General features: G+C 41.4%; 55 protein-coding genes (1 of these 55 running past the window's edge). 24 read left to right on the forward strand and 31 right to left on the reverse strand.

Features of this window, described 5'->3' with window-relative positions:
• Nucleotides 1–240: 240 nt before the first annotated feature.
• The 18 genes from QL229_RS17420 to mnmE all read right to left on the reverse strand — a co-directional run bounded on the left by QL229_RS17420 (nucleotide 241) and on the right by mnmE (nucleotide 18,867).
• Entirely contained in the window at nucleotides 241–2,025 is a 1,785-nt protein-coding gene (locus QL229_RS17420; RefSeq protein WP_281547234.1) for a choice-of-anchor I family protein, read from the reverse strand.
• Nucleotides 2,026–2,166: 141 nt separating this feature from the next.
• Nucleotides 2,167–3,525 carry a bifunctional UDP-N-acetylglucosamine diphosphorylase/glucosamine-1-phosphate N-acetyltransferase GlmU gene (glmU, locus tag QL229_RS17425; RefSeq protein WP_138557633.1) on the reverse strand — a complete coding sequence of 453 codons (1,359 nt, stop codon included), beginning with the start codon at nucleotides 3,523–3,525 and terminating at the stop codon, nucleotides 2,167–2,169.
• A gap of 273 nt (nucleotides 3,526–3,798) precedes the next feature.
• On the reverse strand, nucleotides 3,799–4,221 hold the full coding sequence (locus QL229_RS17430; RefSeq protein WP_135923073.1) for a F0F1 ATP synthase subunit epsilon: 423 nt from the start codon (nucleotides 4,219–4,221) through the stop codon (nucleotides 3,799–3,801).
• 13 nt (nucleotides 4,222–4,234) lie between these two features.
• Nucleotides 4,235–5,620 (reverse strand): F0F1 ATP synthase subunit beta, encoded by a 1,386-nt coding sequence (gene atpD / locus QL229_RS17435; protein WP_138557632.1) that lies wholly within the window; start codon nucleotides 5,618–5,620, stop codon nucleotides 4,235–4,237.
• Between the two features lie 32 nt (nucleotides 5,621–5,652).
• A complete protein-coding gene (gene atpG / locus QL229_RS17440) occupies nucleotides 5,653–6,513 on the reverse strand; it encodes a F0F1 ATP synthase subunit gamma (protein WP_235384038.1) in 861 nt (286 codons plus the stop codon).
• 59 nt (nucleotides 6,514–6,572) lie between these two features.
• Nucleotides 6,573–8,114, reverse strand: coding sequence for a F0F1 ATP synthase subunit alpha (gene atpA, locus QL229_RS17445; protein WP_054554809.1), 1,542 nt, complete (start codon nucleotides 8,112–8,114; stop codon nucleotides 6,573–6,575).
• Between the two features lie 14 nt (nucleotides 8,115–8,128).
• Nucleotides 8,129–8,662 carry a F0F1 ATP synthase subunit delta gene (atpH, locus tag QL229_RS17450; RefSeq protein ID WP_135923074.1) on the reverse strand — a complete coding sequence of 178 codons (534 nt, stop codon included), beginning with the start codon at nucleotides 8,660–8,662 and terminating at the stop codon, nucleotides 8,129–8,131.
• 16 nt (nucleotides 8,663–8,678) lie between these two features.
• Nucleotides 8,679–9,149 (reverse strand): F0F1 ATP synthase subunit B, encoded by a 471-nt coding sequence (gene atpF, locus QL229_RS17455; protein ID WP_054554807.1) that lies wholly within the window; start codon nucleotides 9,147–9,149, stop codon nucleotides 8,679–8,681.
• A gap of 42 nt (nucleotides 9,150–9,191) precedes the next feature.
• Nucleotides 9,192–9,425, reverse strand: coding sequence for a F0F1 ATP synthase subunit C (atpE, locus tag QL229_RS17460; RefSeq protein ID WP_010561330.1), 234 nt, complete (start codon nucleotides 9,423–9,425; stop codon nucleotides 9,192–9,194).
• 56 nt (nucleotides 9,426–9,481) lie between these two features.
• On the reverse strand, nucleotides 9,482–10,339 hold the full coding sequence (gene atpB, locus QL229_RS17465; RefSeq protein ID WP_054554806.1) for a F0F1 ATP synthase subunit A: 858 nt from the start codon (nucleotides 10,337–10,339) through the stop codon (nucleotides 9,482–9,484).
• A 15-nt stretch (nucleotides 10,340–10,354) separates the two neighbouring features.
• Nucleotides 10,355–10,735: an ATP synthase subunit I gene (locus tag QL229_RS17470; protein ID WP_135923075.1), complete on the reverse strand. Its 381-nt coding sequence runs from the start codon at nucleotides 10,733–10,735 to the stop codon at nucleotides 10,355–10,357.
• A gap of 160 nt (nucleotides 10,736–10,895) precedes the next feature.
• Nucleotides 10,896–11,807, reverse strand: a complete 912-nt coding sequence (locus QL229_RS17475) for a ParB/RepB/Spo0J family partition protein (RefSeq protein WP_135923076.1) — start codon at nucleotides 11,805–11,807, stop codon at nucleotides 10,896–10,898.
• 20 nt (nucleotides 11,808–11,827) lie between these two features.
• A complete protein-coding gene (locus QL229_RS17480) occupies nucleotides 11,828–12,613 on the reverse strand; it encodes a ParA family protein (RefSeq protein ID WP_063701404.1) in 786 nt (261 codons plus the stop codon).
• A 13-nt stretch (nucleotides 12,614–12,626) separates the two neighbouring features.
• Nucleotides 12,627–13,247, reverse strand: a complete 621-nt coding sequence (rsmG, locus tag QL229_RS17485; protein WP_135923077.1) for a 16S rRNA (guanine(527)-N(7))-methyltransferase RsmG — start codon at nucleotides 13,245–13,247, stop codon at nucleotides 12,627–12,629.
• A gap of 15 nt (nucleotides 13,248–13,262) precedes the next feature.
• On the reverse strand, nucleotides 13,263–15,152 hold the full coding sequence (gene mnmG / locus QL229_RS17490) for a tRNA uridine-5-carboxymethylaminomethyl(34) synthesis enzyme MnmG (RefSeq protein WP_138557631.1): 1,890 nt from the start codon (nucleotides 15,150–15,152) through the stop codon (nucleotides 13,263–13,265).
• A 428-nt stretch (nucleotides 15,153–15,580) separates the two neighbouring features.
• Nucleotides 15,581–16,030 (reverse strand): FMN-binding protein MioC, encoded by a 450-nt coding sequence (gene mioC, locus QL229_RS17495; protein ID WP_281547235.1) that lies wholly within the window; start codon nucleotides 16,028–16,030, stop codon nucleotides 15,581–15,583.
• Between the two features lie 586 nt (nucleotides 16,031–16,616).
• Complete coding sequence (locus QL229_RS17500) at nucleotides 16,617–17,357, reverse strand: isocitrate lyase/phosphoenolpyruvate mutase family protein (RefSeq protein WP_281547236.1); 741 nt, start codon at nucleotides 17,355–17,357, stop codon at nucleotides 16,617–16,619.
• A 145-nt stretch (nucleotides 17,358–17,502) separates the two neighbouring features.
• Nucleotides 17,503–18,867, reverse strand: a complete 1,365-nt coding sequence (mnmE, locus tag QL229_RS17505; RefSeq protein WP_138557628.1) for a tRNA uridine-5-carboxymethylaminomethyl(34) synthesis GTPase MnmE — start codon at nucleotides 18,865–18,867, stop codon at nucleotides 17,503–17,505.
• 209 nt (nucleotides 18,868–19,076) lie between these two features.
• On the opposite strand from mnmE, the gene QL229_RS17510 reads away from it, so the two are divergent.
• Nucleotides 19,077–21,221, forward strand: a complete 2,145-nt coding sequence (locus QL229_RS17510; protein WP_281547237.1) for a TonB-dependent siderophore receptor — start codon at nucleotides 19,077–19,079, stop codon at nucleotides 21,219–21,221.
• A 9-nt stretch (nucleotides 21,222–21,230) separates the two neighbouring features.
• Nucleotides 21,231–22,436, forward strand: coding sequence for a PepSY-associated TM helix domain-containing protein (locus tag QL229_RS17515; RefSeq protein ID WP_281547238.1), 1,206 nt, complete (start codon nucleotides 21,231–21,233; stop codon nucleotides 22,434–22,436).
• Nucleotides 22,437–22,493: 57 nt separating this feature from the next.
• Here QL229_RS17515 and yidC read toward each other — a convergent pair whose 3' ends face one another.
• The 4 genes from yidC to rpmH all read right to left on the reverse strand — a co-directional run bounded on the left by yidC (nucleotide 22,494) and on the right by rpmH (nucleotide 25,099).
• Entirely contained in the window at nucleotides 22,494–24,125 is a 1,632-nt protein-coding gene (gene yidC / locus QL229_RS17520; protein WP_281547239.1) for a membrane protein insertase YidC, read from the reverse strand.
• 8 nt (nucleotides 24,126–24,133) lie between these two features.
• Nucleotides 24,134–24,406: a membrane protein insertion efficiency factor YidD gene (gene yidD, locus QL229_RS17525; protein ID WP_054563758.1), complete on the reverse strand. Its 273-nt coding sequence runs from the start codon at nucleotides 24,404–24,406 to the stop codon at nucleotides 24,134–24,136.
• Between the two features lie 128 nt (nucleotides 24,407–24,534).
• Complete coding sequence (gene rnpA, locus QL229_RS17530) at nucleotides 24,535–24,957, reverse strand: ribonuclease P protein component (protein WP_138557625.1); 423 nt, start codon at nucleotides 24,955–24,957, stop codon at nucleotides 24,535–24,537.
• A gap of 7 nt (nucleotides 24,958–24,964) precedes the next feature.
• The gene (gene rpmH, locus QL229_RS17535) at nucleotides 24,965–25,099 is read right to left on the reverse strand and encodes a 50S ribosomal protein L34 (RefSeq protein ID WP_008488847.1); all 135 of its coding nucleotides are present in this window, start codon (nucleotides 25,097–25,099) and stop codon (nucleotides 24,965–24,967) included.
• 506 nt (nucleotides 25,100–25,605) lie between these two features.
• On the opposite strand from rpmH, the gene dnaA reads away from it, so the two are divergent.
• From dnaA to QL229_RS17570, 7 genes are all read left to right on the forward strand, one after another.
• Nucleotides 25,606–27,006 (forward strand): chromosomal replication initiator protein DnaA, encoded by a 1,401-nt coding sequence (gene dnaA / locus QL229_RS17540; RefSeq protein WP_135923085.1) that lies wholly within the window; start codon nucleotides 25,606–25,608, stop codon nucleotides 27,004–27,006.
• A gap of 13 nt (nucleotides 27,007–27,019) precedes the next feature.
• Entirely contained in the window at nucleotides 27,020–28,123 is a 1,104-nt protein-coding gene (gene dnaN, locus QL229_RS17545; RefSeq protein WP_135923086.1) for a DNA polymerase III subunit beta, read from the forward strand.
• 5 nt (nucleotides 28,124–28,128) lie between these two features.
• Nucleotides 28,129–29,223 (forward strand): DNA replication/repair protein RecF, encoded by a 1,095-nt coding sequence (recF, locus tag QL229_RS17550; RefSeq protein WP_199526835.1) that lies wholly within the window; start codon nucleotides 28,129–28,131, stop codon nucleotides 29,221–29,223.
• 12 nt (nucleotides 29,224–29,235) lie between these two features.
• Nucleotides 29,236–31,662 carry a DNA topoisomerase (ATP-hydrolyzing) subunit B gene (gene gyrB / locus QL229_RS17555; protein WP_199526834.1) on the forward strand — a complete coding sequence of 809 codons (2,427 nt, stop codon included), beginning with the start codon at nucleotides 29,236–29,238 and terminating at the stop codon, nucleotides 31,660–31,662.
• A 143-nt stretch (nucleotides 31,663–31,805) separates the two neighbouring features.
• On the forward strand, nucleotides 31,806–32,705 hold the full coding sequence (glyQ, locus tag QL229_RS17560) for a glycine--tRNA ligase subunit alpha (protein WP_054554789.1): 900 nt from the start codon (nucleotides 31,806–31,808) through the stop codon (nucleotides 32,703–32,705).
• Between the two features lie 8 nt (nucleotides 32,706–32,713).
• Nucleotides 32,714–34,783 carry a glycine--tRNA ligase subunit beta gene (gene glyS / locus QL229_RS17565; protein WP_135923089.1) on the forward strand — a complete coding sequence of 690 codons (2,070 nt, stop codon included), beginning with the start codon at nucleotides 32,714–32,716 and terminating at the stop codon, nucleotides 34,781–34,783.
• A gap of 61 nt (nucleotides 34,784–34,844) precedes the next feature.
• The gene (locus tag QL229_RS17570; RefSeq protein WP_281547240.1) at nucleotides 34,845–35,294 is read left to right on the forward strand and encodes a hypothetical protein; all 450 of its coding nucleotides are present in this window, start codon (nucleotides 34,845–34,847) and stop codon (nucleotides 35,292–35,294) included.
• Nucleotides 35,295–35,466: 172 nt separating this feature from the next.
• Here QL229_RS17570 and tusA read toward each other — a convergent pair whose 3' ends face one another.
• From tusA to fadB, 3 genes are all read right to left on the reverse strand, one after another.
• A complete protein-coding gene (gene tusA, locus QL229_RS17575) occupies nucleotides 35,467–35,706 on the reverse strand; it encodes a sulfurtransferase TusA (protein ID WP_054554785.1) in 240 nt (79 codons plus the stop codon).
• 153 nt (nucleotides 35,707–35,859) lie between these two features.
• A complete protein-coding gene (gene fadA / locus QL229_RS17580; protein WP_138557619.1) occupies nucleotides 35,860–37,026 on the reverse strand; it encodes an acetyl-CoA C-acyltransferase FadA in 1,167 nt (388 codons plus the stop codon).
• A 5-nt stretch (nucleotides 37,027–37,031) separates the two neighbouring features.
• Nucleotides 37,032–39,191: a fatty acid oxidation complex subunit alpha FadB gene (fadB, locus tag QL229_RS17585; protein ID WP_281547241.1), complete on the reverse strand. Its 2,160-nt coding sequence runs from the start codon at nucleotides 39,189–39,191 to the stop codon at nucleotides 37,032–37,034.
• Between the two features lie 195 nt (nucleotides 39,192–39,386).
• Between fadB and QL229_RS17590 the strand changes: the two genes are divergently transcribed.
• The 9 genes from QL229_RS17590 to QL229_RS17630 all read left to right on the forward strand — a co-directional run bounded on the left by QL229_RS17590 (nucleotide 39,387) and on the right by QL229_RS17630 (nucleotide 47,219).
• Entirely contained in the window at nucleotides 39,387–41,273 is a 1,887-nt protein-coding gene (locus QL229_RS17590) for a transglycosylase SLT domain-containing protein (protein ID WP_281547242.1), read from the forward strand.
• A 90-nt stretch (nucleotides 41,274–41,363) separates the two neighbouring features.
• Nucleotides 41,364–42,686, forward strand: coding sequence for a Xaa-Pro dipeptidase (gene pepQ, locus QL229_RS17595; RefSeq protein WP_135923093.1), 1,323 nt, complete (start codon nucleotides 41,364–41,366; stop codon nucleotides 42,684–42,686).
• Nucleotides 42,687–42,744: 58 nt separating this feature from the next.
• Nucleotides 42,745–43,362, forward strand: coding sequence for a YigZ family protein (locus QL229_RS17600; protein ID WP_135923094.1), 618 nt, complete (start codon nucleotides 42,745–42,747; stop codon nucleotides 43,360–43,362).
• Nucleotides 43,363–43,459: 97 nt separating this feature from the next.
• Entirely contained in the window at nucleotides 43,460–44,911 is a 1,452-nt protein-coding gene (locus QL229_RS17605; protein ID WP_135923095.1) for a TrkH family potassium uptake protein, read from the forward strand.
• Between the two features lie 37 nt (nucleotides 44,912–44,948).
• Nucleotides 44,949–45,605, forward strand: coding sequence for a flagellar brake protein (locus QL229_RS17610; protein WP_135923096.1), 657 nt, complete (start codon nucleotides 44,949–44,951; stop codon nucleotides 45,603–45,605).
• A gap of 467 nt (nucleotides 45,606–46,072) precedes the next feature.
• The gene (locus QL229_RS17615) at nucleotides 46,073–46,282 is read left to right on the forward strand and encodes a calmodulin (RefSeq protein ID WP_135923097.1); all 210 of its coding nucleotides are present in this window, start codon (nucleotides 46,073–46,075) and stop codon (nucleotides 46,280–46,282) included.
• A 67-nt stretch (nucleotides 46,283–46,349) separates the two neighbouring features.
• On the forward strand, nucleotides 46,350–46,562 hold the full coding sequence (locus QL229_RS17620) for a calmodulin (protein ID WP_135923098.1): 213 nt from the start codon (nucleotides 46,350–46,352) through the stop codon (nucleotides 46,560–46,562).
• 135 nt (nucleotides 46,563–46,697) lie between these two features.
• A complete protein-coding gene (locus QL229_RS17625) occupies nucleotides 46,698–46,913 on the forward strand; it encodes a calmodulin (protein WP_135923099.1) in 216 nt (71 codons plus the stop codon).
• Nucleotides 46,914–47,000: 87 nt separating this feature from the next.
• Nucleotides 47,001–47,219, forward strand: a complete 219-nt coding sequence (locus tag QL229_RS17630) for an EF-hand domain-containing protein (protein WP_135923100.1) — start codon at nucleotides 47,001–47,003, stop codon at nucleotides 47,217–47,219.
• An 84-nt stretch (nucleotides 47,220–47,303) separates the two neighbouring features.
• Here the strand turns inward: QL229_RS17630 and trkA are convergent, their stop codons facing one another.
• From trkA to def, 4 genes are read right to left on the reverse strand one after another with little or no spacing between them, the layout of a single operon-like run.
• Entirely contained in the window at nucleotides 47,304–48,680 is a 1,377-nt protein-coding gene (gene trkA / locus QL229_RS17635) for a Trk system potassium transporter TrkA (protein ID WP_054563775.1), read from the reverse strand.
• A 12-nt stretch (nucleotides 48,681–48,692) separates the two neighbouring features.
• On the reverse strand, nucleotides 48,693–49,979 hold the full coding sequence (rsmB, locus tag QL229_RS17640) for a 16S rRNA (cytosine(967)-C(5))-methyltransferase RsmB (protein WP_281547243.1): 1,287 nt from the start codon (nucleotides 49,977–49,979) through the stop codon (nucleotides 48,693–48,695).
• Nucleotides 49,972–50,925 (reverse strand): methionyl-tRNA formyltransferase, encoded by a 954-nt coding sequence (fmt, locus tag QL229_RS17645; protein ID WP_199526973.1) that lies wholly within the window; start codon nucleotides 50,923–50,925, stop codon nucleotides 49,972–49,974. Before fmt ends, rsmB begins: the two co-directional genes overlap by 8 nt.
• Nucleotides 50,926–50,945: 20 nt before the next feature.
• Nucleotides 50,946–51,455 (reverse strand): peptide deformylase, encoded by a 510-nt coding sequence (gene def / locus QL229_RS17650; RefSeq protein WP_135923103.1) that lies wholly within the window; start codon nucleotides 51,453–51,455, stop codon nucleotides 50,946–50,948.
• 118 nt (nucleotides 51,456–51,573) lie between these two features.
• Here def and QL229_RS17655 point away from each other — a divergent pair, with 118 nt between their 5' ends.
• The 6 genes from QL229_RS17655 to hemF all read left to right on the forward strand — a co-directional run bounded on the left by QL229_RS17655 (nucleotide 51,574) and on the right by hemF (nucleotide 56,481).
• Entirely contained in the window at nucleotides 51,574–52,692 is a 1,119-nt protein-coding gene (locus tag QL229_RS17655; protein ID WP_281547244.1) for a LysM peptidoglycan-binding domain-containing protein, read from the forward strand.
• Nucleotides 52,693–52,722: 30 nt separating this feature from the next.
• Nucleotides 52,723–53,820, forward strand: a complete 1,098-nt coding sequence (gene dprA / locus QL229_RS17660) for a DNA-processing protein DprA (protein ID WP_281547245.1) — start codon at nucleotides 52,723–52,725, stop codon at nucleotides 53,818–53,820.
• Nucleotides 53,813–54,286, forward strand: coding sequence for a DUF494 family protein (locus QL229_RS17665; protein ID WP_130050108.1), 474 nt, complete (start codon nucleotides 53,813–53,815; stop codon nucleotides 54,284–54,286). Before dprA ends, QL229_RS17665 begins: the two co-directional genes overlap by 8 nt.
• 71 nt (nucleotides 54,287–54,357) lie before the next feature.
• Nucleotides 54,358–54,927 (forward strand): type I DNA topoisomerase, encoded by a 570-nt coding sequence (locus QL229_RS17670; RefSeq protein WP_135923106.1) that lies wholly within the window; start codon nucleotides 54,358–54,360, stop codon nucleotides 54,925–54,927.
• 34 nt (nucleotides 54,928–54,961) lie between these two features.
• Complete coding sequence (locus tag QL229_RS17675) at nucleotides 54,962–55,528, forward strand: L-threonylcarbamoyladenylate synthase (protein ID WP_135923107.1); 567 nt, start codon at nucleotides 54,962–54,964, stop codon at nucleotides 55,526–55,528.
• Between the two features lie 2 nt (nucleotides 55,529–55,530).
• Entirely contained in the window at nucleotides 55,531–56,481 is a 951-nt protein-coding gene (gene hemF / locus QL229_RS17680; protein ID WP_281547246.1) for an oxygen-dependent coproporphyrinogen oxidase, read from the forward strand.
• Here hemF and QL229_RS17685 read toward each other — a convergent pair.
• Both QL229_RS17685 and QL229_RS17690 read right to left on the reverse strand, forming a co-directional pair.
• Nucleotides 56,478–56,930, reverse strand: a complete 453-nt coding sequence (locus QL229_RS17685; protein ID WP_138556861.1) for a hypothetical protein — start codon at nucleotides 56,928–56,930, stop codon at nucleotides 56,478–56,480. The two genes, hemF and QL229_RS17685, sit on opposite strands and share 4 nt — an antisense overlap.
• A 66-nt stretch (nucleotides 56,931–56,996) precedes the next feature.
• Nucleotides 56,997–57,671: the 3' portion of a methyl-accepting chemotaxis protein gene (locus tag QL229_RS17690; RefSeq protein ID WP_253039935.1), read on the reverse strand. The gene runs 921 nt beyond the window's last position; 675 of the gene's 1,596 nt are visible here — the last part of the coding sequence; its start codon lies beyond the right edge, outside the window; it ends in the stop codon at nucleotides 56,997–56,999.

Consider the following 57,671-nt stretch of genomic DNA (forward strand, 5'->3'; position numbering starts at 1 on the left):
CAGCGCTTTTCATTGCTGCCCGCCGTGTCAGTGGATGCGCATTATAGGGATGCGAAGAATTAACGCAAGCACTTTTTTAAGGTTTTTTTGATTATTTTCAAATTAGTACAATAACTATACAAATAAAGGGCTACAGAGGGGTTTTAGCTTAAAAAGCAGTCATTTTTTGAGGATGGAATGGTGTAGAAAAAGCGACATGCTTTAAATTAGCTATGTCGCTTTTTATCTTTATGGGTGAGATTAGTTAGTAGAAATTTCCCAAACAGCGATTGAACCCGAAATTTCATTGCCAACAACGAGCAATGCTTCATTCGTTGCACTTTGCTCTGCAGGTATAAATGCCATACCTTCAGGAGCAAGATCACCGGTTATATCTGCATCGGCTTCTAAACCACGATTAAAAAAGTAGTCTTGGAATGTCACGTTGTATGGATTAGTGATATCAAACACCATGATGCCGCCCATACGCTCTAGACCAATAAATGCAAATGTACGCTCACCAATTGTACCCAGTGCTAATGCTTCTGGCTCTGCACCTTTGTCATCAGAGCGACTATCACCGGCATTTTCATCTTCGTTATTGTTAAATGCTGCTCCGTGGACTGAAGCGGTAATACGTGAGATTTGATCGCCTGAATCAAAAACCACCATGCCGTTACTATCCCAGATAGTAAAAGAGCGAGCGCCGTATGCATAGAGTGACTCGTATTCACCATCGTTATCTTCATCACCTTTAACAGTGGTCACTTTTAAACGGCCAATATCATTATTGTCATTGTTAAGGTAATCAAAATTACTTGCTAGAGTTAAGTCTTTCGCTCTGGTCTCATCTATATATGATAAACAGCCGTCATCTTTATCGTAATCTAAACCACCTTTTGCTAAACAATCAGCTTCGTCGGTTGTGTTAAAGAAATATTCTCGTGCATCACCTTCATTGGCAGTAACAATGAAGTTTGCACCTTTCCAGGTAAAGCTTGAAATCGTATCAGGTTGATACATGCCATAGAGGCCTGGGTATGATTTAAAATTAACGCCACCGTCTTTATCTGATGCGTCAATCAATAAATTAGACCAATCTTTAAAACCTAAGCCTTTAAGCTCTAGACTATTATCTTCAAGATTGACGATAGCAAGGGCGTTATTTTCTTGTAGTGACACGTATGCAAACTTATTGTCTTTAGAAATACTGATGTATTCAGGCTCTAAATCCATAGCTACGGTTGTATTAATTAAATTACCGTTGATTGTACGGCCAGCCGGATTAGCAAATATAATCCCTCGCTCTTCAAGCTCTGCTTGTTTATCGTTGTAGGCAGAAAAGGTGATGCTAATCGCGGTATCAGCAATCACACCATCATTGATGTTTATCATGCTAATTGAGCCTTCAGGGTCAATACTGTAATCCCCATTAGGTTCACCTTCATTAGCAACAAGTACTTTATTACCATCATGGCTAAAGGTAACCATATCGGGTAGGGCACCTACAGTAACATTCTTAATAAACTGAGGCTCTTCGCCACTAATATCATAAAATGCGATTAATCCTTTATCACCCGTATTACTAGCTGCCATTGCTACAGCTAAAAGTTCATTATTAATATCAATAGCGATACTGTTTGCATCGCCAGCAGTGTGCTCATTAAGTGCAAGGGTAATGTCTGAATCTAAGTTAGTGCCGTTTATTACTCCTTCGTTATCTTTAACTAAAGCTGCACGGTCAAAACTATTGGCTTTTATGATATTCACAACGGCCGAATCACCCGAACTATTAATAGCGAAAATTCTTTTTTTTGATGGTTGATAGGCAACAATCTCTGCTGCACCTTCTGGGCTTTCTGCGTTGAGCACCGCACGGCCGATAAGATTTATACTTAACGCTGAATTTGCGTCTTCACCACTCGCTCCATCTTGCCCTGCAGGACCTTGCTCACCTTGCATACCATCTTTGCCGTCGTCACCGTCTAATGAGCAACCTGTAAGAATGGTTAAAAGTGATAGCGCAATAATTGATCTTTTTAACATTATTATTTTCCTTCGTATTGTATTAACGCAATTACAACACGCAGGCATTACAACTATATGGCACTTTGATGAGCACTAAATTGAGCCATAAAAAAAGCGAGTATAAACTCGCTTTCTATATAATATTAGTAGGGTAGCTCACTATTTTTTAGTTGGACGTTTCCAACCAGTTAAATTACGTTGTTTACCACGAGCGACTGCAAGCTGTTCGTCTTCAACTGTATTAGTGATAACAGAACCTGCGCCAATGGTTGCCATTGAGCCAATATTTACTGGTGCGACTAGTGATGAGTTTGAACCGATAAAGGCGTTATCACCGATAATGGTTTTTGATTTATTTACGCCATCATAGTTACAGGTAATAGTCCCTGCGCCAATATTTACTTTTTCACCAACTTCAGTGTCGCCTAAGTAGGTTAGATGATTTGCTTTTGAGCCTTTACCTAAGCGAGTTTTTTTCATCTCAACGAAGTTACCGATATGCGAGTCTTCTTCCATAATCGCACCAGGGCGAAGACGAGCGTAAGGCCCTAAAGTACATTTAGCCGCAACACTGGCTTCTTCAACAAGTGAGTTAGCTTTGATAACAACGTTATCGCCAATAGTACAGTCTTTAAGTACGCAGTTAGGACCAATCTGAACATTATTGCCGATTGTTACTTTGCCTTCGAAGATAACATTAACGTCGATTAGTACATCTTCACCAGTCGTTACTTCACCACGCACATCGATACGAGCCGGATCAGCAAGTGTTGCGCCGTTTAGCATTAACTCTTCTGCTTGCCATGCTTGATATGCACGTTCAAGCGCTGAAAGTTGTACGCGATTATTAGCGCCTTCAACTTCCATCGGATGCTCAGGCTGTGCCGAGGTGATTTCAACACCTTCACTGTGTGCCATCGCAACGATATCTGTAAGGTAGTACTCACCTTGGGCATTGTTGTTAGATAAGTTACCTAACCAACGTTTTAGTAACTCACCATTAGCAGCCATAATGCCGGTGTTGATTTCTTTAATTTCAAGTTGCTCAGGTGAGGCATCTTTTTGCTCAATGATACCTACCAGCTTGCCATTTTCACGAAGCATACGACCATAACCTGATGGGTCATCTAAAGTCACGGTCAATACAGCTAGGCCTTTTTTAGGTGTCACAGCAAGTAGCTTTTCTAAAGTGGCGCGTTTTGTTAGTGGCACATCACCGTAGAGAATCAATACGGTATCGTCATCGGCAATATGTTCTTTGGCAACAGCGACTGCATGGCCGGTACCAAGTTGCTCTTCTTGTAATACCCAATTTACTTGATTGTGCGATAGGGCAGCTTGTAGCTGTTCACGACCATGACCATAAACAAGGTTTGTTTCGCGAGCACCAAGTGCAGTGGCATTATCAATAACGTGCTGCACCATAGGTTTACCCGCAACTTTGTGAAGTACCTTTGGTAGAGCAGAGCGCATTCGGGTACCTTTACCCGCTGCTAGAATAACAGTAGTCAGAGACATTAAAACAATATCCTTCTTTCTTTGTTTTAGGTGTGCATGATGTTGTGAGATCTGAAAAAACAAACAAAGTAATGTAAGTCACATCATGTGTAAATACGCAATCCTAATGTGTAGGACTGAACCTTGAATGAAACAGCTATTCACTATTAATTCACACTATTGTAGCGAGCTTTGATGAAGGATATAAGTATAAAAATAGAATAGGGTGCAAAGCATCACATTTCAGGCACAAAAAAGCCCACGTTAAGTGGGCTTTTCGAAAACCGAGTAGGCTTACTTTTTGCGTAATTGTTGAATTACGCGAAGTTGAGCGATTGCTTCAGCAAGCTGTACTGCAGCTTGTTGGTAATCTAACTCAGCAGCTGACGTGTTCGCCATTTGCTCTTCAGCATCACGTTTCGCTTTTTCAGCCGCTTGTTCATCTAGATCTTCACCACGTACTGCAGTATCTGCAAGAATTGTGATGCGATCCGGTTGAACTTCTAGCGTGCCGCCAGCAATATACATCACGTCTTCGTGACCAAATTGCTTAACTAAACGTACCATACCAGGTTTTAGGGCAGTTAATAATGGAGCGTGGCCATAGTTAACACCAAGGTCACCTTCACTACCACTCACTTGAATCGATTCAACCAGACCAGAGAACAAGCTCTCTTCTGCGCTTACTACGTCAAGATGTACAGTCATAGCCGCCATACTACCCTCCTAATTACATGCTTTTGGCTTTTTCTTGAGCTTCTTCAATAGAGCCAACCATGTAGAACGCTTGCTCTGGCATATCATCAAACTCACCGTTTAAGATACCTTTGAAGCCAGCAATTGTGTCTTTAAGTGACACGTATTTACCAGGCGCGCCTGTGAATACCTCAGCAACGAAGAACGGCTGAGATAGGAAACGCTGGATTTTACGTGCACGAGATACAACTTGCTTATCTTCGTCAGAAAGCTCGTCCATACCTAGGATTGCGATGATGTCTTTAAGTTCTTTATAACGTTGAAGAACTGTTTGAACGCCACGCGCTGTATCATAGTGCTCTTGACCGATTACTAGTGGGTCAAGTTGACGTGAAGATGAATCAAGTGGGTCTACCGCAGGGTAGATACCAAGTGAAGCGATATCACGAGAAAGTACTACTGTTGCATCTAAGTGAGCAAACGTTGTTGCTGGAGATGGGTCAGTTAAGTCATCCGCAGGTACGTATACCGCTTGGATTGAAGTGATTGAACCCGTCTTAGTAGATGCGATACGCTCTTGAAGTACACCCATTTCTTCAGCAAGAGTTGGTTGGTAACCTACTGCTGAAGGCATACGACCTAGAAGTGCTGATACCTCTGTACCCGCTAGAGTATAACGGTAGATGTTATCAACGAAGAAAAGTACGTCACGACCTTCGTCACGGAACTTCTCAGCCATAGTAAGACCTGTTAACGCTACGCGTAAACGGTTACCCGGTGGCTCATTCATTTGACCGTATACTAGAGATACTTTGTCTAGTACGTTTGAGTCGTTCATCTCATGGTAGAAGTCATTACCCTCACGCGTACGCTCACCAACACCTGCGAATACTGAGTAACCGCTGTGCTCGATTGCGATGTTACGGATAAGTTCCATCATGTTTACGGTTTTACCAACACCGGCACCACCGAATAGACCAACTTTACCACCTTTAGCGAATGGACATACAAGGTCGATTACCTTGATACCAGTCTCTAAAAGTTCTACTGAATTTGATTGCTCTTCGTAAGAAGGTGCTGCACGGTGAATAGACATACGCTCTTCTTCACCAATTGGACCAGCTTCATCAATAGGGTTACCTAATACGTCCATGATACGACCTAGTGTCTTCGTACCTACTGGAACGTGAATTGGCTGACCTGTACCTTCTACTGAAGTACCACGACGTAAACCGTCAGTAGTACCAAGTGCGATACCACGTACCACACCGCCACCTAGCTGTTGTTGAACTTCTAAAGTTAAACCCGCTAAGTCGCCATCTGTTACTTTTAGTGCGTCATATACGGCTGGCACGTTGTCTTGTGGAAATTCGATATCCACAACGGCGCCGATAATTTGGACGACCTTACCTAAACTCATGTCTATTCCTCTCATTAAACTTTGCCGAAGCGTTAAACTGCTGCCGAACCGCCAACAATCTCACTAATTTCTTGTGTGATTGCAGCTTGACGAGCCTTGTTATAAACAAGCTGTAACTCATCCATAAGGTCGCCTGCGTTATCAGTTGCAGCTTTCATTGCAACCATACGGGCAGCCTGTTCAGAGGCAGCGTTCTCAACTACACCTTGGTATACTTGAGACTCAATAAAGCGTACTAACAGAGCTTCTAAAATCGCATCTGGGTTTGGCTCATATAAGTAATCCCAAGAATGTTGAGATACTTCTTCTTCAGCTTTTGGCAAAGGGAGTAACTGATCGATTGTTGGCTCTTGCTTCATAGTATTAACGAACTTGTTAAATACTACGTATAAGCGGTCAATTTTACCTTCAGAGTATGCATCTAGCATTGTCTTTACAGGACCAATAACGTCTTGTAGTGAAGGTGTATCTCCTAAGCTCGCTTTTTTAGCGACTAACTTACCGCCGAAACGTTGGAAAAAGCCAGCTGCTTTGCTACCTAAAGTAGTAAATTCAGCTTCAACGCCTTTTTCTTTCCACGCTTTAACGTCTAGGGCAACTTTTTTGAACTCGTTTGAGTTCAAGCCACCACATAGACCACGGTCAGTAGAGATAACAATATAACCAACTCGTTTTACTTCACGCTCTTCTAAGAAAGGGTGAGTAAAATCAAGATTTGCTTGAGCAACACGACCAATCACTTGGCGTAAGTTTTCAGCGTATGGACGGCTTGACGCCACACGTTCCTGCGCTTTTTTCATTTTAGACGCAGCAACCATTTCCATTGCGCTGGTGATCTTTTGAGTATTCTTGATACTCCCGATCTTGCTTTTAATCTCTTTTCCGCTGGCCATGACTCTCTCTCCGAATCAGGTGGGCTTTAGTTGCCTAAAGCTCACCATTCATAACTAAATTACCAAGTTTGCGTCGACTTGAACTTCTCTAGAAGTTCTTTAAGTTGAGCTTCAATCTCAGCGTTGTAGTTACCAGTTTCATTGATTTGAGCCATTAGCTCTGCGTATGTGCTGTTTGCATAAGAAATTAGGCCAGCTTCGAAATCCATGATTTTCGCGATTTCGATGTCTTTTAGGTAGCCTTTTTCAGCAGCAAATAGCGACAGAGACATTTCAGCAACAGACATTGGTGCGTACTGTTTCTGCTTCATTAACTCTGTTACGCGCTCACCATGCTCTAATTGAGCACGTGTTGCATCGTCAAGGTCAGACGCGAACTGCGAGAACGCAGCTAATTCACGGTACTGAGCTAACGCTAGACGGATACCACCACCTAGTTTCTTAACGATTTTAGTTTGCGCTGCACCACCAACACGAGATACCGAGATACCAGCGTTAACAGCTGGACGGATGCCTGAGTTGAATAAGTCAGTTTCTAAGAAGATCTGACCATCGGTGATAGAGATAACGTTTGTCGGTACGAACGCAGAAACGTCGCCGCCTTGAGTTTCAATGATTGGCAATGCCGTCAATGAACCTGTTTTACCTTTCACTTCACCATTAGTGAACTTCTCAACGTAATCAGCGTTTACACGTGATGCACGCTCTAGAAGACGTGAGTGAAGGTAGAATACGTCACCTGGGTATGCTTCACGACCTGGTGGACGCTTAAGTAGTAATGAGATTTGACGGTAAGCAACAGCTTGCTTAGATAAATCATCATATACGATTAGCGCGTCTTCACCACGGTCACGGAAGTATTCACCCATAGTACAACCAGAGAATGGTGCTAAGTACTGAAGTGCCGCAGATTCAGAAGCAGATGCAACAACAACGATAGTGTTTTCTAATGCACCGTGCTCTTCTAATTTACGTACTACGTTAGCGATTGTAGATGCTTTTTGACCAACTGCAACGTACACACACTTAACGCCTGTACCTTTTTGGTTGATGATAGCATCGATTGCTAATGCAGTTTTACCAGTTTGGCGGTCACCGATCACAAGCTCACGTTGACCACGACCTACTGGGATCATCGCATCGATAGATTTATAACCAGTTTGTACTGGCTCATCTACTGATTGACGTTCGATAACGCCTGGTGCGATTTTCTCAACAGGTTCAAAACCGTCGTTGTCTAAAGCGCCTTTACCATCGATAGGTGCACCTAGTGTGTTAACAACACGACCAAGTAGACCACGACCAACAGGAACCTCTAAGATACGACCAGTTGATTTAACTTTTACGCCTTCTTTAAGGTCAGCGTAAGGACCCATTACTACTGCACCTACTGAGTCACGCTCAAGGTTTAGTGCGATAGCATAACGGTTGCCAGGAAGCTCAATCATTTCACCTTGCATACAGTCAGCAAGACCGTGGATGCGGATGATACCGTCAGTAACAGATACAATAGTACCTTCGTTACGAGCTTCACTTACAACTTCGAACTGTTCAATACGTTGTTTGATCAGATCTGAAATTTCAGTGGAATTAAGTTGCATGCTCTTTTTCCCAATTACGATTGTAGTGATGTAGCTAAGCGGGCTAATTTGCCACGTACTGAGCCGTCGATTACAGTGTCACCCGCCTTGATAATAAGGCCGCCAACCACTGTAGTATCTTCACTACAATTCAGCTTAACTTTGCGTGCGAAACGTTTTTCAAGTGCCGCTACCAATGATACTTGCTGCTCAGCAGCAAGCGGTGTTGCAGAAACCACATCAACGTCGATTTCTTTGTCGTAGTCCGCTTTTAATTCAGCGAATAACTCTGCAACAGCTGGCAGTGCAACTAAACGTCCATTTTCAGCCATCACCTTGATTAGGTTCTGACCTTGTTCGTTGAGCTGCTCTGCACAGATCTTGATAAACAGATCTGCTTTTTCAGTAGCAGTAGGCAATCCAGCTAGCGCGGCAGCGGCTTGCTCATTGCTGGCAACTTGGCCAGCAAAGAACAGCATGTCGTTCCAACTTTCAACAGTGCCTTTTTCAACGGCAAGTTCAAAAGCCGCTTTAGCGTATGGGCGAGCGATAGTAGCCAATTCAGACATGCTCATACCCTCCTAATTACAGCTCAGCGACAAGTTTTTCAACGATGTCACTGTGTGCGGCTTGATTGATTTCGCGCTCTAAAATCTTCTCAGCACCAACCACGGCCAGCGTCGCTACTTGTTTACGTAGTTCTTCTGTTACACGGTTACGCTCTGCTTCGATTTCAGAGTGCCCTTGAGCAATAATTTTTTCACGCTCTTGTTGACCACGAACAGTTTCTTCGTCAACGATAAGCGTGGCACGCTTTTTAGCTTGTTCAATGATATCAGCCGCTTGAGCTTTTGCCTCTTTAAGCTGCTCAGCAGCTTTCTTTTGCGCAAGTTCTAAGTCTTTTTCGGCTCTATCAGAGGCAGCTAAACCATCTTCGATTTTCTTCTGGCGAGCTTCAATTGCACCATTTAGTGGTGGCCATACGTATTTCATACAGAAAAGTACGAAAACCGTAAATGCAATTAATTCACCGATAAGAGTGGCTGTTAAGTTCACGACCGCTCCTCCTTAAAATAGTAAGCTGTTCAAAAAATAATATTAAAGTACGAACAACAATACCATTGCGATACCAACACCGATCATAGCTACAGCATCGATTAGACCAGCAAGGATGAACATCTTAACTTGTAATGAAGGTGCAAGTTCAGGTTGACGAGCACAAGCTTCTAGGAATTTACCACCCATGTTACCGAAGCCGATAGCAGTACCGATTGCACCGAAGCCGATAAGTAGAGCAACAGCGATATACTTAAGACCAATCATTAGTTCCATTTTTTTCTCCAAAGTTTCAATTGTAAATTAAAGTTAAAATTTAAAAGTGTATAAAATTAGTGATTATCTGAGCTTGCCATGCTTAGGTAAACGATTGTTAGCATCATGAATACGAATGCTTGCAGTACGATTACTAAGATGTGGAATACAGCCCAAATAAAGTGCAACGGTAGTTGCATTAAACCAACTGCGCCGATCAAGATGAAAATCAACTCACCAGCATATAAGTTACCGAATAAACGCAGCGCTAACGAGAACGGCTTAGCTACTAAAGCGATTGTTTCTAGTAATAAGTTACACGGGATTAAAAACACCATCGCTAGCTTGTTATTTGAGCTGAATGGGTGAAGCGTAAGTTCTGCTAAGAAACCGCCAATCCCTTTGATTTTGATTGCGTAACCGATCATCAGAATGAATACGCCAATAGCAAGTGCAGCAGTCATGTTGATGTCTGTTGTTGGTACAATCTTCATGTAAACGTCGTGAGAATCCATACCGAATGCTTGTTCACCAACGAAGCCAGCGAATGCAGGTAGGAAATCAACCGGAATTAAGTCCATTAAGTTCATTAAGAACACCCAAACGAAAATCGTTAGAGCTAATGGAGCGATTAGGGCACTTTTACCGTGGTAAGTATCGCGTACGTTGTCGCCAACGAACTCAACGATCATTTCAATGAAACACTGAAATTTACCAGGTACACCGGTATTTGCTTTTTTAGCGGCACTACGGAAGATCCATAAAAATACAAGACCTAAACCGATTGACCATGCGAGGGTATCTATATTCCATGTCCAGAAACCACTGTCTGCACACGCTTTGTTGAAGGCAAGACCAGCGTCGGTCGAGCACATCTTAGCGTTAGTTAAGTGGTGCTGAATATGGCTTGATAGAGTTACTTCTTCTGCAGCCATGTTATATCCCAAAAGTTAATGATTAAAAAAAACGGGCGCAAACAATCCGCAAAATAACACCAATACATAAACACAGAAAAACGGTAACAAAATGACCGTGTAAGACTTCAGTATCAGTGCGAACAACACGATTGTTAGCATAAATTTTAATCCGTTGCCGCGCTTTAGCGAGGCATACACTTGATTTACTCGACTTGCACCCACATATCTGAATGCATAGACGGCAAATACAAAATTAGGGAGTATTGCTACAGCCCCGCCAGCAACTGCTGACTGGCCGGCATTGACTCCCCAACCTATAAAAACAACTACTGCAGCGATGAGCGCTACGATACCCTGAAGACAAATTAATTTAAATGCGGCAAGCCTATAAGGCTTTGCTAACTTATTAGTCACGTTTTATTAACCTTGTAAACGTTCAAATTGTCAGGGTATGAAAACTGGCGAAATTATACTGATTCCTACCAGTTTTGCAACTTGAGTCGACCCTTTGTAGTGCAAAAACACCACAAATGTCTCTTTTTGGACATGTTATTAATTAATGACGGGAATAGTCTTAATTTATACGGCTTAAAATGCCATCTAGCTCATCAAGTGTTGTATACGAAATAACCAGCTTTCCCTTGCCTTTTTTATTGTAGTTTATTTCTACTTTTGCGCCTAAATTTTCAGCAAGTTTTTGTTCTAACTGTTTGACATCAGGATCTTTTTCTTGCACTTCTTTTTTTGGCGCTGGTTCTAAAATAGAACGCACTAGCTTTTCGGTTTCGCGAACAGTTAACGCTTTAGCTACTGCTAGTCGTGCTGCATCTGATTGCGCTTCACCTTCAAGGCCTAATAAACAGCGTGCATGGCCCATTTCAATATCACCATGTTCTAACAATATTTTTACATCTTCATTTAAATTATTTAAGCGAAGCAAATTTGTTACTGTTGTACGAGACTTGCCAACCGCTTCGGCGACCTGTTGATGGGTAAGTTCAAACTCATTTAGCAAACGATTTAATGCAATCGCTTCTTCCATCGCATTTAAGTCTTCACGTTGAATATTTTCAATAAGTGCAATAGCTACCGCAGCTTCATCGGGTACATCTTTGATGATACACGGTACGGTGTCTAATTTTGCTAATTGTGCAGCACGCCAACGACGCTCACCTGCAATAATTTCGTATTTATCTGCACCAATTTGGCGCACAACGATTGGCTGAATAATACCTTGGGCACGAATTGAGCTGGCTAACTCTTCAAGTGCTTCTTCAGACATGTCTTTACGTGGTTGATATTTACCCGATTGTAAAAACTCTATCGCTAGCTTTTGCAGTTCACCATTTTTTTGCTCAGCAACTACCTCAGAGACTTGCTCTGGTGTGGTTGTCGCTTGTTGCTGATTATTTGCACTTTGGGCTGGTTTTGATGAACTTAATAAAGCGTCGAGTCCTCGGCCTAAACCGCGTTTTTTAGCAGACATGTTATTTTTTTACCTCGAAGTTAGGCTACTGCTGAAGATGTTTTCTCTTTTCTACGTAACATTTCGCCGGCTAGGGCTAAGTATGCTTTAGCGCCACTTGATGCACGGTCATAATACATGGCAGGGGCACCAAAGCTCGGCGCTTCTGCTAAACGGACATTACGTGGGATAACGGTACGATATACTTTATCGCCAAAATGTTGTTTTAGTTGTTCAGATACGTCATTTGCAAGGCGATTGCGCGGATCATACATGGTGCGCAAAATCCCTTCAATTGTTAACGCTGGATTTACTAACTTAGAAAGTTGCGTAATGGTATCCATTAACGCCGTTAAACCTTCAAGGGCATAGTACTCACATTGCATTGGAACTAAAATTGAATCTGCGGCAGCCATTGCATTAACAGTCAGCATATTTAGTGAAGGCGGGCAGTCAATAAAAATGAAGTCGTATTGATCTTGAATTTTTTCTAACGCATTACGTAAACGTACTTCGCGAGCAAACAATTCCATTAATTTAACTTCAGCGGCAGTCACATCACCATTAGCAGCAATTAAGTGGTACTCACCAGAGGTTTCTTTATTGATGACTTCTTCGATTGGTGTCTCTTCAATCAATAAATCGTAAATAGTCGCAACATCACCATATTTATCGACACCGCTCCCCATGGTTGCGTTACCTTGCGGATCAAGATCGATTAATAACACTTTACGCTTCGTCGCGGCCATCGATGCCGCGAGATTCACAGCGGTGGTTGTTTTACCAACACCACCTTTTTGGTTTGCTAATGCGATGACTTTTGCCACAGTGCTCTGATCCCTAGTCTTTAGATAGAATGATTAGATGTCTTTGCGCATCTAACTCAGGTACTTCCAAGCTGATTTTTTCGTCAAACTTAATACCTTTAGGTAATGAGTCTAGTTCTTCGCTCGGAAATACGCCTTTTAAAGCGATAAATTTGCCTGAATGATCAATCAAGTGCGCACACCAGTCAACCATATCTTGTAAAGAGGCGAATGCACGACTTAATACACCATCTAATTTAACACTTGGTTGATATTCTTCAACTCTAGACTGCACTGGGGTTACATTTTCAAGGCCAAGTGCATGTTTTACCTGCATCAAAAAGCGTACGCGCTTACCTAAACTATCTAACAAAATAAATTGTGTATCAGGTAGGGCGATAGCTAATACGATACCCGGTAAACCAGGACCCGTTCCTACATCGATGTAATGTTTGCCTTTAAGGTGTGGTGCAACAACTAAGCTATCCATAATGTGCTTAACCATCATCTCTTCAGGTAAACGAACAGAGGTTAAATTATACGCTTTGTTCCACTTGTCTAATAATTCAACATATTGCACAAGTTGTTGTTGCTGTTTTTCTGTTAGCGCAATTTCAGTTTGCGCTAACAGTGAAGTTAATTGTTGTTGTAACACTGTATTCCTCACCAACTACGCAGTCTTGCGCAGTAAGCCTTGCTTTTTCAGATAGACTAATAATAGCGAAATAGCAGCAGGGGTGATACCTGAAATACGCGATGCTTGGCCAATTGTATCTGGACGACTATCAGTAAGCTTCGCAATAACCTCATTTGATAAACCAGAAACAGTAGAATAATCAAAGTCTTTTGGTAATACAGTTTGTTCATGACGCAATTGCTTATTGATCTCGTCTTGTTGGCGAGCAATGTAACCTGCGTATTTAGTATGAATTTCAACTTGCTCAAGTGCAGCTTGGTTATCAAACTCAGAACCTAAACCATCGATCGCCATTAAATCGGTATAACGAATTTCAGGACGGCGGATCAGATCTTCAAGGCTCGCTTCACGAGTCAGTGGCGTTTTTAATAACGCATTTACTTGATCGACAGCAACGTGATCTTTGTGGATCCACGTTTCTTTTAAACGTTGCGTTTCTTTTTCGATGATTTCCATTTTTTCGTTAAAGGCAGCCCAACGAGCATCATCAACTAAACCAAGTTCACGACCTTTTGCAGTTAAACGAATATCAGCATTGTCTTCACGAAGTAATAAACGGTATTCAGCACGGCTAGTAAACATACGGTACGGTTCTTTAGTACCTAATGTTGCTAGATCGTCAATTAGTACACCTGTGTATGCTTCATCACGGCGTGGTGTCCAAGACTCTTTACCTTGTACTTGTAATGCCGCGTTCATACCAGCAATTAAGCCTTGTGCGCCAGCTTCTTCATAACCCGTTGTACCATTGATTTGGCCTGCGAAGAATAAACCATTAATAAACTTAGTTTCTAATGACTGTTTTAAGTCGCGCGGATCAAAGAAATCATATTCAATTGCGTAACCAGGACGACAAATATGTGCATTTTCAAAACCAGTGATTGATTGCACAATTTCAAGTTGTACATCAAACGGTAAACTCGTCGAGATACCATTTGGATATAATTCGTATGATGTTAAACCTTCTGGTTCAACAAAGATTTGATGTTTGTCTTTATCAGCAAAACGTACGATCTTATCTTCAATTGAAGGGCAGTAACGAGGACCAATACCTTCAATAACACCTGAATACATAGGTGAACGATGTAGGTTGTTGCGGATCACATCATGAGTTTTTTCATTTGTATAGGTGATGTAGCACGGGATCTGCTGTGGGTGATCTGACTGTTTACCCATAAACGAGAATACCGGCGTTGGAGTATCACCTGGCTGTTCTTGCATCTTGCTAAAATCAACAGTGCGTGCATCAATACGAGGAGGCGTGCCTGTTTTTAAGCGATCAACACGAAATGGTAATTCACGCAAGCGCTCTGCAAGTGCAATTGAAGGTGGATCACCAGCACGACCCCCTTTGAAATTCTCTAAACCAATATGGATCTGACCACCTAAAAAAGTACCTACAGTAAGTACAACTGATGGGGCACTAAAACGAAGACCCATTTGTGTTACCACACCCATTACACGATCGCCTTCAACAATCAGATCGTCACATGATTGCTGGAAGATCTTTAAATTTTCTTGATGTTGTAAAGTGTGTTGGATAGCGGCTTTATACAAAGCACGGTCAGCTTGTGCACGTGTAGCACGAACAGCAGGGCCTTTAGATGAGTTTAAAGTACGAAATTGAATACCGCCTTTATCGATTGCTTGCGCCATAGCACCACCTAGAGCATCGATCTCTTTTACTAAATGGCCTTTACCAATACCGCCAATTGCCGGGTTACAAGACATTTGACCAAGGGTATCCATATTATGAGTTAGCAATAGGGTATTCATGCCCATGCGAGCAGATGCTAATGCAGCTTCAGTACCTGCATGTCCACCACCTACAACAATAACATCAAAACGTTCGTGAAAAATCATTTATGGGATCCTACTTAATCGACCAGCAAAACTTTGTAAAGGGAGCGTATTCTACCTAGAAATTTAGAGAAGATAAATGATTAAACAGTACTCAAGATCTAAGTGGGTGATCTCTAATAATATAAAGGATCTTTTAAAGAGATCTTTTATTACTTTTACTACTAGTAACGGCTAGATCTGTTGATAATGTTTGCTTTACTATTTAAAACATGATCTTAACGCAGATCTAAAGGTGTTAATATGATCGGATCTTACGGGGAACAAGCTTTGATCAAAAGGCCTATTTATACACAGGGCAATATCGGGTGGATCTTATCCAAGGGATAAACTACCTTAAAATCGCAGTTAGATCAGTGTTTATCCACAATTCGATCTAAATTATCAGTAAATTGTTGATAACTTTTAAAACACGATCATCATCGATCGGCTTAATTAAGTCCCACAGCTTCGATCCAGCTTGGCAACCAAGCTAATGCTGTGTCCTCGGGTAGTTCTTCATCAAGAATATTAAGCTCTAAGCGCGTTGCCACGCGTGTTGCACCTTTACTTGCTAATAACTCATCTAGGTTACGAGCTGCATAGTTATAGGTGTCGTAACTGGTGTCACCCAAACCGACCACACTGTAGTTTAATTCTTTTAGATCAACTTGTTGGTTAATAGACTCAACAAATGGCAGTAGGTTCTCTGGGTAGTCTCCCGCGCCGTATGTAGAAGTACATAACAACCAAATAGTATCTTGCTGATCAATATCATCAAATACAGGCTGTTCATGAAGCTGGACTTGGATCCCTTGTTGTTCAAGGGCTTCTGCTAGTTGCTCTGCCACGTATTCTGCAGATCCCATTTGGCTGCCAACGATGATATTTACTGATTGCATGTGATTGATCATGTATAGAAATAAGTGGCCACATGATAACTAAGTTAGGGTGTGAGTAAAGCGTTGAATTACGAACTGAATAAGTTTTTATGGTTAAAATACGTACTTAAACTTATTTGTTTTTACAATTTGCTGTTTTTAATAGTTTTTTTTAATTTTTAGCGAGTTTAACCCTTTGATCAAGCTGTTAATAATTTTGGGGAAAGTTCTGATCAAGTTTGATTTTGTAAACTGTATAACTTTGCTAAGTTATTGATCTTTAGCTGTCGCAAAGAGAAAGGTTGGTTAGATCTGTGAGTCGTGCTGAGTGTGATCGTTTTGTGGATAGATCGCTTGTTGATAACGATCGGTTTGTAAATTGTGATCAATAAAATAGATCGAAAAAAACTTAAAACAGCACATATAAAGGCCGTTTTTAAGAAAATTAATTATAAAAAATGGCTGTTGATCATCAGCGAGCTCAAATATCAGCGATTTTTTATGATCAAATCAGCTTTCAGATCTAAAAATACCCCAAATGTGGATAACATTTTTAGACAAACTCGATCTTAAAAGCTGTTTTGATCTGATTTTTTTGTTTACGAAGTTAACTTTCGAGCTGAATTAAGGTGCTTTTAATTGTATTACCCACTAGATCATAGAGCGAATTACCCAATGAAAAACGTTTAGCGCCACCAGCGAAAGCCGCTTTTGCTGAGTTAAAATTGCTCATTGCCATCACATTTAGTGGCATATCTATCGCGTTTGTTAAGCTGGTTATGTGCTCTATGTTAGTTAAGCCGGGCACAAACAGACCGTCTGCACCTGCATTTTGATACGCTTTTGCTCGCTTTAATGTTGCTTGAAAAGGGGAGTCACTAACAAAGTAGGTATCGGTTCTGGCGTTTATAAATAAACCACCGAAGCCATTTTCGTTAAGTACTTTCTTTATTTCACTAATAATAGTGCATTGCTGTTCGATAGATCTCAGTGCGTTAGTGTCTTTATCTGAGTCCTCTATGTTGATGCCTACAACTCCTAATCTTGCTAACGCTAAAACGTTTTCGCTAATTTGCAGCGGATCGTTACTGTAGCCTGATTCTATATCGACAGAGAGTGGAATATGAAGGTGTTCGGTTAAGCTTTTAACCAGTGCTAATTGAGTTTTAAAAGAGATGTTTTCACCATCAGCTAATCCTAAACTTGCCGCAATACCCCAGCTAGTTGTTGCTACAGCTTTAGCTCCCGCAGCTTGGATGAATTGTGCTGAACTAAGATCCCACGCATTAGCAAGTATAAAGCCGCTTTGCTGGTGGTGTAATTGGTGAAAGAGTTGATATTTGTCCATGATGTCCTCCGTTTAATGACATCACTAGACTAATTGAAATTGAGTTTAATACTGGCTGGTTTCGGCCCTGAACCGATAATTGATTGCTGGATTAAAAATAAAAAAGAGCCTTGCGACTCTTTTTTATAATATTGATGACCGGAATTTATTTACCGATACAGAACGAACTAAAGATTTTCCCTAGCAAGTCATCAGAAGTAAATTCACCCGTTATCTCATTTAAGAACTGTTGAGTTAGGCGTAACTCTTCAGCCAAGATCTCACCAGCAATATGCATCTCTAGTTGCTCTTTACCGGTGTTTAAATGATAGGCTGCGTGGTCCAGTGCATCTAAGTGACGACGGCGTGCCATAAAGCCACCTTCAGTTGCCCCTTGAAAACCTATACATGCCTTTAAGTGAGTACGAACTAACTCTATACCTTCAGCATTTTTAGCACTTAAACGGATCACAGGATATTGATCATGCTCATCCATACCGACACTTTCGCCGGAAATATCGGCTTTATTACGGATCACAGTAACACCCATTCCCTCTGGTAACTTGGCCATAAACTCTGGCCAAATATCATGGGGATCAGTGGCTGATGTATCTGTGCCGTCTAACATAAATAGTACGCGATCGGCTTGGTTAATTTCGTCCCATGCGCGCTCAATACCAATTTGCTCTACTTTATCTGGGCTTTCACGTAGGCCTGCGGTATCAATAATATGCAGTGGCATACCATCAATGTGGATATGTTCACGTAATACGTCACGTGTTGTACCTGCTATTTCGGTAACGATGGCTGCATCACGGCCAGCTAATGCATTGAGTAGACTTGATTTACCAGCGTTAGGGCGACCCGCAATAACAACACGCATACCTTCACGCATGATGCTACCTTGTTTAGCTTGCTGAGTTACATTATCGAGTTGCTCAATAATGGCATCAAGATCTGCTGAAACTTTACCGTCTGATAAAAAGTCGATTTCTTCATCAGGAAAATCAATCGCGGCTTCTACATACATACGTAGGTGAATGACTTTTTCCACCAGCGTTTCGATATGTTTAGAAAATTCACCTTGCAGTGATTGTAGGGCGCTTTTTGCTGCCTGTTCACTGGTTGCATTGATAAGGTCAGCAATTGCCTCTGCTTGAGTTAAATCAAGCTTGTCATTCATAAATGCGCGCTCAGAGAACTCACCCGGTTTTGCTAAACGTACACCGTCAATTTGGCTAATTTCTTTTAATAGCATATCAAGTACAACAGGGCCGCCATGACCTTGTAGTTCAAGTACGTCTTCACCGGTAAATGAATTTGGACCTTGAAAGTAAATAGCAATACCTTGGTCAAGCTGTTCACCGCTCAAGCTTTTAAATGGCACATAGTCTGCGTAACGTGTTTTAGGACAACGGCCAATAATGTGCTCTGCCACTGTTTTAGCTAAGCTGCCAGAGACGCGAATAATACCAACCCCACCACGTCCTGGTGCGGTCGCTTGTGCTGCAATTGTGTCTTGATTAATCATGCGATGAAATAATGCCACTAAAAGAATGAATGCTGGCTCTATTGTAACCTATGGCTTAATTTCATGCGAATAGCTGTTTGAGTAATGAAATAGCAAAAGTTTGATGTAAGTAATACTTTATTTAGCTTTAATTAATAATAAATCGCCATTGCAAATGATAATTATATTCATTACCATGTTGGGCATTCTTAATTGTGTCCTTTTTTATTATGCGTCTTTCTGCTGTTTTTATTGCACTTGCTGCTGGTTTTTCGGGCGTTGCCCATGCTCAAACTGAAGTTTCTACTGATCAAAACGATTCTAAAGAGATCGAAAAAATAGAAGTTGTTGGCCGTGCGTTTTCTTTATATCGACCAACTGAGTCAAGTTTTGCTACTCGTACTAATACACCGTTAGAAAAAATACCTCAGTCAATTCAAATTTTGCCGCAGGAGCTGATTAATGATCAGGCTGCTCGCCAAATTACCGACCTTTATAGCAATATTGCTGGTGTTAATGCCTTTAGTTATTCCGGCGTGACATTTCGTGGTTTTCGCCAAGATGAGATTTTATATGATGGCGTAAAGGGCGACCCTTTCAATGGTTTTGCTGTGCCGCAGTTATTTAATATCGAACAAGTTGCGGTTTTAAAAGGCCCTGCTGGCGCTATTTATGGTAGCGGTAATCCGGGCGGTATTATTAACTATGTAACTAAGAAGCCTAAATTCACCAGTGAGCACAGTATTGAAGTTGAAGTGGGTAATGATGATTTCTTCAGTGGTGCATTAGAAAGCACTGGAACGCTGAGTGAATCACTTGATAACCATGCTTATCGTGTTGGTATCTACCGTGATACTGAAAAACCATTCCGTGCAAATACTAGCAGCGATAATACCATTGTTGATCTTGGATATACGTGGCTTATAAATAGTGCAACTGAATTAACCACGCAGTATACCTATATAGAGCAGGAGTTGGGTGGGGCACGTTTACGTGGTGTCCCTGCTGATGATAATGGCAATTTTCTAACTGACATTAGCTGGAACCATAACGAGGCAACAGACTTTCAAAATGTTGAAGCGCATGTTTATCAGGCGACTTTAAAACACGATTTTAATGATGTTTGGCGTACAGATGTCACGGCACGCTATTTTGATAACAAAGAAGTGCAAAACTACCATGAGCCAAGAGGTCTAGTAGATACTAACGGTGATGGAATTGTTGATTGGAGTCATCGCGAGTTTCGTGATCAAGTACGTGAGAACAACGGCTTTAGTTTAACTGCCAATGCGATTGCGGAGTTTGCATTTGCCGACATGCAGCATCAAGTACTGTTTGGTAGTGACTGGTATGAACATGATTTTGAAAGTGTTTACCGTACAGCTATGCAGCAAAGTAAAGGTGGTCCAGTTCCTGGTCTTGATCTTAACGATCCTGAATATGGTTTAACCTCTGCCGATGATTATGATCTTGATAGTATTACACCAAGGCTTGGGAAAACGAATAGCACCCGCTTTGGCGCGTATTTGCAAGATCAGCTCGATATCACCGCTAATTGGAGCATCACAGCTGGCTTAAGATATGACCGTTTTGAAGATAAAGATCTGTTAAATCAAACCGAGTTTTCTGATAGCGATTTAACTTACCGTATTGGTACCAGCTATAACATTAACAATATGTTCTTCCCTTATGCACTGCATGGCACAGGGTTTGTGCCGCAAAGTGCCAGTGATCAAGAAACTGCGAAGGGTGGCCCTTTCTCGCCAGAGACTAGCCGTATTAATGAGTTAGGTTTAAGAACCAAATTATTAGATGACACGCTTGCTGTTAATATGGCTATGTACGATATTGTGCGTGAAAATATCCTGCAACCTAGTTTATTAGGTGATGTTGCGGGTGATGGTGTTGATGACTTAGTTGCCGTTGGTGAAGTACAAAGTAAAGGTTTTGAACTCGAAGTAGTGGGTGACATCACTGAGCGTTGGGTGGTTACTGCAAGCTATGCCTATAATGATACCCGTATTACTAAAGCAAACGACAGCATTCGTAACCAAACTCCTGATAGCGATAAATTTGCCAACGTGCCGCAAAATACCCTAGGTATCTGGACACGCTATGAGTTACCTAGCTTATCGTCATCTATTTCTGCTGGCTTAGATTATGTTGATGAACAGCTTAGTTTAGGCGGTCAACGTGTTAAACCTTATACGATTTACAACATGGCGTGGCAAACAACCGTTGATAACTGGCAATGGCAATTATCAGTTAAAAACCTGTTTGATAAAGAATACGCAAGCAGTGGCTTTATTGAGCGAACAGGGCACTTTCCTGGTGAACCACGCCGTGTCTATTTAAGTGCTAAATACAGCTTTTAATGGTGGCGTGTGAACGCTAAAAGTTGGTTTAATTTACATTCCTGGGCAGGACTCTTTGTAGGAGTCCTGCTTTTTGTTACCTGCGTATCGGGGACACTCGCTACGTTAAGTCATGAACTCGAATACTTAACAGACGCTAAGTATCGTGCTTTATCTTCTTCAGCCTCGACTAACTATCAGGCTATCGAAAACACCCTAAATAAGCATTATCCACAGGGTCAATTACTTTATATCCAACGTCATAAACAAGATTACTTTGCCACTGAAGCGGCTCTTAAAGTCGGTGATTCATTTCGTTTTGTTTATTTAGATGCTGCAACGGGCCGCTTACTTGGTGAAGGAGAGTGGGCGCGGATATCGCGGTTTTTACGTAATTGGCATATGAATTTGTCGATGGGCTGGACGGGTAAATTAATCGTTACCAGTTTGAGTATGTTACTCGTTATTTTATTGGTTTCGAGTTTTTATGTGTATCGGCGCTGGTGGCAAGGTTTTATGAAAAAGCCTGCTGCGCTTAGTCTTGATAAACGCAGTAGTTGGGCTGATTGGCACAAACTGTTAGGGCTTTGGAGTTTATGGTTTATCGCAGTGATGGCCATTACAGGTGTTTGGTATCTGGTAGAGCATGGGCTGCAAACAGCTAAAGTGTCGCATACTGTTTCTGCGCCACAAGCGGTAAGTGAGTTTAAAAAACAAAGCCCTCGTAAAGATATACCGCCAATTAGCTTAACTGCAGCTTATGAAGCCGCTCAACAGTCGTTTCCGAGCCTTGATATTCGCTATATTCGTTATCCAAATAAAGCGGATCAGCCTATTGAAGTGCGTGGTTATAACGATGATATTTTACTGCGTCTGCGTGCTAACCGTGTTTATTTAAAACCAAGCTCGGGTGAGTTACTAGGTATACAAATAGGCGAACAATTACCTATTGTAGCCCGAATTTCAGATACCGCTGATCCGCTGCACTTTGGTAACTTTGCAGGAGTTGGTACTAAACTTATTTGGGGGTTGTTTGGTGCGTTGATGAGCTTTATAAGTGCTGCTGGCATTTATATGAGTTGGCTTAGGGTTAAGCGTAAAACAACAGCTGTAAAGTGGCTTGGAGTATCTGGGGGGATTGCAATCGGTTTGGTGGTTGCTTCGCTACTAACAACAAGTTTGAGCTTTACTGAGCGTAGTGTGCCTAATCAGGTTTATTCTCCTATCCTCGGTTAAATTTTTTCAGGTATTAAAAAAGGCGCTAATTAGCGCCTTTTTTGTTGGGTTAAGAGTTTAGCCTCTTACCTTAATACCTTTTTTCTCCATACCGCGGTAGATGATTAGCATCTGTGCGATTGAGATAAGGTTCGATACTAACCAGTAAAGTACTAGGCCAGATGGGAACCATAAGAAGAAAATTGAGAATACTACTGGCATAAAGGTCATCATTTTTTGCTGCATAGGATCAGTAACTGTCATAGGTTGCAGCTTTTGAGTGATGAACATACTTAAACCAAATAAAACCGGTAATACGTAGTATGGGTCCATTGCTGATAAGTCATTTAACCATAAAATGAATTCAGCATGACGTAGCTCAGTTGATTCTAAGAATACGTAGAATAATGCTAAGAAGATTGGCATTTGTAGTAACAGTGGGAAACAGCCACCCATAGGGTTCACTTTTTCTTTGCGGTACATTTCCATCATCGCTTGACCGAATTTTTGACGGTCATCACCATACTTCTCTTTTAGTGCAGCCATTTTAGGCTGTAAGGCACGCATCTTCGCCATTGACGTGTATTGTGCTTTAGTAAGCGGGTACATTGCTGTTTTAACGATAACCGTGATTGCAATGATAGCTAGACCCCAGTTACCTAGGATGCTGTGTAACCACTTAAGTAGTACGAATAATGGTTGTGAGATAAACCACAACCAACCATAGTCTACAGTTAGGTCTAAGTCTGGGTGAATCGCTTCTAGTACATCAGACTCTTTCGGGCCCATGTAGTAAGTAGAAGTAAGTGTCGCTTGCGTACCTGCTTGTACGTTAACTGCTTCACCCTTAGTACCAATAATTGCCGCATTACCAGCTACTAACTTGCTGTAAAGGGTATTTTGTTGATCTTGCTTAGGTACCCATGCACTTACGAAGTAGTGTTGAATAAATGCAATGTAGCCACCAGCTGTGGTGATGTTAAGGTTTTTATCAGCCATATCTGAGAAGCTATACTTTTCGTATGGCTCTTCTTCAGTACCGTATGCTGCACCTAAGTAGTTTTGATCTACTAAGCTACCTTTTTCTTGTACTGTGCGTTTTACTTGCGTGTATAACTGAACTTGAATTGGATCAGCTGTTACGTTGTTTACTGTGTACTCTAAACCTACAGCGTAGTCGCCTTTTCTGAATATATAGGTTTTAGTAAACGTCACACCTTTGCTGTCGGTAAACTCAAGTGGTACACGCAGTTCATCACCATTTAAAGTGAACGCTTTTTGAGTGGTTTTATAAACAGGGCGACCAGCAACAGTTGCATCTGGGCCATTTAAACCAATTAAGCCACTTTGTGAGAAGTATTGGTTGCCATCAAACTCACCAAGTAGCATGAAAGGGGTATCACTGCCTTTTGTCTCTTCGTACTGAAGTAGGTCTGCTTCAATAATGTCACCACCACGGGTGTCAATTTTAACAGTGTATACATCAGTTGTTACATCGATAACTGAGCGCTTTGCTGTTGTAGCAGCAGGTACTTCACCGTCAGATGATGCTGGAATAAAGTCATCAGATTCTGGTGTAGTTGCGCCTAGTGTTTGTGTTGTGGCACTTGGATCAGCTTTTGGTGCATTGTAGTCGTTATTCCATTCTTGGAATAATAAAAACGAAACAAGCATCAAGCCGATTAATAAAAACGTGCGTTGCGATTCCATAACAGCTCTTATTTCTCGTGTTGGTGGTTAATATGATTTTTTGCCGGTACGGGATCATCCCCACCAGCATGTAAAGGATGGCATTTTAATATGCGTTTAACAGCTAACCAACTGCCTTTTACACTTCCGTGCAAATTAATTGCTTGAATTGCGTAACTAGAGCAGGTTGGATTAAAACGACAATGCGGGCCTAATAACGGGCTTATCCATTTTTGATAGCCTCGAATTAACATGACTAAACAGCGCTTTGGAATAGCAACAAGTGGTTTAAGTAACCTCATGATGTGTCAGCCCCTGCGTTAATTTAGTCAATGGATACCATGAATTTAAATTCCTAGCGAAGAATTTTAAATGCATGATTAAAAGGTGAGCTAAAGATACCTTAATTAAGCCTGTAATTCTATTGCTATCAAGCTTGATTATTAGAATTAGCTGATTTCTTGGGGCGTTTTTTGAATGGTGGTGGTTTTGGCGCACCTGGCTTGCAGCGCTCATTTATTTTTCGCCACAATTTATTCAGTTGTTTTGTCAGCTCTTCGTTTGACTGTTCATCTATACCACTTTTAACCATAAGCACAATATCAATGTTATCGAGTTTATGTTGATTTAAACGGAAACTTTCGCGAGCAAGTCGTTTAATTCGATTACGTTGACAGGCTTTTTTAACGCGTTTTTTGGCGACCGTAAGACCTAATCGAGGATTAGTTTGGTCATTGCGTTTAGCTAATAGGGTAAAGAAAGGAGTCGCAGCGCGTGCTGGTTCATTAAAGATTCGAGAGTAATGCGAGGGAGTTAACAGACGTAACTCCCTGCTGAAGCTAAAGTCTTCCACTTATATATTAAGCAGAAAGAACTTTACGGCCTTTAGCACGACGACGAGCTAATACTTTACGGCCATTTGCTGTTGCCATACGAGCACGGAAACCGTGTGTACGTTTGCGTTTTAAAACGCTAGGTTGAAAAGTTCTTTTCATAACAATTCCATCCGATCGGTTAAGGTTAAAACATCCTATGCAGGTCGCGATCCTGGCACAGGTGCCATTGCGAGCGCGAGATATTATAGATGAAGACAACAAAAGTCAATCATTAAAACGCTGCAGAGGCCGTAATTATAAAGGATCTTATTTTGTGATCATATAGGATCATCATAAATAAGAAGTTTTCCACAGCCTCTGTATAAAAAGTGAATAAAAGCTTGGGAAAAGCGAATTCGATCGTAGAATTTGATCGCGATCTGCCCCTTAATTTGCTATGATCACTATTCGGAGTTAAAAAATATTTTATATAATAATCAATGGTTTATTATTTTCTTTGTGCGAGATCATATTTTAAATAAAAATCAATCTTGTACTTGTGGATAAAGTACCTTCATAATAGTCGGTCTTGGCCAGAAATATTGGTCAAATATTAGCTATAAATGTTTGATTTTCCATCATTAAAGATGAACGGGAATAATAATTAAATCTCTGGGAGTTTAATAGTGTATCTGTCGGTTTGGCAAAGTTGTTTATATGTATTGCAAGATGAATTGCCTTCACAGCAGTTCAGTATGTGGGTAAGACCACTTCAAGCAGAAAGTACCGAAGATACGTTGACTATATATGCACCTAACCGTTTTGTTTTAGATTGGGTGAGAGAAAAGTACTTAAACCGTATTAATGAACTACTCGTTGAAATTTGTGGTGATGAAGCGCCTGAACTTCGTTTTGATGTAGGTAGTAAACCAATTTTAAATGCCCAAGCGGCATCAGCACCGGCTGCATCAGAAGCAAGCGCACCAGTGAGTGCACAGCACACTGCCGAAAAACTCCAACCAAAACCTGAAAAAGCAGCGGTAGAGCCTGCGCCAAAATCAGGTTATAAATCAAACATTAAAGAAAATTACACCTTTGATAGCTTTGTTGAAGGTAAATCAAACCAATTAGCAAAAGCCGCAGCGACTCAAGTAGCAGATAACCCAGGTTCGGCATTTAACCCTGTATTTATATATGGTGGTACGGGCTTAGGTAAAACTCACTTATTACACGCTGTTGGTAACGGTATTATGGCTAATAAGCCAGACGCGAAAATTGTCTACATGCACTCAGAGCGATTTGTGCAAGACATGGTTAAAGCGCTGCAAAATAATGCCATCGAAGAGTTTAAACGTTATTACCGAAGTGTTGATGCATTGATGATCGATGACATTCAATTTTTCGCTAATAAAGAGCGCTCACAAGAAGAGTTCTTTCATACCTTCAATGCTTTACTTGAAGGAAATCAACAGATTATATTAACTTCAGACCGCTATCCAAAAGAGATAGAAGGGGTTGAAGACCGCCTTAAATCACGTTTTGGCTGGGGCTTAACCATTGCAATTGAGCCGCCAGAACTTGAAACGCGGGTTGCCATTTTGATGAAAAAAGCCCAACAAAGTAAAATTAACTTACCCCATGAAGTTGCTTTTTTCATCGCTAAGAAATTGCGTTCAAATGTGCGTGAATTAGAAGGAGCGTTAAACCGCGTTATTGCTAATGCAAACTTTACTGGTCGTCCAATTTCGATCGACTTTGTAAAAGAAGCCCTACGTGACTTACTTGCGCTGCAAGATAAACTGGTAACGATAGATAATATTCAACGCACTGTTGCTGAGTATTATCGTATTCGTGTGTCAGATTTACTATCGAAACGCCGTAGTCGTTCAGTAGCAAGGCCACGCCAAGTAGCAATGGCATTATCAAAAGAACTTACAAATCACAGTTTACCTGAGATTGGCGACGCCTTTGGTGGTCGCGATCACACAACTGTATTACACGCTTGTCGTAAAGTTAAATCACTACGTGATGAAAGCCACGAAGTGAAAGAAGATTATCAAAACTTAATAAGAACCTTGTCATCTTAAGGCCGACTTTATTATGCAAATAACAATATCAAGAGAGCAATTTTTAAAACCTTTAGTTCAAGTGTCTGGTGCGATTGAGCGTAAGCACACCTTACCGATTTTATCGAACGTACTGTTAGTTGTAGAAAACGGGCAACTTTCGATGACGGGTACCGATCTTGAAATTGAGTTAGTGGCGAGTGTGTTTGTCGGTGAAGACACATCTGATACAAAATTAACCTTGCCGGCTAAAAAGTTACTCGATATTTGTAAAAGTTTACCTGATGGCTCTGACCTTACTTTAAGTAGTCAAGATCACCAATTGCTACTAACCAGTGGTAAAAGCCGCTTTTCTTTAACAACTCTTGCCGCAGAAGACTTTCCTAATCTTGAGCAGTGGGATGGTGAAGTTGAGTTTCAACTGACTCGCTTAGAATTACGTAAGCTTCTTGAAAGCACACATTTTTCTATGGCGAATCAAGACGTACGTTATTACTTAAATGGTATGTCATTTGAAGTTGATAACACTGACATAAAAACGGTTGCTACAGATGGCCACCGTTTAGCGATTGCACAAAAGCAATTACCGCAATCTTTGAATACACAACGTCAGCTAATTATTCCACGAAAGGGTGTGCAAGAAATTATGCGCCTAATGGTAGCTGATGATGAGTTAGTAACCATTCAATTTGGTGCTAACCATATTCGTATTATTGATACAGAGTTCACATTTACCAGTAAACTTGTTGATGGTCGTTTTCCTGACTATCGTCGTGTATTGCCGCGTGGTGGTGACAAAGTGATTACTGCTAATCGTGAGTGGTTACGCAGTGCTTTCCAACGTGTGTCTATTTTATCAAATGAAAAATTTCGTGGTGTACGTTTAAATTTGTCTGAAGGTTTATTAAAGATTACGGCAAACAACCCTGAGCAAGAACAAGCTGAGGAAGTAGTTGAAGTAATGTATCAAGGCGGTGAGCTAGAAATTGGTTTTAACGTTTCATATGTTCTTGATGTCTTAAATACCCTAAAAACAGAAGATGTTGTTTTCACGCTTGCTGATTCAAATAGTAGTGCATTAATAGAAGGTGCTGGTGACGAAGAAGCAATGTATGTTGTTATGCCGATGCGTTTATAGACTTTATGAGTTTAAGTCATTTAAGCCTCAATAATTTTCGGAATATTGAGGCGCTGACACTCGAGCCAGTAAATGGGATTAATATTATTTACGGCGAGAATGGCAGCGGAAAAACCAGTCTCCTTGAGGCTATTTATTTCCTTTCTCACGGTAAATCATTTCGTACCGCCAAGCACAAAAATATCATTCAGCATCAACAAGACAAGTTTGTGATCCACGGTCGTAAAGCATTACATGATTTGTCTATTCCCATTGGTATAAGCAAAAACCAAGCGGGTGAAACATCTTTAAAAATTCAAGGTAAAACGAGTCGTAAAATATCTGAATTGGCTCAATTAATGCCTGTTCAAGTTATTACGCCAGAAAGTTATTCCTTGTTTTTTGGTGGCCCAAAAGAGCGTAGAAAATTTCTCGATTTGGGATTGTTCCACGTGGAACATGACTTCTTTTATTTGTGGCAATCTTTTAACAAAGTACTAAAGCAACGCAATGCATTACTAAAGAGTAAGCCTCGAGATTATTTTCAACAGATCAAGTTTTGGGATAAAGAATTTGTTAGACTAGCTGAACAAATAAATAATCTAAGAATCGCGTATATAAGTAGGTTTAAGCAGCAATTTTTTGATAAAATGTGTGCAGAATTAACGCTAGTAAGCGATTTACAAATTAACTTCAATGCGGGTTGGAAAGAGAGTGAAATGCTCTCAGAAGCTCTTGAGCAAAGCTTTGAGCGTGATGCCAAGCAAGGTTTCACAAGTAAAGGCCCGCATAAAGCTGATTTTAGTTTTAGCGTTTCTGGTAATAGCGTAGAAAATACATTTTCGCGCGGTCAATTGAAGCTATTGCTTTATGCGTTAAAAGTGACGCAAAATAGCTTAATTGAGTCAGAAACTAATAAGCAATCTATATTGCTAATAGATGACTTACCTTCAGAGTTAGGTGAAGATACAAAAGAAAAAGTGGGTCAACTTTTGACACACTGCGATTCACAACTTTTTATCTCATCGATTTTATCTGAAAGTATTTCTGCTGTGGTGGAACCCATGCAACGAGAACTAAAAATGTTCCACGTGAAACATGGCAACCTAATAACAAGATAAGTGGGATTAACCATGTCTGAGAATTACGATTCGTCGAGTATTAAAGTACTAAAAGGATTAGACGCAGTAAGAAAGCGTCCAGGAATGTATATAGGGGACACCGATGACGGTACAGGCTTACACCATATGGTGTTTGAGGTTGTTGATAACTCTATCGATGAAGCCTTAGCTGGTCATTGTGATGATATTTTTGTAACGATTCACTTAGACGGTTCTGTCTCTGTAAGAGATAACGGTCGTGGTATTCCTACGTCAATTCATGAAGAAGAAGGTGTATCAGCTGCCGAAGTTATTATGACGGTACTTCACGCTGGTGGTAAGTTCGATGATAACTCATATAAAGTATCTGGTGGCTTACACGGTGTAGGTGTATCAGTAGTAAATGCACTTTCTGAAAAACTACAACTAACTATTCGTCGTGAAGGAAAAATTCACCAACAAACTTACACTATGGGTGTGCCAGATGCACCATTAGCTGTGATTGGTGAAGCAAATGACACAGGTACTGAGTTACGTTTTTGGCCAAGCGGTGAAACGTTTACTGACCTGAATTTCCACTACGACATTTTAGCGAAGCGCTTACGTGAGCTTTCTTTCTTAAACTCAGGTGTAAGTATCATTCTTACTGATGAGCGTGAAGAAACTAAAACAGATCACTTTAAATACGAAGGTGGTATTCAAGCGTTCGTAGAATATCTAAACCGTAATAAAACACCTGTACATAAAAGTGTTTTCCACTTTACCCATGAGCGTGAAGAAGACGGTATTAGTGTTGAAGTTTCAATGCAGTGGAACGATGGTTTCCAAGAAAGCATTTACTGTTTCACAAACAACATTCCACAACGTGATGGTGGTACGCACTTAGCTGGCTTTAGAGCGGCATTGACGCGTACGCTAAATAACTACATGGAAAAAGAAGGCTTTAACAAAAAAGCGAAAACAACCAGCAACGCAACGGGTGATGATGCTCGTGAAGGCTTAACTGCCGTTGTAAGTGTTAAAGTTCCTGATCCTAAGTTCTCATCACAAACCAAAGATAAACTAGTATCAAGTGAAGTTAAGTCTGCTGTAGAACAAGCGATGGCAGAAAAACTAACAGAGTTCTTATTAGAAAACCCTGTTGATGCTAAAACGGTTGTAGGTAAAATCATTGATGCAGCACGTGCTCGTGAAGCAGCGCGTAAAGCGCGTGAAATGACACGCCGTAAAGGTGCAATGGATTTAGCGGGTTTACCAGGTAAACTGGCAGACTGCCAAGAAAAAGATCCAGCTTTATCAGAACTATACATAGTGGAGGGTGACTCTGCAGGTGGTTCAGCTAAGCAGGGTCGTAACCGTAAAAACCAAGCTATCTTGCCACTAAAAGGTAAGATTCTTAACGTTGAAAAAGCACGCTTTGATAAGATGCTTTCTTCTCAAGAAGTAGCAACATTAATCACAGCGCTAGGTTGTGGTATTGGTCGTGATGAATATGACCCAGAAAAACTTCGTTATCATCGTATCATTATCATGACCGATGCGGACGTGGATGGTTCTCACATTCGTACATTATTGCTAACTTTCTTCTATCGTCAAATGCCAGAGATTGTAGAAAAAGGCTTTATCTATATTGCGCAACCACCACTTTATAAAGTGAAAAAAGGTAAGCAAGAACGCTACATTAAAGATGATCCAGCACTTGTGGATTACTTAACGTCATTAGCTCTAAATAATGCTGCTCTTTATACAAGCGAAGGTGCATCTGCACTTGAAGGCGAAGATTTAGAAAGAATCGTTCACGATTATCAAAATACAGTTAAAGTTATTGAGCGCTTAAAACGTAAATATCCAAATTCGGTTATGGAACGTTTAATCTATCAAAGCGAAATTACCGAAGCTGATTTAGCTGATGAAGCAAAAGTTAAAGAGTGGACTAAAACCCTTGTTGACGACTTAATTGCACGTGATGAAGATGCAACTATCTTCCATGCCGGCACTGAGCACGATACTGAGCGCAACATGTATTATCCTGTTGTGAATATTCGTCAGCATGGTGTGGATAAAGCTCATGTACTAAACCATGACTTCATTACATCGCGTGACTATAAACGCATTGCAGCAACGGGCGTAAACATTGCTAACATACTTGAAGAAGGTGCTTACATACAACGTGGTGAAAAAACATTAGCTGTTGATAACTTTGTGGATGCATTAGAGTGGTTAATCAATGAATCGAAGCGTGGCCTTTATATCCAACGCTATAAAGGATTGGGTGAAATGAACCCTGATCAGCTTTGGGAAACAACTATGGATCCAGCTGCACGACGCATGTTGAAAGTAACAATCGAAGATGCTGTTGCCGCTGACCAATTGTTTGCGACACTAATGGGTGACCAAGTTGAGCCTCGTCGTGATTTCATCGAAACGAACGCGCTACGTGTAGTTAACCTAGACGTATAAGCAAATAATGATAATCATAAGAAGGAGCCTCATGGCTCCTTTTTTTATTACTGAAAAAGCACAAACTGCTTAAAACCTTACTGCACACAAGGTATACTGAGAGCAATTTTCAGACTAAACGCACCAGATACTATAAGCCAAATATGCAAAAATATGACGTTAAAACCTTTCAAGGTTTGATCCTGGCTTTACAGGACTATTGGGCACAGCAAGGCTGTGTGATTGCTCAACCACTGGATATGGAAGTGGGAGCAGGGACATTTCATCCGTTAACGTTCTTAAAGTCGATTGGCCCAGAGCCAATGTCGAGCGCGTATGTTCAACCATGCCGCCGTCCAACTGATGGTCGTTATGGTGAAAACCCGAACCGATTACAACACTACTACCAATTTCAAGTAGTATTAAAACCATCACCAGAGAACATCCAGGAGCTTTATTTAGGCTCTTTAGCTGCTGTAGGTATTGATACGCTAACTGACGAAGTTCGCTTTGTAGAAGACAACTGGGAATCACCTACATTAGGTGCTTGGGGTCTAGGTTGGGAAATCTGGCTAAACGGTATGGAAGTAACTCAATTCACTTATTTCCAACAAGTAGGTGGCTTAGAGTGCTCACCGGTTACGGGTGAAATCACATATGGTCTAGAGCGTTTAGCAATGTATATACAGGGCGTAGATAGCATCTATGATCTAGTATGGGCAGACGGCCCTATGGGACGTGTAACATACGGTGATGTGTTCCATCAAAACGAAGTAGAGCAGTCAGCTTATAACTTCGAACAAGCGGATGTTGAGTTCTTATTTGCACAGTTTGATCACTGTGAGAAAGAAAGTGAAAAGCTAATCGAAGCAGGCTTACCATTACCAGCTTATGAGCAAGTAATGAAAGCATCACATGCGTTTAACTTATTAGACGCTCGTCACGCTATCTCAGTAACAGAACGTCAACGTTATATCTTACGTGTTCGTGCTTTATCTAAAGCGTGTGCACAAAGTTACTATGATGCCCGTGAAGCACTTGGTTTCCCGCTTTGTAAGGATTAAGAATTAGCATGTCAGCAGAAAATTTATTAGTAGAAATTGGCACTGAAGAGTTGCCACCGAAAGCACTTCGTAAACTTGCTGAGTCATTTGCTGAGAACTTAACAGCAGAACTTGCAAGCTTAGAATTAGCACATCAAGGTGTTAACTGGTACGCATCTCCACGTCGTTTAGGTTTACGTGTAACAGCACTTGAAGCAAAGCAAAGTGACAAAGTAGTTGAAAAGCGTGGTCCTGCAGTAGCTGCCGCTTTTGATGCCGATGGAAACCCAACTAAAGCAGCAATGGGTTGGGCACGTGGTTGTGGTATCGATGTAAGCGATGCAGAAACGATTGAAACAGATAAAGGTGCTTGGTTATTACATAAAGCACAGGTTGAAGGTCAAGCAACAACTTCGCTTATGAGCGATGCTGTAAACAAGGCACTTGCAAAATTACCTATCCCTAAACCAATGCGTTGGGGTGCGAGTAAAACGCAATTCATTCGTCCTGTACACACAGCGACTATTTTATTTGGTAGCACGCTAATCGAAGGTGAGATCCTTGGTAAGCAAGTTGGTAACCAATTACAAGGGCACCGTTTCCATCATCCAGAAAAAGTAACAATCAACCACGCTGATGATGTGTTTGATGTTCTGAAATCTGCGTATGTTGTTGCTGACTTCGAAGCGCGTAAAGCACAAATTCGTGAACAGATTGAAGCAGCAGCTGCAGCTGTAAATGCAAAAGTAGCGATGGATGAAGACTTACTTGAAGAAGTAACATCGTTGGTTGAATGGCCTGTAACACTAACAGCAACATTCGAAGAAGCATTCTTAGACGTTCCTTCTGAAGCGCTTATTTATACTATGAAGGACGATCAAAAGTACTTCCCGTTATTAGACCAAGATGGCAACTTACTTAACAAGTTCCTATTTGTTTCTAATATCGAAAGTAAAGATCCAAGCGTAGTAATTGCGGGTAACGAAAAAGTTGTTCGTCCTCGTTTAGCTGATGCGCAGTTCTTCTACGAAACTGATAAGAAGAAAACGCTAGAAAGCCGTTTAGAGTCGCTAGATACTGTTTTATTCCAAAAGCAACTTGGTACGCTGAAAGATAAATCTGAGCGTATTAGTGAGCTTGCAGGTTACATTGCTGAGCAATTAGGTGCCGATGCCGAGCTTGCTAAGCGTGCAGGTTTATTAAGTAAAACAGACTTAATGACCGAAATGGTCATGGAATTTACCGACGTACAAGGTGTAATGGGTATGCATTACGCGCGTCACGACGGTGAAGCTGAAGAAGTTGCACTCGCGCAAAATGAACAATATATGCCTCGCTTCGCGGGTGATAACTTACCAACAAATGTGATCAGCTGTGCTGTCGCCATTGCTGATAAGTTTGATACGCTGGTGGGTATTTTCGGTATTGGTCAAGCGCCAAAAGGTGATAAAGACCCATTTGCACTTCGCCGTGCAGCAATTGGTGCACTTCGCATCATGGTTGAAAAATCATTACCGCTAGATATCTTAGACCTTGTTGCTAAATCACAAACGCTATTCGGTGAAAAGCTAACTAACCTAAACGTATCAACAGATGTGTTTGAGTTTATGCTAGGTCGTTTCCGCGCATGGTATCAAGATGAAGGTATCGAAGTTGATGTGATCCAAGCTGTACTAGCACGTCGTCCAACTAAACCAGTTGATTTCGATCGTCGTGTTAAAGCGGTAAGTCACTTCCGTACATTAGACGCAGCAGAAGCGCTTGCAGCAGCAAATAAACGTGTAAGCAATATCTTGGCTAAAAATGACATCACAACACAAGGTGATGTAAATGAGAGCCTATTAAGCGATGACGCAGAAAAAGTATTAGCGTCACACGTTGCTAAGTTTGCAACTGAGCTTGCACCTCTGTATGCAAATGGCGATTACCAAGAAGCATTATCACAACTTGCGGGTATCCGTGAGAGTGTTGATAACTTCTTCGATAACGTCATGGTAATGGCAGATGACGAAGCGGTTAAACAAAACCGTTTAGCATTATTAAGCCAACTAAGCCGTCTGTTTTTAGATATTGCTGATATTTCTGTACTTCAGAAGTAAGCAGTAGCCAATTTATAAAAGCCAGCTCAGTGCTGGCTTTTTTGTAGCATAAGGAACAGTAATGAAACGTATAATTACTTTAGCATTAGCAGGCTTATTAACTGCCTGTTCTAGCCAAATACAAATGCCAAGCATTGACGATATTCTGCCAAGTAAAGACCTCGACCGTACTATGTATTTACGTGGTGACTTTACTCTATGGGATGCTGAGCCTCAGTATCAATTAGAGCAAGTTGCACCGGGTATATTCCAAACCGAAGTAAAATTTTCAACACCTGGTAAGGTGTATGAATTCAAAGTAGCGGATGCTGACTTTAGTGAAGGCTACAACTGTGGTTACAGTGATATGGACCCAGCAGGGCAATCATTGGTTTTAGGCCAAGCTGCTAATGCTGACTGTAATACCATCTACAATTATTTCAGCTTTAAACCCGCTGCAAAAGGTGTGTATGTAGTGAGCTTTGATTACCGCAATAGTAATCAACCAAAAGTGATAGTAACTCGAAAGTAAAAGTTGGTAGCTTGGGTAGAGCGGAGCGATACCCAACACACACTCACTTTGAAGTTAGCTGGGGTATCTAACTCTGCAACGGATTATTGATCGGGAGTGTTCGATATATCGCAGCAGATAGGTATCTCTAACACGTTGGGTTTCGTTGCTCTCAACCCAACCTACGAGCTCGTTACAACCCTTTCTTCACTAAGTATCGATACGGTGCTTGCTCTACATCTTTTGCCACAAGTGTGTGATCCATAAAAGTACAAAAGCTTGGGATATCGCGGGTGGTTGATGGGTCATCGGCGATGATAAGTAAAGTTTCGCCATCTTTCATTTTACGTACTGCGCCACGCACCATCATCACAGGTTCTGGACAACGTAGGCCAAGTGCATCTAATTGGTGATCGGGATTATCAAAACTCATGGCTGACCTTTTGGATGAAAGAGACGATTAATAAGCGGCTATTTTAACTTTCTATTGCCGCCAGTTTCAATAAGCGAAAGCAAAGCAAATAAAAAAGGCGCACTGAGCAAATCAGTGCGCCTTTTTATCACCAAGATGTTTGGTGTGAGCTCGTTATTCTACGCGCTCAAATACAGTTGCAATACCTTGGCCTAAACCAATACACATAGTTGCTAGACCGTATTTAGCGTTCTTGTCTTCCATTAGGTGAACAAGCGTTGTGCTAATACGTGAACCAGAACAACCAAGTGGGTGACCAAGTGCAATTGCACCACCATTTAGGTTAACTTTTTCATCTACCACGTCCATCAGACCTAGGTCTTTTAACACAGGTAGAGATTGTGCTGCGAATGCTTCGTTAAGCTCTGCAACATCGATATCGTCAATAGTGATACCAGCTTGTTGAAGTGCTTTTTGCGATGCAGGAACAGGGCCATAACCCATGATTGATGGATCGCAACCTGCAACAGCCATTGCTTTAATACGCGCACGAATTGGTAAACCAAGTTCTTTAGCTTTCTCTTCGCTCATTACAAGCATGGCTGATGCGCCGTCAGAAAGAGCAGATGAAGTACCTGCAGTTACGCTACCCGATGCTGGATTGAATACTGGGCGTAGTTGCGATAAACCTTCAACAGTTGTCTCAGGACGGATTACTTCATCGTCTTCAACTAAGATTAAAGAACCATCTGCATCGTGACCTTCCATTGGCAGGATTTCACGACGGAAACGACCTTCAACAGTTGCAGCGTGTGCACGTTGGTGTGAACGGTAAGCAAATTCGTCTTGTTGCTGACGGCTAATGCCGTGCAGCGTTGCAAGGTATTCTGCTGTTAAACCCATTACGCCAGCAGCTTGTGCTACAGACGTTGATAAACCAGGGTGAAAATCATTACCGTGAGTCATAGGTACGTGACCCATGTGCTCAACACCACCAATGATATAGGTATCACCAGCGCCTGTCATAATTGCACGTGCCGCATCGTGTAATGCTTGCATTGATGAACCACATAAACGGTTAACTGTTACTGCTGGTACTGAGTGTGGGATACCGGCTAGTAGTGCTGCGTTACGAGCAATGTTAAAGCCTTGCTCTAAAGTTTGTTGTACACAGCCCCAGTAAATATCATCAATTGATGCTGGATCAACGGCTGGGTTACGGTCTAACAAACCTTTCATTAAGTGAGCACTTAAATCTTCCGCACGCTTGTTTTTGAATACGCCGTTCTTTGAACGACCCATTGGTGTGCGGATACAATCTACGATTACTGGATTATTCATGTTTCTTATCCTTCCACCTTATAGAATACACGGCCTTCTTCGGCCCACTTGCGAGTTTCATCTGATACTTGGTAAATCGCACCTAAGTGAGCATACTTGTCTGCTGTTGCAACAAAGTTCGCTAAACCAGTTTGATCTAAGTAACGGAATGCACCGCCTCTAAATGGAGGGAAACCAATGCCGTAAATTAGCGCCATATCAGCTTCTTGTGGTGACGCTACGATACCTTCTTGTAAACAAAGTAGCACTTCGTTGATCATAGGTACCATACAACGGTCGATGATTTCTTGTTTATCAAAATCTTTAGGTGCATCAGTGATAGCACTTAGTAGCTCAGTTGCTGTTGCATCTTGCGATTTTTTAAGACGACCGCGACGGTCAGGTGCATATTGGTAGAAACCAGCGCCATTTTTCTGACCAAAACGTTTTTCGTTTGCAAATACAGTTACTGGGTCTTTGTCTTGACGAGCCATACGCTCAGGGAAGCCATCAGCCATTACGCCAGTGCAGTGGTAAGCTGTATCGATACCCACAACATCAAGCAGATAAGCAGGACCCATAGGCCAGCCAAATACGTTTTCCATCACTTTATCAACTTTTGCGAAGTCAGCACCTTCAACAACTAGTTTGCTAAAGCCTGCAAAGTAAGGGAATAGCACGCGGTTTACAAAGAAACCAGGGCAGTCGTTTACAACAATTGGTGATTTACCAAGTTTTAATGCGTAATCAACAACGGCATTAATTGTTGCTTCTGATGTTTTTTCACCACGAATGATTTCTACTAATGGCATTTTTGGCACTGGATTAAAGAAGTGCATACCGCAGAAGTTTTCTGGTTTTTCAAGAGCAGATGCTAATTCATCAATACGAATAGTAGATGTGTTTGAAGTTAGGATAGTGCCCGCAGGTAAGTCTTTTTCAAGACCAGCAAGAACGGCTTGCTTAACTTTAGGGTTTTCAACAACCGCTTCAACAACGATATCAGCACTTTGTAGGTCTGCATCGTTTAGCGTTGGTTTGATTTTACCTAAAGTAGCAACCATCTTATCCATCGTCATGTGGCCACGTTGTACTTTTTTACCAAGTAGCTTAGATGCTTCGCCCATACCTAAATCAAGAGCTTCTTGGTTGATGTCTTTCATGATAATAGGTGTGCCTTTATAAGCAGACTGATATGCAATACCACCGCCCATAATACCTGCACCTAATACAGCAGCTTGTTTAATTTCAAGCTCACTGTGCTTAGCTTGCTTCTTCGCTTTACCTTTAATGTATTGGTCAGCTAAGAAAATACCGGTTTGCGCGGCAGCTTCGCTTGTTGCTGCAAGTTTAGCAAAGTTAGCGTTTTCAATAGCCATTGCTTCAGCGCGTTCACAGTTTGCAGCAGCTTTGATTGTTTTTACAGCCATAACAGGTGCTGGGTAATGACCTTTTGTCTGACCCATTACCATGCCTTCAGCCATCGCAAAGCTCATACCTTGCTCAACACGGTTCATTTTCAGTGGCTGTAATTTTACTTGTCGTTTTGCTTGCCAATCTAGCTTACCAGCGATGGCTTGCTCAAGTGTTGCAATACTTGACTCTAAAAGTTTGTCAGCACTAACTACCGCGTCAAATACGCCTACTTTTAAGGCATCTTCAGCACGGTTTTCTTTGCCTGTGGTGATCCACGTCATCGCATTATCAGCACCAATAAGGCGCGGAAGGCGAACTGTACCACCAAAACCAGGCATAATGCCTAATTTCACTTCAGGTAGGCCAATTTTAGCGTTAGAGCTAGCAACGCGATAATCGGTAGCAAGTGCCCACTCACATCCACCACCAAGTGCCATGCCGTTTACAGCACTTAACGTTGGGAAAGGTAAATCTTCAATAGCGTCAAAAACGTCAGTTGCATTTTTGATCCATGCAACAAGTTCTTCTTGAGGTTTAGTGAAAGTAGGTAAAAATTCGAAAATGTCGGCGCCGATAATGAAATGATCTTTATCGCTGGTGAACACCATGCCTTTGATATCTGAGTTTGTTGCCAATTCTTTTAATGCTAAAGCGCAATCTTGCAAGGTTTGCTGCGAAAGTTTGTTTACTGAGCCGTCAGCACAGAACTTAAACTCGGCGATGTTGTCCTTGATGAAAGCAACTTCAAATGAATCGCTTTTATATAACATTATTATTCTCCCTAGTTTATTAACTAAGACTGGTACGATGAGTTTGCATTTCAATCAGTGTGCTTGCTTTAAAATGAAAATGCAACGAAAAAATTACTACGCTTTATCGCGATTGATTAAAATATAGCTGGTTTGATGCTAAGGTGTAGTGGAACTTTATTGTTAGTTATTCTTTAATTTTTGTTAAAGGTCATCATGAAAAAACAACTCCTTGGTTGGACGGCTGCCGCATTACTTTTTCCTTTTTTTGCAGCCGACGCCAACGATAAACATGACGCTTTCTTAAAAGCAGAAAAAAAGGCCCGTTACGGTGATTATCAAGACATGAAAGAGGCGGCTAATGGGCTTAATCACCCATTAAAGCCTTATGTTGAAATGGCTTATTGGCAGCGTAACCCAAGCCTTAAGCATCAAACTGAAATCGAAAACTTTTTAAACGTTTATCAAAATACGCCTTTAGAATGGCCTGTGCGAAAAACGTGGCTTGAGTACTTAAGACAGAATAATAAAAAAGCAGCGTATATTCGTAATTATCGAGAAACCAGTAATAACGAACTGACCTGCCCATACTTGAGTTTTCAATTAGATTTGGGTGCACCTGAAAAAGCTATTATGAATCAGGTGACTGATTTATGGGTGGTGGGAGATTCACAACCGAAAGAATGTGATCAGCTTTTTTCCTTATGGAAGAAAAAAGGCTACCAAACCCAGCAACGAGTTTGGCAACGCATTACATTAGCGGCTGAAGGTGGATCAGCAAGTTTAATTCCTTATTTAAAAACCTTACTTCCTCGCAATGAACAATATTTAGCTGATTTATATTTAACAGTGCGAAGAGACCCAAGTGCATCAGCTGGCTTATATCGATTTAAAAATAAAACAGCCAAAGAGGGACAAATAGCACTTTATGGTGTGAAGCTTTTAGTTTGGCGAGATAAAGATTTAGCACTAAGGGCGTGGGAAAAACTCGATAAAATGTTCACCTATACGGATGAACAAAAAGCGGATGTGTATTACAGCTTTGCTTTATCGCTCGCTTCAAGTGGTCATAATCAAGCGCGTTTTTGGCTTAACAAAGTACCGAAAGAGCGGCAAACAAGTAAACTTATGCAATGGCAGCTTGCTAACATGCTTGAAAGACAAGATTGGTCAGGGATCGCTGCCTTTTTTACCGGTAAAGAAAATTTAAGTTTAGGGCAGCAATATTGGTTGGCATATAGCTTAAATCAGCGTGGCGAAGTCGAACGAGCTCGTGCTATATGGCAAACAGTGGCAAAAGAGCGTGATTATTATGGGTTTTTAGCATCTGCTCGGTTAGGTATCCCTGTAAGCTTAAATAACAAAGGATTACAAGTAAGTGATCAACTCAAGCTTGAGGTTGCAAATGCACCTGGTTTTAAACGGGCTCGAGCGCTTTATGAGCTTGAACGTTTCACATCTGCGCGTCGTGAGTGGAATTATTTGACAGATACATCAACCAAAGAAGAAAAGCTCGCGGCTTCGATGCTCGCGGCAGAGCTTGACTGGTATGACAGCACTATTTATACCTTGGCACAAATAAAAGAGTGGGATTATGTCGAGCTGCGCTTTCCATTTGCCTTTAAAAATATTTTTGAAAACTACAGTAATCGCAGTCATATAGATGTTGCGTGGAGTATTGCAATTTCACGACGTGAAAGTTCGTTTGCTCCTGATGCTCGCTCTCATGCCAATGCTTACGGTTTGATGCAATTGTTACCAAGTACAGCGAAATATATGAATAAAAGCGCTGTATCCCGAAAACAGTTATATCAACCGCGAACAAATATTCGTTTAGGTAGTCAATATCTACAGTATTTGAAAAAGAAAAATCATGGCAATGAGATCTTAGCTACGGCTTCTTATAATGCGGGTTATCATAGAATTAAGCGCTGGATACCAGAGCAAGCAATGCCAGCAGAGTTATGGATAGAGTTAATTCCTTACACAGAAACGCGCAACTATGTAAAAAATGTTTTTGCGTATAGGCAGGTATACCATACGCGTCTTGGTCGAGATGGTAATGTATTGGCGCCAATTCTTGATATGACTATGGGTGGTTAGTTTATATATGTTGCTAAATTGCCTCTGTTGGGGGATATAGCCGACTATGATAGACTGACAACAAGTTAAATTTACTAAAATGGGTTTACTATGGATAAATTAGCGGTGTTATACGCCGAACACATTGCAACCTTACAACAGCGTACTCGAACTATTACAGAGCGTGAAGGTTTAGAAGGGTTGGTGATTCACTCAGGTCAAGCTAAGCGCCAGTTTTTAGATGACATGTATTATCCGTTTAAAGTGAATCCACAATTTAAAGCCTGGTTGCCGGTGATTGATAATCCACACTGCTGGATTGTGGTGGATGGTACAGCAAAACCTAAATTAATCTTTTATCGTCCTGTTGATTTTTGGCACAAGGTACCCGATGAACCTCGTGATTTTTGGGCTGAGTATTTTGATATTGAATTGTTAGTTCAGCCAGATCAGGTAGAGAAACTGCTTCCTTACGACAAGGCTAAATTTGCCTATATCGGTGAATATTTAGAGGTTGCTCAAGCGCTGGGCTTTAGCATTATGAACCCTGAGCCAGTAATGAACTACTTGCATTACAATCGTGCTTATAAAACGCAATACGAACTTGAGTGTTTGCGTCAAGCCAACCGTATCGCAGTAGAGGGTCACAAAGCAGCACGCGATACTTTCTTTGCTGGTGGTTCAGAGTTTGATATTCAGCAAGCTTATCTCATGGCAACGCGTCAGAGTGAAAACGAAATGCCATACGGCAATATTGTTGCGCTTAATGAAAACTGTGCGATTTTGCATTACACCCATTTTGAGCCTCAAGCACCGCAAAGCCATCGTTCTTTCTTAATTGATGCGGGTGCTAACTTTAATGGTTATGCGGCAGACATCACGCGTACCTATGATTTTAAAAAGTCAGGCGAATTTAGTGACTTAATCAAGGTAATGACTGAACATCAAATTGCTTTAGGTAAGTCTTTAAAGCCAGGTTTGTTATATGGCGAACTGCATTTAGACTGTCATCAACGTGTAGCACAAGTACTGAGCGACTTTAATATTGTGAAGTTACCAGCTGCTGAGATTGTTGAGCGTGGTATTACTTCAACCTTCTTCCCACATGGTCTTGGTCATCATTTAGGCTTGCAAGTTCATGATATGGGCGGCTTTATGGCTGATGATAAGGGGACGCATCAGGCACCGCCAGAGGGTCATCCTTTCCTTCGTTGTACTCGTTTAATCGAGAAAAACCAAGTGTTTACAATTGAACCAGGTTTATACTTCATCGAATCATTACTTGGTGACCTTGCGCAAACTGATAACAAGCAATTCATTAACTGGGAAAAAGTTGAAGAGTTCAAGCCATTTGGCGGCATCCGTATTGAAGATAACATTATCGTTCATGAAGATAGCTTAGAAAACATGACCCGTGATCTACACTTAGATTAATCGTTACATGTTAGTGAATGTCGGGGCCGCTTGGCCCCATTTTTTTAGATAAACAATTATGTCTGAATATCAATATCCGGCTGAGCCGGTTTTTTACCAAGAAGAAATTAAAAAAAGCACCTTTATTGTGCATATTGCCCACACCCCAGATCTAGCGGCTGCAAAAGCCTTTATTAAAGAAATCCAAGATAAATACAGTGATGCACGACATAATTGTTGGGCGCATGTTGCAGGCAACCCAGGTGGTAGTCACGTTTATGGTTTTTCGGATGATGGAGAGCCAAATGGCACTGCCGGTAAGCCCATGCTTAATGTGTTAACTGGATCGGGTATCGGTGAAATAACGGCGGTAGTAACACGTTATTTTGGTGGTATTAAGCTTGGTACAGGCGGTCTAGTACGTGCTTATGGCGGTAGTTTAAATAATGCTATGCGTGAGCTTAAAACCATCACGAAAGTTCCGAGTATTGAGTTAATTGGCCACAGCGACTACAGCGCACAAGGGGCAATAGAGCAGTTACTAAAAAGTAAATATCAAGTGCTTAATATTGATAAGCAATTTGCTGAAAACATTACTTGGCAAATAGAGATTGATAGTCGGCAAGCTGAGCAAGCCATTAATGATGTGCATGAGCTTACTCATGGAGCAGTGGTGCTAAAACTCAGAAAAGTTTGAAATGTAAAAATAATACATTCCGTTTACTTACAATTAAGCCTATAAGACAATAAACTGTATTAGCTAAATCAATTAAATAAGAAAGCGATACGCCTCGATGCAATTTCGTACCATAATTAAAATTCTCGGCCAACTTGTGGCACTATTTAGTATCACCATGGTGCCACCGGCACTGGTGTCTTTAATTTATAAAGACGGTGGTGGTGTGCCATTCGTTCTTGCTTTCATCTTTAGTGTTGTGATTGGTTTAGCGGCTTACTATCCGAACCGTCATGAGCATGGTGATCTAAAAGCCCGAGAAGGCTTCTTGATTGTGGTTTTGTTCTGGCTGGTACTAGGTACCTTCGCAGCAGTGCCTTTAGTGTTCTTACAAGAGCCTAACCTCTCCTTAGCTGACTCCGTATTTGAAGCCTTTTCAGGGCTAACAACCACAGGTGCTACGGTACTAACCGGAATTGAATACCTGCCTAAGTCTGTACTCTTTTATCGCCAACAATTGCAGTGGTTAGGTGGTATGGGGATCATCGTACTCGCGGTCGCGGTACTACCTATGCTAGGGGTCGGTGGTATGCAGTTATATCGTGCAGAAACCCCAGGACCTGTTAAAGACTCTAAAATGACGCCGCGTATTGCCGATACAGCAAAGCATCTTTGGTATATTTATGTATCGCTAACAATTGCCTGTACTTTAGCGTACTGGGCTGCGGGTATGGATTGGTTTGATGCGATTTGTCATGCGTTTTCTACTATTGCGATTGGTGGCTTTTCTACTTATGACGCGTCAATGGGGCAGTTTGATAGCCCTGTCATTAATTTTATTTGTGTGGTGTTTTTGCTTATTGCAGCAATTAACTTCTCACTTCACTATGCGGCGGTATCATCACGCAGTATTCGTGTTTATTTACGCGACCCTGAATTTAAAGTGTTCTTACTCATTCAATTAGCATTGGTGATTGTCTGTTTTACGGTATTGTCATCGAATAACATTTATGCCGATGGTGATGAGACTCTCGACCAAGCTATGTTCCAAGCGGTATCAATGAGTACCACCGCGGGCTTTGCTACCGATAATTTCTCGGCATGGCCTTTGTTTTTACCTATTCTACTTATCTTTTCAAGTTTTATTGGTGGCTGTGCAGGTTCCACTGGCGGCGGCATGAAAGTAGTACGTGTGTTCTTACTTTATTTACAAGGTATTCGCGAGCTAAATCGACTTGTGCATCCTAGGGCTATTTACTCTATTAAACTGGGCCGAAAAGCGTTGCCCGATAAAGTAGTCGAAGCCGTTTGGGGGTTCTTTTCTGCCTATGCTTTGGTGTTTGTGATCATCATGCTGGCATTGATGGGGACGGGTATGGACAATATAAGTGCATTCTCTGCAACGGCCGCGTGCTTAAATAACTTAGGCCCAGGGTTAGGTGAAGTTGCTGCGCATTATGGTGCCATTTCAGATTCAGCCAAATGGCTATTAACGATAGCTATGGTGTTTGGTCGTCTAGAAATATTTACCTTGTTAGTGTTATTTACTCCAACCTTTTGGCGTGGATAAAACGAGTATGTGATTTTCTGTTAGTGGAGGCGAAACAATGCCGAAGACACAAAAACAAATTAATCTTGAAAAACTGGGCTGCATTCCTGCTGGTAGTTTGGTTGATATTGAAATCACCACACCAACTGATAGTAAACGCGTAAAAACAGAGTTTATTGGTTTGTTAAATGATCAATATATAATCTTAAATTACCCATCTATAAAGCGGATAGCGAATGCACATGAATACATTAAAGATGCTGTAATGATTATAATACGTGCTGTACTTGAGACGGGTGGTGGTCAAGTCATTGCGTTTCGTCAGCAGGTTAGTGCAATTTCATCGCATCCTCATCGCTTAATTTTTCTAAACTTTCCACAGCAAGTGCAGCTTTATAGTTTAAGAAGTGAAACGCGAATTCCCACACTATTTTCTGCAAACTTACTGATCAAAGAGCAAACACTCGAAGGCCTCATTAAAGATATTTCTCTCACTGGCGTGCAGTTTGATATCGACAGCAAAGAAGACTTGAGCCAGCTCAAAGGGCAAGAGTGTAAGGTTGTGCTAAGTAAACGGGAGTTTAATGGCACTGTATGTCGAGTACGTAAAAGAGCGGCAGGTTTTATTTTAGGTATTCAGTTAGATTCGAGTAAAGATGAAATGAAAGGCTTTATGAAAGAACATTTAATCGACTTGTCTGTACTTGAAAAATAGCAGAAGTCGCCATTTTGCAACAAAGTGGCGACTTTTCATGTTTTTATCCTGCCAACACCTAAATTAATTCATAATAAACTTAAATTTACCTTAAAAATCAATGTTTTGAATGTGGTTTTTATTTTCGTTTTTTTATTTTAATTTCTTCGTTCAGATTGAGTTTATATTCAAACTCAGAAAAATTTGCTTTTCTGATCCTGTATTACACCCACTGTCTCCATTTTAAATCTTGTAAGTTATTGATTCTAAATTATGTAAAAAAACTACCATTCACTCTGTTGCAAAATAGCAACAAAAAAATCGACTAATTTTTATTAAAAACCATGTTTTAACATGAAAGTTATTGATTTTTATGGCTTTTTAAACATTGGCATCGAAGTTGAAATAGTCCTAGCGAACACAGAGAAAAACTGATTCAGGAATATATCCTTTATCAAAGTTGAGACAACATTGAAGGAATAGTGATTATGAAAACATTACATAAAACTTTAGCACTGGTAGCTCTTGCAACATCTTCAGCAGCGTTTGCTGCAGATTTTGACACATTAGATGTTAATGGTGATGGCGCTATCAGCAAAAGTGAAGCATCTGTAAGCGAAGCACTAATGAGTCAATTTAAAGAGCTAGATACAGATGGTAACGGTGAGCTTTCTAAAGAAGAGTATTCAAAAGCTTAATTTCATTGTAAGGACACACTGAAAAGGACTTTCTAACTCAGACAACACACTTTGAAGGAATGACATTATGAACACAGTAAATAAAACACTTGCACTTATGGCACTAGTATCTTCATCAGCAGCATTTGCGATGAGTGATTTCGATACCCTAGACGTTGATGGCGATGGTGTAATCAGCCAAAGCGAAGCGTCTGTTGATGCAGAGTTAATGAGCAAATTCAGTGAACTAGACACTGACGGTAACGGCGAGTTATCGAAACAAGAGTTCTCAAAAGCTTAATGCAATTAAATAACAGTTTACTTAGCTGATCAGTTCTGTGCTGCCAAAGACAGCCTAAATGGATAAGGGAATCCATGAAAAAGGACAATACCGGAAGTGCGATCAGCTAACACTTAATATTGAAGGAATATGATTATGAAAACAGTTAATAAAACCTTAGCACTTATTGCACTTGTATCTTCATCGGCAGCATTTGCAGCAACAGACTTTGATACCTTAGATGTAGACGGTAACGGCGTGATCAGCAAAAGCGAAGCGGCCGTTGATGCAAACATCATGTCGCAGTTCAAAACATTAGATGTTGATGGCGACGGCGTTCTTACTGAAGCAGAGTTTTCTAAAGCCGAATAACTGAACTAATACGCAGTTATACCAGTTTCCACTAAACAGGGATCTCAGAAATGGATTTCACTCTTTTCAAATTTTGAGGTAGTTATTATGAAACAGTTAAGCACAACAATCGCAATTTTAGCATTAGCAACATCATCAGCAGCTTTTGCACAGGGCGTAAGCTTTGCAACATTTGATACTGACGGCGATGGTGTGATCAGTAAAGAAGAAGCATCTGCAAATACACAGCTTGAAAAGTTATTCCCAGAGCTAGACAGCGATGGTAATGGCGAACTATCAAAAGAAGAGTTCGCTCAAATCCAATAGAATCTTTTAGAAAAGTTAGGTACTTTCACTTCAAGAGTCGTAAAGCAGCTGTGATGGCTGCTTTTTTCGTTTATAAGCTTTTACTTACAAGAAGATAGCACTTACTTGGAACAGCTTTTCAACAACCGTAATGTGCTTTTTATCAATCAAGAACATGATTACGTGGTCACCAGACTGAATAACCGTATCGTCATGGGCAATCAGTACGTCGTCGTTACGTACTATTGCGCCAATAGTCGTACCTGCGGGTAGTTTGATATCAGCAATTGCGCGGCCAACAACTTTAGAAGTATGCTCATCACCATGAGCAACCGCTTCAATGGCTTCTGCTGCGCCTTTACGCAATGAATAAACATTAACGATGTCACCACGACGAACGTGTGTTAGCAGCGCCGAGATGGTTGCTTGCTGAGGCGAAATAGCAATATCAATTTCACCACCTTGTACTAAGTCGACATAAGCACCACGCTGAATAAGCACCATGGTCTTTTGTGCGCCCATACGCTTTGCCAGCATCGCAGACATAATATTTGCTTCATCGTCGTTAGTTACCGCAATGAACACATCAACCTGCTCGATATGTTCTTCTGATAACAGCTCTTGATCAGAGGCATCGCCACAAAACACCACGGTGTTATCAAGCATTTCGGATAACTGCGCAGCTCGCTCTTTATTCCGCTCAAGTAATTTAACACTGTGATTTTTCTCGAGTGAACGAGCAAGTCCTGCACCGATGTTACCACCACCGGCAATCATGATCTTTTTGTATGAACGTTCGAGCTTTTGCAGCTCATTCATTACCGCTCGAATATGCTTGGTTGCAGCGATAAAGAACACTTCATCGTCCGCTTCGATAACGGTTGTGCCAAGCGGTTTAATTGCTTTACCTTGACGATAAATAGCCGCTACGCGAGTTTCGACATTCGGAATGTGTTCTTTCAAGGCTGAAAGAGCATAACCAACCAGTAAACCGCCGTAATACGCTTTCACCGCAACTAGCGATAACATGCCATCGGCAAATTGTAATACCTGTAAAGCGCCCGGATAATCGATTAAGCGACGAATATACTTAGTAACCAACGCTTCAGGCGCAATATAGTGATCAACAGGTAAGTCATCGTTATGGAATAGCTTTTCGCGATACTTTAAGTATTGCTCTGAGCGAATTCGGGCTATTTTGGTTGGGGTGTTAAAAATACTATAAGCGACTTGGCAAGCGACCATGTTCACTTCGTCAGAACTGGTTACGGCAATAATCATATCGGCGTCTTCTGCACCTGCACGGCGCAATACATCGGGATGCGCACTGTGGCCAGTAACACCTTGTAAGTCGTACTTATCTTGTAACTCTCGCAAACGGTTACCGTCGATATCGACAACGGTGATCTCATTTTGCTCACCAACGAGGTTTTCTGCCAATGTGCCACCAACTTGTCCGGCACCGAGTATGATTATTTTCATAGCGTGTTCTTATTAGTGTTTTTTAACTAGCTTTGCATAGTAGAAACCGTCACTTTCACCAGGCAATAATTGCAGACCAGGTAAAGTAGGGATGTCGTTTTCATGCAGAGGTACATGTTCAGCACTTGGATTATTAGCAAGGAACTTAGCAACTTGTTGCTGGTTCTCTTGCGGTAATACAGAGCAGGTCGCGTAAACTAACGTACCACCAGGCTTAAGTAGAGGCCAGATGCTATTGAGGATATCGCCTTGTAAATTTGCCAGATCTTCAATATCAGATGCGCGTCGTAACCACTTAATATCAGGATGACGACGAATAACACCTGTTGCTGAGCAAGGCACATCAAGTAATATACGATCGAATTGCTGCTCATCCCACCAAATATGTGGTTGTGAAGCATCAGCACATTGTAGATCGGCAGTTAAACCAATGCGTACAAGATTTTGTTTAACGCGTTCAAGACGTTCGCTATCGCTATCAAGTGCTAATACGTCGGCATCGGCAAGCTCTAGAATATGGCAGGTTTTGCCACCAGGGGCCGCGCACGCATCTAAAATAACATCATCATTTTGTGGCTCAAGAAAACGTGCCGCTAACTGAGCTGCCGCATCTTGCACTGAGCAGGCACCGGTATCAAATTCTGGCAGTGCGTATACATCACACGGTTTTGCGAGTTTAATTCCATCAGGAAAGTCAGGATTTAAGGTGTGCTCAATATCATTGGCTTTAAGCATCTCGCTGTATTCTTGAGTGCTGTATTGCGCTTGGTTTACACGTAACCACATAGGTGCTTGTTGTTGGTTGGCTTCAAGGATCTCTTGCCAGTTGTCAGGGTAAGCCGCAGTTAGTTGTTTGATAAACCAACCTGGGTGGTTAAATTTGCAAACAGGAATTTGCTGCGCTTTTTCTTCAAGCTCTGCTTGTTCACGTTGAAAACTACGTAAAATCGCGTTGATCAGGCCTTTTAAACCCAGTGCGCGCATTTGCTGAAGTGCATTTACTGTTTCGCTAATAGCCGCATGAGGCGGTACACGCATATGTTGAAGTTGGTAAATACCCACATACAACAAAAACTGGAAAATACGGCGCTTACCTTTTAAGGGTTGATCTAAAAGTTGCTGGCAATAATTCTCTAAACTAGGTAAATAGCGCAGCACACCGTAGCAAATTTGTTGTAAAAGGGCCTTGTCTTTAGGCGATAAACCTTGGCTGGCAAAAGGTAGCTCTTGATTTAATGATGCACCTTTATCAACTACGTTATAGAGAGTCTCAGCAGCGAGTGCTCTTACATTACTCATTGTTTTGGCCTAATGTTGTACCCGGTTCAACCCAATCACTGCGGCCATTTAAGAAATCGCTCACTGCCATTGGCTTTTTACCTTGCGGTTGAAGAAGGGTGATTTTAAGTGCATCTTGCCCGCAGGCTACTGTAATGCCTTGTTTATCAGCAGCGATGATTTTACCTGCCTGTGCACTTTGTGTTACCACTTCAGCTTGCCAAATCTTTACTGTTTGCCCTGCCATTTCGGTAAAGCAAACTGGCCAAGGGTTAAAGGCACGGATATTACGCTCAATTTGCGCAGCATCCATTGACCAATCAATATTAGCTTCGTCTTTTGAAAGCTTCTTGGCGTAATTTGCCTGTGCGTCATCTTGCTTTTCTGCTGTGATTTCACCTGCAGCAAGACGATTAATCGTGCTGATCAGTGCATCTGGACCAAGCGCAGCCAGCTTATCGTATAAAGAGCTACTGGTTTCTGTGCTATCAATCGGGCAGCGGCTGATGTGCAGCATGTCACCGGTATCTAAGCCTTCATCCATTTGCATTATTGTTACACCTGTTTCATTATCGCCAGCCCAAATAGCACGTTGAATCGGTGCTGCACCACGCCAGCGCGGTAAAATAGAGCCATGCACATTTAAACAGCCTAAGCGTGGCGCGTCTAAAATTGCTTTTGGTAATAATAAGCCGTATGCCACCACAATCATGATGTCTGCGTTTAGGCTTGTAAGCTCTGCAAGCGCTTCAGCTGATTTTAACGATTGCGGTTGAAATACAGGTAAGTTATGAGCAAGTGCTAGCTCTTTAACTTCACTGGCTTTAAGCTTTTTACCGCGGCCCGCAGGGCGATCAGGTTGGCTATAAACACCAACAACGTCGTGCTCTGAGTCGATCAATGCTTGTAAATGGCGCGCAGCAAAATCTGGCGTACCTGCAAAAATAATGCGTAATGGTTGTGTCACAGAAATTCCTATTGATTAACTTATTGTTTTGCAGCCAGCTTTGCTTCTTTTTCAAGCTTTTTACGGATACGTTGGCGCTTTAAAGGCGATAGATAATCAATAAATAGGGTGCCTTTAAGGTGATCAAGCTCGTGCTGAATGCAAATAGCTAATAGCTCGTCAGCATCTAGGCTGAACTCTTCACCATTTTCATTTAGCGCTTTTACAGTTACTGTTTCTGCGCGGTCAACTTTTGCATATGAATAAGGCACTGACAAACAGCCTTCTTCACTTACCGTTGAGCCATCTTTCTTGGTGATTTCTGGGTTAATTAATACTAACGGTTGGTCGCGCTCTTCTGATACATCGATCACCACAATTCGCTGGTGGATATCTACTTGCGTTGCAGCTAAGCCGATACCGTTTTCGTCATACATTGTTTCAAGCATGTCTTTGACAATTTGACGAACTTCATCGTTTACTTCTGGTACTTCTTTCGCGATTGTACGTAAACGCTCATCCGGAAATCTCAAAACTTCTAACCTAGCCATAGTTACCTTTTACACTTGTGATTCATTTAGGGTATTGTATGCTCTTATTTTAGCCATTCGTGTTCACCTTTAACAGGTTTTGGTTGATAATAATCAAAAAACAACTCAAGGAAGCCAAATGAGATACTCACTAGTTGCGGCTTTGCTAGCCATTAGCTGTGCTTTTCCAGCAGCTGCTGATGTGTTAACGATCAAAAAAGACGCTCCAAAACAATATATTGTAAAGAAAGGTGATACACTTTGGGATATTTCAGGTGTGTATCTTGACCAGCCATGGCAATGGCCTGATTTGTGGCAAATGAATCCGCAAATCGCGAATCCTCACCTTATTTATCCGGGGGATGCGCTTTCTTTAATTTACGATAAAGATGGTAATCCTCGTTTGGTTAAAAATGCACGCTATAAAAAGCTGTCTCCTGAAGGGCGAATTACGCCGAAAGGTAAGCAAGCCGTCCCTACATTACCGCTTGAGTTGTTGCGTCCATACCTCACTTATCAGCAAGCTATTAGTACAGATGGTATCGCCGAACAGCCATATGTGCTTGGTGCTAGCGTCAATACAAAAATGAACACCATGGGGCATGTTTTATATGTTAAAGGCGATCTGCATCTTAACGAGGCATATGGTGTGTACCGCCAAGGTGATAAGTTGGTTGATCCTGAATCTAAAGACGTTTTGGCACACAAAGCTGAGTTAGTTGCTATTGTACGCGCATTCAGAAGTGGAGATGTTGCTAATGGGGTGCCTGCCTCAGTTAAAGTTGAGTTAGTTAAACAAGAAATAAAACCACACGATTTCTTGATGCCCGCAATGGAAGGGCAAATGTTACCTGCATACTTCACTATGAAACGCCCAGATACCACAATGAATGGCACGATTATCGCGTCAGCCAATGAGTTGCGTGAATTTAGTACCATGGATATTGTGGTTCTAAACTTGGGCGCCGATAAAGTTGAACCCGGTTTTGTGCTAGATATTCAGCGCCAATCACCAGAAGTCTTTGATGGTCGAGAGGGGCCACGTTATCGCGAAGACTCTAGTAGTCTTGAAAAACTAATTTCAGATACAAATGAGTTTTTTGGTATTGAAAGCGATCAAGACAGTAATGTATGGCATATGCCAAAGGAAAAAGTGGGTGAGTTAATGGTGTTTAAAGTATATGACAACGTTAGCTACGCATTAATAGTAAAAAACCAGCATCCAATTCGAGTTGGGGATTATGCAGTTCTAAACTAACTCACAATCTGGAGGCTCTAAGGAGGGAGCATGGTACAGGTTTCAGGCAAGCTATCCCATTGGCTTGCCTTTTATTTATGTAAAGGCCTAGGGATCAAAAGCCTTATAGCATTAAGTCAAAAGTATCCGCTTGGTGAGTTATTTTCACTCACTAGCCTACAGTTACAGCAGCTTGGTTTATCGCAGGCGCAAGCTGATAATTTAGTAAATACTGACTGGCAGTTAGTGGCTCACCATGAAACACAAATTGAGCAGTTGCAAATTAAGGTTGTGAGTTACTTTGATGACGATTATCCGCCGTTACTTAAACAAATAGCGAGTGCACCTTTATTACTGTTTTGCTTAGGTAACACGGATCTTCTGCTGTCACCGCAAATAGCTATTGTTGGTAGCCGAAATGCTACACCAATAGGCCTTGAAATAGCCGCAGAGTTTGCTCATCAACTTTCACTGGCTGGCATGACAATTACCTCTGGAATGGCTATGGGTATTGATAGTGCGGCGCATAAAGGTGCATTAGCCGGTACCGGCAACACAATTGCTGTGCTTGGAACAGGAATTGATATTGCCTACCCCAAACGAAATAAATTGTTGATTAAACAGGTGGCTGAACGTGGTTTATTAGTGTCGGAGTTCTTACCTGGCACGGCAGCTAGTGCTACTAATTTTCCACGTCGAAACCGTATTATCTCCGGCCTTTCTTTAGGTGTACTTATAGTCGAGGCGCAGATAAAAAGTGGTTCACTTGTTACCGTACGCTATGCGTTAGAGCAAAATAAAGAAGTCTTTGCAGTACCGGGATCAATTAAAAGTCCTTTGTCTGAAGCGAGCCACTTTTTGATTAAGCAAGGAGCTAAACTCACAGAAAATATAAGTGATATTCTTGATGAAGTGAGCTTTTTCTGTGAAAACAGTCTATATAGTATAGAACAACCTAGTGCAAATGAGCCTTACTGTCCTGTCTTCAACAGTATCGGGTATGAGGTCACAAGTGTTGATCAAATAACGCAGCGTAGCCAATTACCAGTCGATGAAGTACAAGCTCGGTTGCTTGACCTAGAACTTGCCGATAAAGTTGAGCGAGTGCTAGACGGTTATATAAGACTTGGAGGACATAAATATGTTTGACATCCTCATGTATCTTTTTGAAAACTACATTCATAGCGAAGCTGAAATCTTTACAGAAGAGAACGAGCTTACTGATGAGTTAGTTCGTGCAGGTTTTAATAAGCCCGAAATTTACAAAGCACTTGATTGGTTAGAGCAGCTAGCTGATCTGCAACAAAGTGATATATATCCGTATCTAAATGCACAGCCGCAGCATGCAATGCGTATTTACACTGATAGTGAGTGTCAAATGCTGAGCGTTGAGTGTCGTGGATTTTTAATGTTTATAGAGCAAATTGGTGTGATCAACACCGTTACTCGAGAAATGGTCATTGATAGACTTTGCGCTCTAGATAAGCCATACATCTCTTTGGAAGATCTAAAGTGGGTAGTGTTAATGGTGCTATTTAATGTGCCAGGTTCAGAGCAAGCTTATGCGCAAATGGAAGACTTAATATTTGACGAACCAGCCGACGTCTTACACTGAGTAGACTTTGCTTGTATCTTTGTTGAGTTTGGGTATATTAGGCGAAAATTAGCCAACCCCACAGGAATCTTATGAGTAAAATCGACCATTCTCTTTTTTCTGCAGATAAACATGCATTAGAAAAAGAGTATGAGGTTTGCCCTAAATGCGGTTCTGAGTTGGTTATGCGCAACTCAAAGTCAGGACCGTTTTTAGGCTGTGCCAGTTACCCAAAGTGTGACTACATTCGCCCATTAGCACATCATGATAGCCAACAGATAAAAGTCCTTGAAGACAGTGCCTGTCCTGAGTGTGGCAAGCCATTGGTAATTAAAAATGGTCGCTATGGCATGTTTATAGGCTGCACAGGCTATCCAGATTGTCATTATATTGCTCATGATGAAGAGCCCGATGATGCACCAGTATTGCCAGCATGCCCAAAGTGCAAAAAAGGCCAACTCGTTGCGCGTAGTAATAAGTTTGGCAAAACCTTTTATTCTTGTGATTGCTATCCACGCTGTAAATACACATTAAATCATAAACCCGTTGCAAAGCCTTGCCCAGCTTGCCAATGGCCAATTATGACTGAAAAGAAAACTGCCTCAGGTGTTGTGCTACAATGCCCGCAGAAGTCGTGTATGCATAAGTTAGTTGAATCTTAATACACTTGTTATTCGCATATTGAGGAGAGTTCCTTTGTCTGAACCTGTTGCACAACCTGCCAGTGCTATTGATGCTTTGCAACAAGGCGGTGTAATTGTATATCCAACCGAAGCTGTATTTGGTCTTGGTTGCGATCCTGATGATCAAGCTGCGGTTGAAAAGCTATTAGCTATTAAACAGCGCCCAGTTGAAAAAGGCTTAATTTTAATTGCTGATAACTATGGTCAGTTATTAAAATATGTTGATGATGCCAAAATCCCAATGGATAAGCGTGCAGATATATTCTCGCAATGGCCAGGTGCGATTACCTGGGTGATGCCAGCAGCAAAAGAAACGCCAAAGTGGTTAACAGGTCAGTTTGATACTATTGCGGTACGTGTAACTGACCATCCAACAGTAAAAGCCCTGTGCCAACAATTTGGTAAACCGCTTGTTTCTACAAGTGCAAATTTAACTGGCCAGCCTACAGTTATGAGTATTGAACAGGCAAAAGCAGAGTTTACTGATATGGTTGACTTCTACGTAGATGAGCCCCTCGGCGGTAACACTCAACCAAGCGTGATCAAAGACGCAGCGACCGGCAAAGTATTTAGAGGATAAACATGCAAAGCGAGCTACTCGAACAAGTTAAAACCTATTTAATGGCCTTACAAGACACAATTTGTCAGGGCCTCGAAAGTGCCGATGGCAAAGCAAAGTTTGTTGAAGATAATTGGCAACGTGCAGAAGGCGGTGGTGGCCGTACTCGTGTTATCCAAGGTGGCAATGTCATTGAACAGGGCGGGGTAAATTATTCGCATGTGTTTGGTGCTTCAATGCCAGCCTCTGCAACAGCACATCGTCCTGAGCTCGCTGGTCGTAGTTTTCATGCGTGTGGTGTGTCATTAGTGATCCACCCTAATAACCCTCATATTCCGACTAGCCATGCCAACGTACGATTCTTCATTGCCGAAAAAGAAGGCGAAGAGCCAATTTGGTGGTTTGGTGGCGGTTTTGATTTAACCCCTTATTACCCTGTATTTGAAGATGTACGACACTGGCATCAGGTGGCAAGCGATTTATGTCAGCCATTTGGTACAGAGGTTTATGACAAATATAAAACGTGGTGTGATGATTACTTTTATTTAAAACACCGTGGTGAAACTCGTGGTGTTGGTGGCTTATTCTTTGATGATTTAAATGAGCTTGGCTTTGAGCAAAGCTTTGCCTTTATGCAAGCGGTAGGAAATGGTTATTTAGATGCTTACCTACCCATTATTGAGCGCCGCAAAGACACACCAAAAACTGAGCAACAACGCGACTTCCAACTGTATCGTCGTGGTCGTTATGTTGAGTTTAACCTTGTTTGGGACCGCGGAACATTATTTGGCTTACAAACCGGTGGACGTACTGAGTCTATCTTAATGTCGATGCCGCCATTGGCACGTTGGGAATATAACTATGTACCAGCTGCAGACAGCCCTGAGGCTAAGCTGTATCAGTACTATTTACGCCCACAAGATTGGTTAAATACGCAAGAGTCAGACCTAGTTGCACGCCAGTGGCAGCTTTAATCAAATATTGAAACCACTCTAATCAACATTGTGTTGTCACCTTCGACGAGGGTGACGACCCGTTCGCTACTTGGCAGCTCTGGCAATACGCTAAATAACACCTCAGCTTTTAAAATCTCTAACTCTTCTTTAGGAGTATTGATGGGAGCACTGATTTGCGTTAGACATTGGTTTATATCACAGGCATAAAAGTCGAGTTTTACTTCATAATACTCTGGATGCTGAATAAGCTTTTCAAAACCATCAACAATGCTTTGTTCATGTTTATCACTGAGTGATGTTTTACCCTGACTAAGCAGTGATTGAGCAATCTCTTGAATATCATCATGATAAATATATTCATCAATAGTGCTTATTTGAACTGAGGAATCGTTTACGCTGTGCTGATAGGTAAACAGTAGTGCCGCAATAACCCCAATGCAGACTAAAAGAGTTGTTATAAATTTCATTTAAACATCCTTATTTACTATGAAATATTCATAACAACTCTAGCAGTTGCATGAAAAACTCGCAATTTAGCTTAATTTAAAGCGTCTCACTTGTTCATCCAGTGAGCGTGCTAACGACAACAGCTCTTCACTGACCTTTTGGTTTTCATGCGCATCAACCAATGAATGCTCGGCATTATCACTGATTGCAATAACGCTTTGGTTAATTTCTTCAGCTGCAAGGTTCTGCTGTTCAGTGGCATCAGCAATTTGTACGTTAAGTTGGTTTATCTCGCTCATTTGTGAAGAAATATCACGTAATGCTTTTGCTACCTGCTTAACTTGAACTGCTCTCTCGTCTGCTTCTTCACAAGAGTTATTCATCGTATTAACGGTTTGCGCAGCTTCACTTTGCAGTTTGTCGATAGTGCGGCGAATTTCATCCGTTGAGTCATGAGTACGAGTTGCAAGAGTGCGCACTTCGTCAGCTACCACAGCAAAGCCTCGGCCAGCTTCACCAGCACGAGCCGCCTCAATCGCAGCATTAAGTGCAAGTAAGTTAGTTTGTTCGGCAATGCTACTGATCACCTCAAGTACTTTGCCAACGTCTAGCGTTTGGGTTTGTAGTTGAGTTACTTGATCAGCTGCCGCTCTCACATCAGCCGCAAGTTGATTAATACTTTGCTCTGTATGCTCAGCAACGTGTAAGCTTTGCTGTGCAAGCTGATTACTGTGCTCAGACTTCTCAGACGCAAAATGTGT

Origin of the sequence: Pseudoalteromonas sp. PAR1 (genome assembly GCF_947311895.1) — a bacterium.
GTDB classification, from domain to species: domain Bacteria; phylum Pseudomonadota; class Gammaproteobacteria; order Enterobacterales; family Alteromonadaceae; genus Pseudoalteromonas; species Pseudoalteromonas lipolytica_C.

Coding starts and splice junctions, on each gene's coding strand:
- hemF (WP_281547246.1), top strand. CDS start 55,531: ATGCAAAGCGAGCTACTCGAACAAGTTAAAACCTATTTAATGGCCTTA.
- QL229_RS17670 (WP_135923106.1), top strand. CDS start 54,358: ATGAGTAAAATCGACCATTCTCTTTTTTCTGCAGATAAACATGCATTA.
- atpB (WP_054554806.1), bottom strand. CDS start 10,339: ATGGCTGCAGAAGAAGTAACTCTATCAAGCCATATTCAGCACCACTTA.
- mnmG (WP_138557631.1), bottom strand. CDS start 15,152: ATGATTTTTCACGAACGTTTTGATGTTATTGTTGTAGGTGGTGGACAT.
- QL229_RS17590 (WP_281547242.1), top strand. CDS start 39,387: ATGAAAAAACAACTCCTTGGTTGGACGGCTGCCGCATTACTTTTTCCT.
- fadA (WP_138557619.1), bottom strand. CDS start 37,026: ATGAATAATCCAGTAATCGTAGATTGTATCCGCACACCAATGGGTCGT.
- pepQ (WP_135923093.1), top strand. CDS start 41,364: ATGGATAAATTAGCGGTGTTATACGCCGAACACATTGCAACCTTACAA.
- QL229_RS17605 (WP_135923095.1), top strand. CDS start 43,460: ATGCAATTTCGTACCATAATTAAAATTCTCGGCCAACTTGTGGCACTA.
- mioC (WP_281547235.1), bottom strand. CDS start 16,030: ATGCAATCAGTAAATATCATCGTTGGCAGCCAAATGGGATCTGCAGAA.
- atpA (WP_054554809.1), bottom strand. CDS start 8,114: ATGCAACTTAATTCCACTGAAATTTCAGATCTGATCAAACAACGTATT.
- glyS (WP_135923089.1), top strand. CDS start 32,714: ATGTCAGCAGAAAATTTATTAGTAGAAATTGGCACTGAAGAGTTGCCA.
- def (WP_135923103.1), bottom strand. CDS start 51,455: ATGGCTAGGTTAGAAGTTTTGAGATTTCCGGATGAGCGTTTACGTACA.
- rsmB (WP_281547243.1), bottom strand. CDS start 49,979: ATGAGTAATGTAAGAGCACTCGCTGCTGAGACTCTCTATAACGTAGTT.
- mnmE (WP_138557628.1), bottom strand. CDS start 18,867: ATGATTAATCAAGACACAATTGCAGCACAAGCGACCGCACCAGGACGT.
- QL229_RS17625 (WP_135923099.1), top strand. CDS start 46,698: ATGAAAACAGTTAATAAAACCTTAGCACTTATTGCACTTGTATCTTCA.
- QL229_RS17600 (WP_135923094.1), top strand. CDS start 42,745: ATGTCTGAATATCAATATCCGGCTGAGCCGGTTTTTTACCAAGAAGAA.
- gyrB (WP_199526834.1), top strand. CDS start 29,236: ATGTCTGAGAATTACGATTCGTCGAGTATTAAAGTACTAAAAGGATTA.
- QL229_RS17500 (WP_281547236.1), bottom strand. CDS start 17,357: ATGGACAAATATCAACTCTTTCACCAATTACACCACCAGCAAAGCGGC.
- atpH (WP_135923074.1), bottom strand. CDS start 8,662: ATGTCTGAATTGGCTACTATCGCTCGCCCATACGCTAAAGCGGCTTTT.
- atpE (WP_010561330.1), bottom strand. CDS start 9,425: ATGGAACTAATGATTGGTCTTAAGTATATCGCTGTTGCTCTACTTATC.
- QL229_RS17685 (WP_138556861.1), bottom strand. CDS start 56,930: ATGAAATTTATAACAACTCTTTTAGTCTGCATTGGGGTTATTGCGGCA.
- fadB (WP_281547241.1), bottom strand. CDS start 39,191: ATGTTATATAAAAGCGATTCATTTGAAGTTGCTTTCATCAAGGACAAC.
- yidD (WP_054563758.1), bottom strand. CDS start 24,406: ATGAGGTTACTTAAACCACTTGTTGCTATTCCAAAGCGCTGTTTAGTC.
- QL229_RS17430 (WP_135923073.1), bottom strand. CDS start 4,221: ATGGCGGCTATGACTGTACATCTTGACGTAGTAAGCGCAGAAGAGAGC.
- QL229_RS17630 (WP_135923100.1), top strand. CDS start 47,001: ATGAAACAGTTAAGCACAACAATCGCAATTTTAGCATTAGCAACATCA.
- yidC (WP_281547239.1), bottom strand. CDS start 24,125: ATGGAATCGCAACGCACGTTTTTATTAATCGGCTTGATGCTTGTTTCG.
- rpmH (WP_008488847.1), bottom strand. CDS start 25,099: ATGAAAAGAACTTTTCAACCTAGCGTTTTAAAACGCAAACGTACACAC.
- dprA (WP_281547245.1), top strand. CDS start 52,723: ATGGTACAGGTTTCAGGCAAGCTATCCCATTGGCTTGCCTTTTATTTA.
- QL229_RS17665 (WP_130050108.1), top strand. CDS start 53,813: ATGTTTGACATCCTCATGTATCTTTTTGAAAACTACATTCATAGCGAA.
- QL229_RS17420 (WP_281547234.1), bottom strand. CDS start 2,025: ATGTTAAAAAGATCAATTATTGCGCTATCACTTTTAACCATTCTTACA.
- QL229_RS17615 (WP_135923097.1), top strand. CDS start 46,073: ATGAAAACATTACATAAAACTTTAGCACTGGTAGCTCTTGCAACATCT.
- trkA (WP_054563775.1), bottom strand. CDS start 48,680: ATGAAAATAATCATACTCGGTGCCGGACAAGTTGGTGGCACATTGGCA.
- QL229_RS17610 (WP_135923096.1), top strand. CDS start 44,949: ATGCCGAAGACACAAAAACAAATTAATCTTGAAAAACTGGGCTGCATT.
- glmU (WP_138557633.1), bottom strand. CDS start 3,525: ATGTCTCTGACTACTGTTATTCTAGCAGCGGGTAAAGGTACCCGAATG.
- glyQ (WP_054554789.1), top strand. CDS start 31,806: ATGCAAAAATATGACGTTAAAACCTTTCAAGGTTTGATCCTGGCTTTA.
- QL229_RS17655 (WP_281547244.1), top strand. CDS start 51,574: ATGAGATACTCACTAGTTGCGGCTTTGCTAGCCATTAGCTGTGCTTTT.
- QL229_RS17620 (WP_135923098.1), top strand. CDS start 46,350: ATGAACACAGTAAATAAAACACTTGCACTTATGGCACTAGTATCTTCA.
- QL229_RS17475 (WP_135923076.1), bottom strand. CDS start 11,807: ATGTCTGCTAAAAAACGCGGTTTAGGCCGAGGACTCGACGCTTTATTA.
- recF (WP_199526835.1), top strand. CDS start 28,129: ATGAGTTTAAGTCATTTAAGCCTCAATAATTTTCGGAATATTGAGGCG.
- QL229_RS17510 (WP_281547237.1), top strand. CDS start 19,077: ATGCGTCTTTCTGCTGTTTTTATTGCACTTGCTGCTGGTTTTTCGGGC.
- QL229_RS17570 (WP_281547240.1), top strand. CDS start 34,845: ATGAAACGTATAATTACTTTAGCATTAGCAGGCTTATTAACTGCCTGT.
- atpD (WP_138557632.1), bottom strand. CDS start 5,620: ATGAGTTTAGGTAAGGTCGTCCAAATTATCGGCGCCGTTGTGGATATC.
- tusA (WP_054554785.1), bottom strand. CDS start 35,706: ATGAGTTTTGATAATCCCGATCACCAATTAGATGCACTTGGCCTACGT.
- dnaN (WP_135923086.1), top strand. CDS start 27,020: ATGCAAATAACAATATCAAGAGAGCAATTTTTAAAACCTTTAGTTCAA.
- atpG (WP_235384038.1), bottom strand. CDS start 6,513: ATGGCCAGCGGAAAAGAGATTAAAAGCAAGATCGGGAGTATCAAGAAT.